General features: G+C 60.6%; 54 protein-coding genes and 1 pseudogene. 22 read left to right on the top strand and 33 right to left on the bottom strand.

Annotated elements, in window-relative coordinates; translation table 11 throughout:
• Positions 1 to 81 precede the first annotated feature (81 nt).
• The 9 genes from ACIQUH_RS22230 (at position 82) to ACIQUH_RS22190 (ending at position 7,048) form a co-directional block, all read left to right on the top strand.
• Positions 82 to 1,224 (top strand): Gfo/Idh/MocA family protein, encoded by a 1,143-nt coding sequence (locus tag ACIQUH_RS22230; RefSeq protein ID WP_400819041.1) that lies wholly within the window; start codon positions 82 to 84, stop codon positions 1,222 to 1,224.
• 10 nt (positions 1,225 to 1,234) lie between these two features.
• The gene (locus ACIQUH_RS22225) at positions 1,235 to 2,398 is read left to right on the top strand and encodes a dihydrodipicolinate synthase family protein (protein WP_400819039.1); all 1,164 of its coding nucleotides are present in this window, start codon (positions 1,235 to 1,237) and stop codon (positions 2,396 to 2,398) included.
• A gap of 27 nt (positions 2,399 to 2,425) precedes the next feature.
• Positions 2,426 to 3,247, top strand: a complete 822-nt coding sequence (locus ACIQUH_RS22220) for a sugar phosphate isomerase/epimerase family protein (RefSeq protein WP_400819036.1) — start codon at positions 2,426 to 2,428, stop codon at positions 3,245 to 3,247.
• 18 nt (positions 3,248 to 3,265) lie between these two features.
• A complete protein-coding gene (locus ACIQUH_RS22215; protein ID WP_400819034.1) occupies positions 3,266 to 4,501 on the top strand; it encodes a Gfo/Idh/MocA family protein in 1,236 nt (411 codons plus the stop codon).
• Between the two features lie 336 nt (positions 4,502 to 4,837).
• A complete protein-coding gene (locus ACIQUH_RS22210) occupies positions 4,838 to 5,008 on the top strand; it encodes a hypothetical protein (RefSeq protein ID WP_400819031.1) in 171 nt (56 codons plus the stop codon).
• Positions 5,009 to 5,288: 280 nt separating this feature from the next.
• On the top strand, positions 5,289 to 5,498 hold the full coding sequence (locus ACIQUH_RS22205) for a cold-shock protein (RefSeq protein WP_003520191.1): 210 nt from the start codon (positions 5,289 to 5,291) through the stop codon (positions 5,496 to 5,498).
• Between the two features lie 252 nt (positions 5,499 to 5,750).
• Complete coding sequence (locus ACIQUH_RS22200; RefSeq protein ID WP_400819029.1) at positions 5,751 to 5,966, top strand: hypothetical protein; 216 nt, start codon at positions 5,751 to 5,753, stop codon at positions 5,964 to 5,966.
• A gap of 96 nt (positions 5,967 to 6,062) precedes the next feature.
• Entirely contained in the window at positions 6,063 to 6,200 is a 138-nt protein-coding gene (locus tag ACIQUH_RS22195; RefSeq protein ID WP_400819026.1) for a hypothetical protein, read from the top strand.
• A 560-nt stretch (positions 6,201 to 6,760) separates the two neighbouring features.
• Positions 6,761 to 7,048, top strand: coding sequence for a hypothetical protein (locus ACIQUH_RS22190; RefSeq protein WP_059757116.1), 288 nt, complete (start codon positions 6,761 to 6,763; stop codon positions 7,046 to 7,048).
• A 366-nt stretch (positions 7,049 to 7,414) separates the two neighbouring features.
• Here the strand turns inward: ACIQUH_RS22190 and ACIQUH_RS22185 are convergent, their stop codons facing one another.
• Positions 7,415 to 8,512, bottom strand: a complete 1,098-nt coding sequence (locus ACIQUH_RS22185; protein WP_400819023.1) for an acyltransferase family protein — start codon at positions 8,510 to 8,512, stop codon at positions 7,415 to 7,417.
• 311 nt (positions 8,513 to 8,823) lie between these two features.
• Between ACIQUH_RS22185 and ACIQUH_RS22180 the strand changes: the two genes are divergently transcribed.
• Positions 8,824 to 9,060: an acyl carrier protein gene (locus tag ACIQUH_RS22180; protein WP_400819020.1), complete on the top strand. Its 237-nt coding sequence runs from the start codon at positions 8,824 to 8,826 to the stop codon at positions 9,058 to 9,060.
• A gap of 10 nt (positions 9,061 to 9,070) precedes the next feature.
• On the opposite strand, the gene ACIQUH_RS22175 is transcribed toward ACIQUH_RS22180, so the two are convergent.
• From ACIQUH_RS22175 to ACIQUH_RS22160, 4 genes are all read right to left on the bottom strand, one after another.
• Entirely contained in the window at positions 9,071 to 11,029 is a 1,959-nt protein-coding gene (locus ACIQUH_RS22175; RefSeq protein ID WP_400819017.1) for a MacB family efflux pump subunit, read from the bottom strand.
• 3 nt (positions 11,030 to 11,032) lie between these two features.
• The gene (locus tag ACIQUH_RS22170) at positions 11,033 to 12,256 is read right to left on the bottom strand and encodes an efflux RND transporter periplasmic adaptor subunit (RefSeq protein WP_400819015.1); all 1,224 of its coding nucleotides are present in this window, start codon (positions 12,254 to 12,256) and stop codon (positions 11,033 to 11,035) included.
• Between the two features lie 22 nt (positions 12,257 to 12,278).
• Positions 12,279 to 12,575 carry a hypothetical protein gene (locus tag ACIQUH_RS22165; protein WP_400819013.1) on the bottom strand — a complete coding sequence of 99 codons (297 nt, stop codon included), beginning with the start codon at positions 12,573 to 12,575 and terminating at the stop codon, positions 12,279 to 12,281.
• 127 nt (positions 12,576 to 12,702) lie between these two features.
• Positions 12,703 to 13,332 (bottom strand): hypothetical protein, encoded by a 630-nt coding sequence (locus tag ACIQUH_RS22160; RefSeq protein ID WP_400819010.1) that lies wholly within the window; start codon positions 13,330 to 13,332, stop codon positions 12,703 to 12,705.
• A gap of 202 nt (positions 13,333 to 13,534) precedes the next feature.
• Here ACIQUH_RS22160 and ACIQUH_RS22155 point away from each other — a divergent pair, with 202 nt between their 5' ends.
• Positions 13,535 to 14,266, top strand: coding sequence for a response regulator (locus ACIQUH_RS22155; protein WP_400819008.1), 732 nt, complete (start codon positions 13,535 to 13,537; stop codon positions 14,264 to 14,266).
• On the top strand, positions 14,263 to 15,525 hold the full coding sequence (locus tag ACIQUH_RS22150) for an ATP-binding protein (protein WP_400819006.1): 1,263 nt from the start codon (positions 14,263 to 14,265) through the stop codon (positions 15,523 to 15,525). Before ACIQUH_RS22155 ends, ACIQUH_RS22150 begins: the two co-directional genes overlap by 4 nt.
• A gap of 2 nt (positions 15,526 to 15,527) precedes the next feature.
• Here ACIQUH_RS22150 and ACIQUH_RS22145 read toward each other — a convergent pair whose 3' ends face one another.
• The 6 genes from ACIQUH_RS22145 to ACIQUH_RS22120 form a co-directional block, all read right to left on the bottom strand.
• The gene (locus tag ACIQUH_RS22145; RefSeq protein WP_400819003.1) at positions 15,528 to 16,652 is read right to left on the bottom strand and encodes a glycoside hydrolase family 105 protein; all 1,125 of its coding nucleotides are present in this window, start codon (positions 16,650 to 16,652) and stop codon (positions 15,528 to 15,530) included.
• 8 nt (positions 16,653 to 16,660) lie between these two features.
• A complete protein-coding gene (locus tag ACIQUH_RS22140; protein ID WP_400819000.1) occupies positions 16,661 to 18,214 on the bottom strand; it encodes a glycoside hydrolase family 28 protein in 1,554 nt (517 codons plus the stop codon).
• A gap of 113 nt (positions 18,215 to 18,327) precedes the next feature.
• A complete protein-coding gene (locus ACIQUH_RS22135) occupies positions 18,328 to 19,596 on the bottom strand; it encodes an ABC transporter substrate-binding protein (protein WP_400818997.1) in 1,269 nt (422 codons plus the stop codon).
• A gap of 43 nt (positions 19,597 to 19,639) precedes the next feature.
• On the bottom strand, positions 19,640 to 20,740 hold the full coding sequence (locus tag ACIQUH_RS22130) for an ABC transporter ATP-binding protein (protein ID WP_400818994.1): 1,101 nt from the start codon (positions 20,738 to 20,740) through the stop codon (positions 19,640 to 19,642).
• Positions 20,741 to 20,742: 2 nt separating this feature from the next.
• Positions 20,743 to 21,627: a carbohydrate ABC transporter permease gene (locus ACIQUH_RS22125; RefSeq protein WP_400818991.1), complete on the bottom strand. Its 885-nt coding sequence runs from the start codon at positions 21,625 to 21,627 to the stop codon at positions 20,743 to 20,745.
• 4 nt (positions 21,628 to 21,631) lie between these two features.
• A complete protein-coding gene (locus ACIQUH_RS22120) occupies positions 21,632 to 22,513 on the bottom strand; it encodes a carbohydrate ABC transporter permease (RefSeq protein ID WP_004444977.1) in 882 nt (293 codons plus the stop codon).
• 212 nt (positions 22,514 to 22,725) lie between these two features.
• On the opposite strand from ACIQUH_RS22120, the gene ACIQUH_RS22115 reads away from it, so the two are divergent.
• Positions 22,726 to 23,652: a helix-turn-helix domain-containing protein gene (locus tag ACIQUH_RS22115; protein ID WP_400818987.1), complete on the top strand. Its 927-nt coding sequence runs from the start codon at positions 22,726 to 22,728 to the stop codon at positions 23,650 to 23,652.
• A gap of 35 nt (positions 23,653 to 23,687) precedes the next feature.
• On the opposite strand, the gene ACIQUH_RS22110 is transcribed toward ACIQUH_RS22115, so the two are convergent.
• The 5 genes from ACIQUH_RS22110 to kduI form a co-directional block, all read right to left on the bottom strand.
• Positions 23,688 to 24,566: an amidohydrolase family protein gene (locus ACIQUH_RS22110; RefSeq protein ID WP_400818984.1), complete on the bottom strand. Its 879-nt coding sequence runs from the start codon at positions 24,564 to 24,566 to the stop codon at positions 23,688 to 23,690.
• A complete protein-coding gene (locus tag ACIQUH_RS22105) occupies positions 24,563 to 25,699 on the bottom strand; it encodes a D-galactarolactone cycloisomerase (RefSeq protein ID WP_400818981.1) in 1,137 nt (378 codons plus the stop codon). The genes ACIQUH_RS22110 and ACIQUH_RS22105 overlap by 4 nt, the downstream gene beginning before the upstream one ends.
• Positions 25,700 to 25,723: 24 nt before the next feature.
• Positions 25,724 to 26,635 carry a 5-dehydro-4-deoxyglucarate dehydratase gene (gene kdgD, locus ACIQUH_RS22100; RefSeq protein WP_080867429.1) on the bottom strand — a complete coding sequence of 304 codons (912 nt, stop codon included), beginning with the start codon at positions 26,633 to 26,635 and terminating at the stop codon, positions 25,724 to 25,726.
• A 114-nt stretch (positions 26,636 to 26,749) separates the two neighbouring features.
• Positions 26,750 to 27,493, bottom strand: a complete 744-nt coding sequence (kduD, locus tag ACIQUH_RS22095; RefSeq protein WP_400818978.1) for a 2-dehydro-3-deoxy-D-gluconate 5-dehydrogenase KduD — start codon at positions 27,491 to 27,493, stop codon at positions 26,750 to 26,752.
• A complete protein-coding gene (gene kduI, locus ACIQUH_RS22090; protein ID WP_400818976.1) occupies positions 27,490 to 28,314 on the bottom strand; it encodes a 5-dehydro-4-deoxy-D-glucuronate isomerase in 825 nt (274 codons plus the stop codon). Before kduI ends, kduD begins: the two co-directional genes overlap by 4 nt.
• 139 nt (positions 28,315 to 28,453) lie before the next feature.
• Between kduI and ACIQUH_RS22085 the strand changes: the two genes are divergently transcribed.
• From ACIQUH_RS22085 to ACIQUH_RS22075, 3 genes are all read left to right on the top strand, one after another.
• Complete coding sequence (locus ACIQUH_RS22085) at positions 28,454 to 29,251, top strand: NAD-dependent epimerase/dehydratase family protein (RefSeq protein ID WP_400818974.1); 798 nt, start codon at positions 28,454 to 28,456, stop codon at positions 29,249 to 29,251.
• Positions 29,252 to 29,360: 109 nt separating this feature from the next.
• On the top strand, positions 29,361 to 30,098 hold the full coding sequence (locus tag ACIQUH_RS22080) for a FadR/GntR family transcriptional regulator (RefSeq protein WP_400818971.1): 738 nt from the start codon (positions 29,361 to 29,363) through the stop codon (positions 30,096 to 30,098).
• A gap of 42 nt (positions 30,099 to 30,140) precedes the next feature.
• Entirely contained in the window at positions 30,141 to 30,458 is a 318-nt protein-coding gene (locus tag ACIQUH_RS22075) for a cupin domain-containing protein (RefSeq protein WP_003499912.1), read from the top strand.
• 8 nt (positions 30,459 to 30,466) lie between these two features.
• Here ACIQUH_RS22075 and ACIQUH_RS22070 read toward each other — a convergent pair whose 3' ends face one another.
• The 6 genes from ACIQUH_RS22070 to ACIQUH_RS22045 all read right to left on the bottom strand — a co-directional run bounded on the left by ACIQUH_RS22070 (position 30,467) and on the right by ACIQUH_RS22045 (position 38,394).
• A complete protein-coding gene (locus ACIQUH_RS22070; protein ID WP_400818967.1) occupies positions 30,467 to 31,699 on the bottom strand; it encodes a M24 family metallopeptidase in 1,233 nt (410 codons plus the stop codon).
• Between the two features lie 334 nt (positions 31,700 to 32,033).
• Positions 32,034 to 34,037 carry an aldo/keto reductase gene (locus ACIQUH_RS22065; RefSeq protein ID WP_400818964.1) on the bottom strand — a complete coding sequence of 668 codons (2,004 nt, stop codon included), beginning with the start codon at positions 34,035 to 34,037 and terminating at the stop codon, positions 32,034 to 32,036.
• A 36-nt stretch (positions 34,038 to 34,073) separates the two neighbouring features.
• Positions 34,074 to 35,159 carry an ABC transporter ATP-binding protein gene (locus ACIQUH_RS22060; protein ID WP_400818962.1) on the bottom strand — a complete coding sequence of 362 codons (1,086 nt, stop codon included), beginning with the start codon at positions 35,157 to 35,159 and terminating at the stop codon, positions 34,074 to 34,076.
• Positions 35,160 to 35,168: 9 nt separating this feature from the next.
• Positions 35,169 to 36,005 carry a carbohydrate ABC transporter permease gene (locus ACIQUH_RS22055; RefSeq protein WP_400818960.1) on the bottom strand — a complete coding sequence of 279 codons (837 nt, stop codon included), beginning with the start codon at positions 36,003 to 36,005 and terminating at the stop codon, positions 35,169 to 35,171.
• Positions 36,002 to 36,862, bottom strand: a complete 861-nt coding sequence (locus ACIQUH_RS22050; RefSeq protein WP_065656190.1) for a carbohydrate ABC transporter permease — start codon at positions 36,860 to 36,862, stop codon at positions 36,002 to 36,004. Before ACIQUH_RS22050 ends, ACIQUH_RS22055 begins: the two co-directional genes overlap by 4 nt.
• A 260-nt stretch (positions 36,863 to 37,122) precedes the next feature.
• Positions 37,123 to 38,394 carry an ABC transporter substrate-binding protein gene (locus tag ACIQUH_RS22045; RefSeq protein WP_400818957.1) on the bottom strand — a complete coding sequence of 424 codons (1,272 nt, stop codon included), beginning with the start codon at positions 38,392 to 38,394 and terminating at the stop codon, positions 37,123 to 37,125.
• Between the two features lie 86 nt (positions 38,395 to 38,480).
• Between ACIQUH_RS22045 and ACIQUH_RS22040 the strand changes: the two genes are divergently transcribed.
• Complete coding sequence (locus ACIQUH_RS22040; protein WP_400819210.1) at positions 38,481 to 39,377, top strand: helix-turn-helix domain-containing protein; 897 nt, start codon at positions 38,481 to 38,483, stop codon at positions 39,375 to 39,377.
• Between the two features lie 142 nt (positions 39,378 to 39,519).
• On the opposite strand, the gene ACIQUH_RS22035 is transcribed toward ACIQUH_RS22040, so the two are convergent.
• Positions 39,520 to 40,374 (bottom strand): AraC family transcriptional regulator, encoded by an 855-nt coding sequence (locus tag ACIQUH_RS22035; RefSeq protein WP_400818955.1) that lies wholly within the window; start codon positions 40,372 to 40,374, stop codon positions 39,520 to 39,522.
• A gap of 123 nt (positions 40,375 to 40,497) precedes the next feature.
• Here ACIQUH_RS22035 and ACIQUH_RS22030 point away from each other — a divergent pair, with 123 nt between their 5' ends.
• Both ACIQUH_RS22030 and ACIQUH_RS22025 read left to right on the top strand, forming a co-directional pair.
• Positions 40,498 to 41,700 carry an MFS transporter gene (locus ACIQUH_RS22030; RefSeq protein ID WP_003522697.1) on the top strand — a complete coding sequence of 401 codons (1,203 nt, stop codon included), beginning with the start codon at positions 40,498 to 40,500 and terminating at the stop codon, positions 41,698 to 41,700.
• A gap of 85 nt (positions 41,701 to 41,785) precedes the next feature.
• Entirely contained in the window at positions 41,786 to 42,682 is an 897-nt protein-coding gene (locus ACIQUH_RS22025; RefSeq protein ID WP_065116543.1) for a LysR substrate-binding domain-containing protein, read from the top strand.
• 24 nt (positions 42,683 to 42,706) lie between these two features.
• Here ACIQUH_RS22025 and ACIQUH_RS22020 read toward each other — a convergent pair whose 3' ends face one another.
• The 10 genes from ACIQUH_RS22020 to ACIQUH_RS21975 all read right to left on the bottom strand — a co-directional run bounded on the left by ACIQUH_RS22020 (position 42,707) and on the right by ACIQUH_RS21975 (position 53,156).
• Positions 42,707 to 43,987, bottom strand: a complete 1,281-nt coding sequence (locus tag ACIQUH_RS22020; protein ID WP_400818950.1) for a TRAP transporter large permease — start codon at positions 43,985 to 43,987, stop codon at positions 42,707 to 42,709.
• A 3-nt stretch (positions 43,988 to 43,990) separates the two neighbouring features.
• Complete coding sequence (locus ACIQUH_RS22015) at positions 43,991 to 44,542, bottom strand: TRAP transporter small permease (protein ID WP_400818948.1); 552 nt, start codon at positions 44,540 to 44,542, stop codon at positions 43,991 to 43,993.
• Positions 44,543 to 44,683: 141 nt separating this feature from the next.
• The gene (locus ACIQUH_RS22010) at positions 44,684 to 45,679 is read right to left on the bottom strand and encodes a DctP family TRAP transporter solute-binding subunit (protein ID WP_400818945.1); all 996 of its coding nucleotides are present in this window, start codon (positions 45,677 to 45,679) and stop codon (positions 44,684 to 44,686) included.
• A gap of 100 nt (positions 45,680 to 45,779) precedes the next feature.
• Positions 45,780 to 46,706, bottom strand: a complete 927-nt coding sequence (locus ACIQUH_RS22005) for an NAD(P)-dependent oxidoreductase (RefSeq protein WP_400818942.1) — start codon at positions 46,704 to 46,706, stop codon at positions 45,780 to 45,782.
• A gap of 12 nt (positions 46,707 to 46,718) precedes the next feature.
• The gene (locus ACIQUH_RS22000; protein ID WP_127757480.1) at positions 46,719 to 47,021 is read right to left on the bottom strand and encodes a putative quinol monooxygenase; all 303 of its coding nucleotides are present in this window, start codon (positions 47,019 to 47,021) and stop codon (positions 46,719 to 46,721) included.
• Between the two features lie 17 nt (positions 47,022 to 47,038).
• The gene (locus ACIQUH_RS21995; protein WP_161991469.1) at positions 47,039 to 48,397 is read right to left on the bottom strand and encodes an NAD(P)H-dependent oxidoreductase; all 1,359 of its coding nucleotides are present in this window, start codon (positions 48,395 to 48,397) and stop codon (positions 47,039 to 47,041) included.
• A 261-nt stretch (positions 48,398 to 48,658) separates the two neighbouring features.
• On the bottom strand, positions 48,659 to 49,672 hold the full coding sequence (locus tag ACIQUH_RS21990; protein WP_400819207.1) for a LacI family DNA-binding transcriptional regulator: 1,014 nt from the start codon (positions 49,670 to 49,672) through the stop codon (positions 48,659 to 48,661).
• A 114-nt stretch (positions 49,673 to 49,786) separates the two neighbouring features.
• On the bottom strand, positions 49,787 to 50,797 hold the full coding sequence (locus ACIQUH_RS21985; RefSeq protein ID WP_400818940.1) for a D-altritol 5-dehydrogenase: 1,011 nt from the start codon (positions 50,795 to 50,797) through the stop codon (positions 49,787 to 49,789).
• A gap of 16 nt (positions 50,798 to 50,813) precedes the next feature.
• On the bottom strand, positions 50,814 to 51,584 hold the full coding sequence (locus ACIQUH_RS21980) for a galactitol 2-dehydrogenase (RefSeq protein ID WP_400818937.1): 771 nt from the start codon (positions 51,582 to 51,584) through the stop codon (positions 50,814 to 50,816).
• Positions 51,585 to 51,842: 258 nt separating this feature from the next.
• Entirely contained in the window at positions 51,843 to 53,156 is a 1,314-nt protein-coding gene (locus tag ACIQUH_RS21975; protein ID WP_400818935.1) for an ABC transporter substrate-binding protein, read from the bottom strand.
• A gap of 302 nt (positions 53,157 to 53,458) precedes the next feature.
• Here ACIQUH_RS21975 and ACIQUH_RS21970 point away from each other — a divergent pair, with 302 nt between their 5' ends.
• The 3 genes and pseudogenes from ACIQUH_RS21970 to ACIQUH_RS21960 all read left to right on the top strand — a co-directional run.
• A complete protein-coding gene (locus ACIQUH_RS21970) occupies positions 53,459 to 54,466 on the top strand; it encodes a sugar kinase (RefSeq protein WP_400818933.1) in 1,008 nt (335 codons plus the stop codon).
• Entirely contained in the window at positions 54,463 to 55,740 is a 1,278-nt protein-coding gene (locus ACIQUH_RS21965) for a D-tagatose-bisphosphate aldolase, class II, non-catalytic subunit (RefSeq protein WP_400818930.1), read from the top strand. Before ACIQUH_RS21970 ends, ACIQUH_RS21965 begins: the two co-directional genes overlap by 4 nt.
• Before the next feature lie 125 nt (positions 55,741 to 55,865).
• Positions 55,866 to 55,959: pseudogene (locus tag ACIQUH_RS21960) on the top strand (sugar ABC transporter permease); the annotation flags it as partial.

The following is a 55,959-nucleotide window of genomic DNA, read 5'->3' as shown; positions in this document are numbered from 1 at the left end:
ACCACAAATAACCAAATGGTTACAAATTGCCATGTTTGACGGAAGCGGCTTTCGGGAAAAGGCCGCCTTGGGAGGAAATTCATGAAACGTATCGGCGTCATCATGCACGGCATCACCGGCCGCATGGGTTACAACCAGCATCTCGTGCGCTCCGTTCTCGCCATTCGCGATCAGGGCGGTGTGCTTTTGAAGAACGGCGAAAGGGTCATGCTCGACCCCATTCTGGTCGGCCGCAACGGCGCGAAGATCGAGGAAATCGCCAGAAAGCACAATGTCGCGCGCTGGACGACCGATATAGACGCAGCGCTGGCGAACCCTGATGATACGCTGTTCTTCGATGCCGGCACGACGCAGATGCGCGGCAGCCTCCTGGAAAAAGCCATCAAGGCCGGCAAAAACGTTTATTGCGAAAAGCCGATTTCCGACACGATGGAAGAGGCGCTGGCGATTGCCCGGCTCGCCGAAAGCGCCGGTATCAAGCACGGCGTCGTTCAGGACAAGCTGTTCCTGCCGGGCCTGCGCAAGCTCGCCATGCTGCGCGACAGCGGCTTTTTCGGCAAGATCCTCTCGGTACGTGGCGAGTTCGGTTATTGGGTTTTCGAGGGCGACTGGCAGCCGGCGCAGCGTCCCTCGTGGAATTACCGTCTGAAGGATGGCGGCGGTATCATTCTCGATATGCTGTGCCACTGGCGTTATGTGCTCGACAATCTGTTCGGGCCGGTGAAATCCGTAAGCTGCCTCGGCGCTACCCATATTCCGGAACGTTTCGATGAACAGGGCCGCGCCTATGCGGCGGATGCGGATGATGCGGCCTACGCCACCTTCGAGCTGGAAGGCGGGATCATCGCCCATATCAACTCATCCTGGGCGGTGCGTGTACGCCGCGACGATCTCGTCACCTTCCAGGTGGACGGCACCCATGGTTCGGCGGTGGCGGGCCTGACCAAATGCTTCACCCAGCACCGCACCAACACGCCGAAGCCGGTGTGGAACCCCGACCAGCCACAGACCATCGATTTCTACAAGACCTGGCAGGAGGTGCCGGACAATGTCGTCTATGACAACGGCTTCAAGGCACAGTGGGAAATGTTCGTGCGCCATCTCGTCGATAACGATCCGTGGCCCTATGGCCTTATGGAAGGCGTGAAGGGCGTGCAGCTTGCCGAGCTTGGACTGAAATCCTGGAAGGAACGCCGCTGGCTCGACGTTCCCGCCCTTTCCTGAGGAGGCTGAGGTGAGCGAACTCAAGCTTCCGAAGGATGACCGCAGCATCGAGGTTTACCGGCTGTCCGGCACGCCGGTCGCGGTTGAAAAACGCAGTGCTGCGGATTTCAACCGCGTCGCTTTCGCCGCCGCCCATGTGGTGGCCGATCCCCTTGCCGATAACGACCCGTGGCTGACGCCCGCCATCGACTGGGACGCGACCCTGCGCTTCCGTCACCGGCTGTGGGACCTTGGCCTCGGTGTCGCCGAGGCGATGGATACGGCGCAGCGCGGCATGGGGCTCGCTTGGCCGCAGGCGCAGGAACTAATCTCCCGTTCGCTGAAGGAAGCAGCCAGCCGCAAGGATGCGCTGATTGCCTGCGGCGTCGGGACCGACCATCTTGATAGTGGCGGTTACGACCTGAACCAGATTGTCGACTCTTATCTCGAACAGCTTGATTTTGTTCAGGGAGAAGGCGGACGCGTGATTCTGATGGCGAGCCGCGCACTGGCCGCCGCCGCCCGCTCGCCCGATGATTATCTCAAAGCCTATGCCAGGGTACTTTCCCGCGCTGACCAGAAGGTGGTGATCCACTGGCTGGGAGAAATGTTCGATCCCGCACTTGAGGGTTATTGGGGCGCTAGTGACCATATGGCTGCCATGGAAACCTGCCTTGCCATGATCGAGGAAAATGCCGCCAAGATCGACGGCATCAAGATTTCGCTTCTCTCCAAGGAAAAGGAAATCGTCATGCGTCGCCGCCTGCCGGCTGGCGTGCGCATGTATACCGGCGACGACTTCAACTATGCCGAACTGATCGCCGGCGACGAACAGGGCCATTCGGACGCGCTGCTCGGCATATTCGACGCGATTGCGCCGGCGGCCTCCAAGGCGCTCGCCAGCCTTAAGCGCGGTGCGGACAATGAGTTCTTCGATATTCTGGAGCCGACGGTGGCGCTGTCGCGCCATATCTTCAAGGCGCCCACCCGCTTTTATAAGACCGGCGTGGTGTTTCTCGCCTATCTCAACGGGTTGCAGGATCATTTTACCATGGTCGGCGGGCAGGAAAGCACCCGCTCCACGCAGCATTTCGCCGAGCTTTTCCGGCTGGCGGACAAGGCCAATGTGCTGGCCGAACCGGATCTCGCGACGCACCGCATGAAGGCGTTTCTTTCGGTCCGGGGCATTGGCTGAGGCAGCAGAACTAGGGGAGATATCGATATGAGCCTTGAAGGCCTTTCCATCAATTTCGCCACTGTGCGTCAGGGCGGCAATTTCGGCGCCATCGTCGATGCCTGCCTTGCGCATGGCATCACCGCCATTTCGCCCTGGCGCGAACAGGTGCATGGTATCGGGCTAACGGAAGCCGCGCGGATCGTCGAGCAGAATGGTCTGCGCCTTAGCGGCCATTGCCGCGGCGGCTTTTTCCCTGCCCCCACTGCGGAAGGCCGCCGGCTCGCCATCGAGGACAACAAACGCGCCGTCGATGAGGCCGCCGCCATGAAGGCCGATTGCCTTGTGCTGGTCGTGGGTGGCCTGCCCGCCGGCTCGCGTGATCTGAAGGGGGCGCGGCAGATGGTGGAGGACGGCATGGCCGAACTTCTTCCCCATGCACGGGCCGCCGGTGTGCCGCTTGCCATCGAACCGCTGCATCCCTTTTATGCCGCCGACCGCGCCTGCTTCAACACGCTGAAACAATCGCTCGATCTCTGCGACCGGCTGGGAGCCGGCACCGGCGTCGCCATCGACGTCTACCACGTCTGGTGGGATCCGGAACTGGAAGAGCAGGTGGCGCGCGCCGGCAGGAACGGGCAGATCCTTGCCCACCATATCTGCGACTGGCTGGTGCCGACCACCGATCCGCTCAATGATCGCGGCATGATGGGCGACGGCGTGATTGACCTGAAGGCATTTCGCGCCATGATCGAGGCCGCCGGCTTCCACGGCCCGCAGGAAGTGGAAATCTTTTCGCATCGCTGGCAGGCGCGGCCCATGGACGAGGTCCTCACCACCGTGGTCGAGCGTTTCAAGACTGTTTGTTGATTATCCGGGAGAGAGACAATGCCTGAAAAGGTGAAACGCAAACGCTATGCGCTGGTCGGCACCGGCAATCGCGGCACCACCATGTGGGGCCGCGAATTGCTGGCCGGCTGGAGCGACTATGTCGAGCTTGTCGGCATTTGCGACCTGAACCTGATGCGCGCCGAACGCGCCCGCGCCATGATGGGATCGAACGCGCCGCTCTACGACGATTTCGACCGGATGATGGAGGAGCAGCGCCCCGAGCTGGTGATCGTCTGCACACCTGACGACACCCATGACGACATCATCATCCGCGCGCTGGAAGGTGGGGCCGATGTCATCAGCGAAAAACCCATGACCACCACCCCGGAAAAGATCGACCGCATCCGCGCGGCTGAGGCCAGAAGCGGCCGCCGGGTCGACGTCTCCTTCAATTATCGTTTCTCTCCCACCGCCGCGCGGATCAAGGAACTGATCGACGACGGGGCCATCGGCACGGTCACCTCGGTCGATTTCCACTGGTATCTCGACAACCAGCATGGCGCGGATTATTTCCGCCGCTGGCACGCCTTTACCGAACATTCCGGCAGCCTGTTCGTGCACAAGGCCACGCACCATTTCGATCTCCTGAACTGGTATCTCGATTCCGATCCCGTGGAAGTGAAGGGCTTCGGCCAATTGCTGCATTATGGCAAGAACGGCCCGTTCCGGGGAACGCGCTGTCGCACCTGTCCGCACAAGGGCGAGTGCGACTACTTCATGGATCTCGGCGCCGATCCTTTTCTAGATGCGCTTTATGAAGACCCTTCGGCGGTGGACGGTTATGTGCGCGATGCCTGTGTCTTCCGCGAGGAAATCGACATTCCCGACACGATGAGCGCCTCGATCCGTTATGCCAGCGGCGTGCAGGTCTCCTATTCGCTCAACACCTATATGCCGATAGAGGGCCATCACATCGCCTTCAACGGCCATAAGGGCCGCATCGAGATGCGCCAGTATGAAAAGCAGCCCTGGACGGAACCGCCGGCCGATGAAATCCTGCTGGTGAAAAGCTTCGGCGGCGGTGTCGAGCACATCTGGGTGCCGCACGAACCGGGCGGCCATTATGGCGGCGACAACCGCATGCGCGACATGATCTTCAAGCCGGGCTCCAACGACCGGCTGCGGCAGAGGGCCGGTTCGCGCGCCGGCGCCATGTCCGTTCTGACAGGTGTTGCGGCGCTGAAAAGCGCCCGTGAAGGCGGCGCGGCGGCGGTGAAATCGCTGCCGGTATAGCCACGACCGTCTGCGGCCCCATCGGCAGGTGGGCCGCAGACGGCAATTGCCAAAAAAGAACGGACGATATTCCGCAGATTACGCGCTTCTTCCATGCCGGTAAAATGATCGCCGGGGGAAGAAAGAGTGAGTCATGTCCAGTTTTGAATCCTTCGTTCCGCTCATCATTATCGGCGTCAGCCTCGTCGTGTTCTTCAAATGGGTGGGACGAGATATGAACCGGGAAGAGAAAAAGCCGCGTTCCCGCCGCTGACGGCGGAAAAGCGCGCCCGTGCGGCGTAAAGACGGAACCCGCGCCTTTTCCCGAGCGTTTTTCCTCCAAAAGGAGGACGCGACATGACGAAGAAAACGAAGCCGAAAACGGTCGACAAAGGACCTTCCAGTCCGAACGACATTCCTCCCGCCGGCCCCCACGCCAAACCCTCCCTCACCGACTATGACAAGACGCCGGGCGCAGGCAGCCTGCCGGATGAAGGGGCAAAAGACGTGTCTCCCGGCGGCGGTTGATGCGCGTTGGACCGAATGCGCACCAAGCCGGGCGGACGATGCGGCCAGCGGGAAATAGTGCCATGAACCAGATACTTAGCCGATGGGCGGTCGCTCACTGGCGCTTTTTCCTTCGCGGCCCATTGCAAAATCAAAAATTGAGCCTATATTTTCTTCATCGACCATTGCTTGTGACGTCGTTCTGGAACATTGCGTTCCCCGTCGGATTTCCTCTCAAATAATCGATCTAATCCCGCAAGGTATCGCGGGAACCACAACGATTCTACGAAAGGAAATCGTTATGAACACTGGTACTGTAAAGTGGTTCAACGCCACCAAGGGCTTCGGCTTCATTCAGCCTGACAATGGCGGCGCGGACGTTTTCGTTCACATTTCCGCTGTTGAGCGCGCTGGCATGCGTTCTCTGAACGATGGCCAGAAGATCAGCTACGAGATCGTCCAGGACCGTCGGTCCGGCAAAAGCTCGGCTGACAACCTTCAGGCAGCTTGATATTCATCATTTGATCCCGCAGACCACGGATGTACTGGCTGCAGGTTAGAATGATCGTGAGAGGTCGGGTCAAAGCCCGGCCTTTTGTTTTTGGGCCAGGGAAAGCGCGCGTCCGCGAAGAAGCCGAAGCCATGCGCCACCGCCACAAGAGCGCAAGCGAGAAAATGCAGCGCGAAGGGCTGCTGCCTGCCCCCCCGAAAAGGTTACCCCCCGCCAGCCGTTCGATACCGCTCTTCCACAAAGGAGAATGCCATGGCCGCGACAAAAGAAGCTTTTTTCAAACCCGGCAAACTATCCGCACAAGACAAGGCATCATTGACGGATAATGCCGCAAAGCAGATCATAAACGCCGAGGCCGACCAGCGCGCCCGCAAAACGGAACGCCTTCGCCAGCTTCGGGAAGCGCAGGAAGCGACTGTTATCGCCGCCGCGCCGGTTCCCGCGAAAAAACGATCCGGCAAGAACTGACTGGCCGGATTTCCAGTATTGCCCGATCGAACGGGTCTTGAACGGATTGTCTCACACCCGCTCGAGGCCGCTTGAATTCAACAGGAGGAGGACACCATGGCCAAGGGTCAATTGCGCAGCAACAAGGAAATCCGCAAACCAAAGAAGGACAAGACGAAGATACCTGCCGCGCCGCCAGCCGGTTCGCAGGTCAAACTCGCAAACGCCACGACAGCGGATGGCAAAAAGAAATAGGCGCCGTGCGGATCGGCAAGTCACGACGAATTAAAGCATCGCCATGGATGCCGGACTTGTTTTGGCCACATTGCCCATTTAAATAGCTCCCATGGCAACTGCTGGTGAGCGCGAATGAAATCGACGTTCGCAGTTGTTTTAGTCGCTTCAGACTTTGACCACGGATGTACTGGCACTGGTGTTGAGAGCGATATGAGGAAGGTCGGTGCAATATTGCCCCGGCCTTTTTTGTTGCCTGCGGCAGCCGCCGCTGCATCTTCCGCCGTCGCTAGCGGAATTAACTTGCCTATTCCCCCTAAACGGCGCAGGCTTCTTTATCGGTAATTAAAGGGCGTTGCCGCCGTCAGGCCTGTTGCACCACCAGCCCTGTCCCGCCCGTTGCCCGGCGGGAACGATCCGGAATCTCACGCGACATGCATGACGGCAAGGGCCGGAAACGGCTGCCCTGACGTTGACCGCGTTTCAAGGCGTTGAAGCGTCCTCGCACCACCTCTGGGCAACCACCTGGATGGAAGCGCGACGCTCCGGCTTTTGTGAACCCCACGAGAAAGGAGGACGTCATGTCTTCCGCATATGAAAATTGCATCATCACATCGCAGGACCTGAAAATGCTCCAGTCAGTGCTGGAAGGTCTTGGTTATGATAGCCACACCATGGATGACGAAGTCATTCTTTATAACAATGCCGCCCGCAAGGTGATCCAGCTCTTCCAGGATGGCTTGACCGACCCCGCCGATATTTCGGAGGAAATGCTGTTCCTGTTCGGCGTTCACAAACATGAACGCGTAAAACCGTGGAAACCGCTGCCGCGTTACGCCATTCAGGGCCTTCCGCCTCTTTACCGGTGATGAACGCCGCCTTTTCGTGGCGGCCTTCAAAATCACCGATGAAAATAACGGCTTGGCAAAAGCCGTATATCAGGCAACACTGAAATTGAGCGTCCCGCGCGCGATCAGGCGCGTTCTGGGAAGCTTGGGTATGGAATGTACATCCGGTGCGGTGCGGGACCATGAGCGGCCTGTGCCAGGCTTCGGTTGTTTCCCATGCCGGTAAGTTTTGCGTCTGCGTGGAGGTGAGTATGACGTATGACTGGAGCGGCCGCAAAATGCGCCGCATGCGAGCGGCGAAACTGACGATCATCAGCCTCGTCGCAGCTTTCGTGCTGACTGCCCCGATTTTCGCCCATTATTGAGGTTTGCAGCCGCAAGCCAGGGTCATACCGGCTGGCGGATTTCGCTCCGCTTTCTCAACCGGTTCTTCAGCCATTTCTGAACGGGCTGGTCGTAATGGACCGTCAGCCACCATGACAGGCACGTCGTGCCGATGAGAAACGCAATGCCGGCCGGCAAAGCGAGATTTTCCCGGTGCACCGCGGGGATCAGAAACTCCGTCCAGGCCAGAAGCGGAATATGCAGCACATAGACCGCATAGGATGCCGTGCCGAGAAACACCGACACCATTCCCACCCCGCGCCCCGGAACCGTCTTGCTGGCGACGAACAGCAACAGCGGCCAGACGACGAGAACAACCGCAAGATCGAAGAACGGCCGAAGCTCGCGCGACATCGGCACGGCCAGAATAAAACAGACCAGCAGAAGGCAAAGCGCCGCCCGAAGGGGTTTCAACTGCGGTACGCGATTGCGGAAACGGTAAATCAGCACGCCCGCAAAAAACGAGAAGAACACCCGTCCCATGCCGGCATACATTTCATGCCAGCGAAAACCGGCATGCAAACGGCCAAACTCGGCGACAGCCACCATCAGCACAAGCGCGCTGATGGCGAGCACCGCGGCGATCTGTTTCGTCGTGGCCCGCACACCGAAGCGGGCGTAAAACACATTCACCACCAACTCGTTGAAAAGCGACCAGGCAGGGCTGACGAGAAACAGCGCGCCGTTCAGGGTGAGCGTGAAAGGCGCCGGCAGAAAGAGCAGCCCCGTTACCAAGGCGAAAGCAAGCTCGCCGGGATCGATGCGACGGTGCAGATCGTCGATCGGCGTCGGCAGGCCCAGAACGTAGAGGCAGATGAAATAGGCCGCCATCAGGGCCAGGGCCAACGCATAAAGAGGGTAGAGACGTGCGAAGCGCGCCTTCATGAAAAAGCCCGGCGTCATCGCCCCTTCGGCCAGTTTCCGGCTATAAGCATGCGCGAGCACGAAACCGCTGAGCGCAAAGAACAGATCCACGGCGAGATAGCTCGAAGCCGTGCTTTTCCCGAACAGATCCTCGGCATGGCGATGGACGATGAAAAGCGCAGCCACGCCCCTTATGCCGTCGAGCAATATGAAGCGTTCCGGGGGCGACTGGACCATGGCATGGGGCTCGGTGTGGCTGGCGGATTTGAGGTTCACAAGCAACGAGCTTTACCGCGACGGGGTTCATCGCTGCCAGTCACAAACTGTTTAACGTGGCGGACGTCCCATATTATTATGGAATGCGAACGGTTGATCGACACCCTTTCGCGGCTGCGAAAGGCATGCTACGTCCGGATGTCATCGATGTTTCGCCCGTTTGACTCTGCGGCCTGTCCTTTCGAAATTCAGCTTGATTTCGCTTGGATATCTTCGGCGCAAATTCAGATGGTGCGGCGTTCGGCGGCAGGCAACTTTCGCGGAGTCTCACCATGTCCACCATTGCAGAACGTATCAGAAAAATCATCGTGGACCAGCTTGGCGCAGACCCCGCCACGATCGTGGACGACGCCAATTTTGCTGACGATCTCGGTGCGGATTCGCTCGAGACCGTGCAGATCGTCATGGAAATCGAAGAGGAATTCGGGGTGGAAATTCCGGATTCGGCCGCAAGCACGATCCTGACCGTTGGCGACGCCATCCGCTTCGTCGAAAAAAACAAGGCGTGACCGGCGGGAATTACCCCGCAGACAGCGCCGCGACGGGATCGAGCTTCGATGCGTTGCGCGCCGGCAGATAACCGAAGACAACACCGATCAGCGTCGAGCAGACGAAGGCGGCGATGATCGACGCCGTGGAATAGACCATGGCGAAATTGCTGCTGAAGGCAGAGAAAAGCGCGCCGAAGCCGAGGCTGCCGAGCACGCCCAGCGTGCCGCCGATGATGCAGACGAGCACCGCCTCGATGAGGAACTGCCGCAGAATATCGGTGCGCCGCGCGCCCACCGCCATGCGCACGCCGATTTCCGACACGCGTTCGGAAACCGAGACAAGCATGATATTCATCACCCCGATGCCGCCGACCAGCAGCGAAATCACCGCAATGGCCGCAATGAGAAGGGTCATCGTCTGCGTGGTGCTGGTGATGGTCTGACGGATATCGTCGGTATTGAGAATGTAGAAATCCCGTGTGCCGTGCCGCTGGGTCAGAAGTGTCGTCACCGCCTGCTCGGCGATCGAGGCATCGGTATCGTCGCTCACCTGAACCGTGATGCTGCGCAACGACAGGCTGCCGAGAAAACGCGACTGGACGGCGGTATAGGGCAGATAAAGTGACAGGTTCTGGCTTGAGCCGAAACCGCCCTGCTGCGCCTGCGTGATGCCGACGATCCGGGCCGGCACCTTGCCGATGAGAATGACCTGGCCGACAGGGCTGCCATCGAAGTCCGCAAACAGCGATTTGCGGGTGTTCTCGTCGATCACCACGTCCTGCGCCTTCTGCGCGACGCTTCCGCCATCGAAAAAGCGCCCCTGCGACAGCTTCGTGCCCTTGGCGACGAAATACTGCTCGCTGACGCCGTTCACCAGCGCATTCGCCTCCTTCGCGCCGAAACGCACCGTGCTGGACGTCGAGACCGTCGGCGTCACCGCCGCGACATAGGATTGCTTGGCAAGCGCTTCGGCATCGGAAACGACGAGCGTGGTGATCTTGCCCGACCTTATGTCGCCGAAATCCTTGCCCGCGAAGATTTCCAGCGTGTTGGTGCCAAGGCTCGATATGTTCTCCAGCACCCGCTGCTGCGACCCCTGCCCCAGCGCCACGACGCTGATGACCGAGGCGATGCCGATGATGATGCCGAGCATGGTGAGAAAGGTGCGCAGCTTGTGCGCCCGCATGGAGAGAAGCGCCATGCGCAACGCCTCCCGCAGGGAGGAAACGAGGCCAGCCAGACCGGAAGACCGGCCGGAAACGGCAGCGGGTCTGGCATCCTCCTGCGGTGCGGGCGTCGCATCCGCCTTGCGGTCGGAAATGATCGTGCCGTCGCTGATTTCGATGATCCGCCCGGCGCGTCTGGCAATCGACATGTCATGGGTGACGATGATGACAGTGCGGCCCTCGGCATGCAGCTCACCGAGGATGCGCAGCACCTCGTCGCCGCTGGCGCTGTCGAGCGCGCCGGTCGGTTCGTCGGCAAGAATGATCTCGGCATCGTTCATCAGGGCGCGGGCGATGGAAACGCGCTGCTGCTGGCCGCCGGAAAGCTGGCCGGGGCGATGATCGAGGCGTTCCGCCATGCCGAGGCGGCCGAGCAACCTTGCGGCATTGTGCCTGCGGTCGCCCTGCGTCTTGCCGGCATAGATTGCCGGAATTTCGACATTGCCGAGTGCCGTCAGCTCGGCCAGAAGATGGTAACGCTGGAAGATGAAGCCGAGGTTTTCGCGCCTGAGCGCCGAAAGCGCGTCGGCATCGAGATTGCCCGTTTCCCGCCCCCTGATGCTGTAGCTTCCCGATGTCGGACGGTCGAGGCAGCCAAGAATATTCATCAGCGTCGACTTGCCCGATCCGGACGCGCCGACGATCGCCACCATCTCACCGGCCTCGATGGTGAGGTCGATGTTCTTCAGCACGCTGATCGTGCCTTCGCCGGAGGGATAATCCCGCCGCACGGATTTAAGCGAAATCAGAGGTTCAACCATGGTTCAAAGCCCCATCGGCGGGCCGCCCGGCCCCGGCATGGCGTTTGTGGTGGTGTCGGTGGAACGCTCGCCGGTCACCACCCGCTCGTTTTCGGCAAGGCCGGAACGCACTTCCGCCGTGACCTTGTTGTTCAGCCCGATTTCGACCTTGCGCTCGGAAATCCTGCCATCGGCGCCGGCCACGCGCACGGCATAGCTGCCATCGCTGCCCATGCTGCCAAGGGCGGCCGAGGGAACGGTCAGCACGTCCTTCGCTTCGCCGAGAACGATATGAACCTCCGCCGTCATATAGGTGCGCAGCTTGCCGTCCGGGTTCGGCACTTCGAACACGCCATTGTAATAGATCGCCTCGGATGACGACGTGCTGGAAGAGGATGAGCTGGACGATGAAGAAGTCGAGGAACTGAAGCTGGAATCGCTGCGCACCGATTCCGGCGCCGGCTCTATCGAGGCGAGCGTCGCGTCGTAACGCTGCTGCGGCTCACCCAGCACCGTGAAATAGACCGGCAGGTCCGGCTTGACCCGCGTTACGTCCGCCTCGGAGATTTCCGTGCGGACCGTCATGCGGTCGAGCTGGCCGAGGATGACGATGGTTGGCGCGGATTGTGTGGCGTTGACGGTCTGCCCTTCCTGGCTGACGATCGAAAGAACCGTGCCTTCGATGGGCGCGGTGATCTTGGTATAGCCGAGATTGGCCTCTGCCGTTTCCACCGCGACCTGCGCTTCCTCGATCTGGGCGTCGATGGCTTGGATCTGCGCCTCGGTGACGGCGAGCGCTGCGGTGGCGCTTTCGAAATCGGCGCGGGAGGCGGCGTTCTTCGATACCATCTCCTGCTGGCGGACAAGGCTCTGGCGGTTGAGAACAAGCGTCGCCTGTTTTTCCACCCGCTGCGCCTTCATATTTGCAAGCGCTGCCTGCGCCGTGCGCAGGCTGTTCGTCTGCGTCACGGAATCGATTTCGGCGATCAGATCGCCCGCCTTGACCGTATCGCCGAGCGCCACCTTAACGGCGGTGATGCGGCCGGAGGCCTGCGCACCGACGGCGACAAGGCGAACGGGTTTCAGCGTTCCCGTTGCCAGCACCGTCTGCTCGATATCGCCGCGCGTCACCGGTGCGGTGATGTAGTCGGGTGTGGCCGCCCGCGTATATTGCGAGGACAGCCAGTAACCGCCCACAGCGAGAGCAACAACCGCCAGCAATGCGCCTGCCTTGCGTGCCGTTTTCATCTTGATGTCCTGTCCAGCCGGTTCATTCGAAGGAAGAAACCGGCGTCATATCGTGTTTCACGAGGATGAAACCCTTGTCCGCCTCGATCCATTCATAGGCAGAGGCGGATTTTCGCGCCGCGGCCTTGCGGCAGGTGCTGCGAAGACGTCTGGAATCCGTCTTTTCGCGCTGCTCCTTCGCGCAGGAGGGTTGGCGCCGCTGTTCTTCCTGCCGGGATTTCGCCGCCGGCTGTTGTACAGGCTTGTCCTTTGCCACGGCCATCGACCAGGCAAAGCTCACACCAAAAGCCGTTGCCAGCACCAGATAGAAATATCTCATCATCATCTTCCTGCTTGAAAATCACGCGGGGGATCGCAGGCGTGCGATCCCCCGGCTCCAGCCGTTGCCGGCTGATTTCCTCCTTTACTGGGGGGCAGATTAAAGGAGGAAACTTCGAAAACTTGCCTCAGCCCCGGTCCGCCTCGGGAACCGGCGGCCTCATGTCGCCATGCGGGGGAGCAAAGCCACCGCGCTCCGCAGGGCCATGACGCGGGCCGGGAGGCGGAGGCGGCATCAGGGCACGCTCGAGTTCGGCAAGCTTCAGCACCTGCTGCGGCGAAAGCTTCGGTTTCAGCGCTGCAATGGCGTCCTGCAGGGCTTTGGCCTTTTCCGCCTTCTGCGCGATGATGCCGGCCAGTTCCTCGCCCGCAAGACGCGGCTCGGGCTTGGCCTTGGTTTCACCCGACGCCGGCGGCGGCGGATTGCGCTCCCGACCGGGAGAAACGAGATCGATCAGCGCCGTGGTATAGGCACGCCAGGGACCGAGCTGTTCCGGCGTGACGCCGAGATAGATTTCGGCCGCCGAAAGCTTCGTCGCCAGCCCGAGAACATCCGGGCCGGGCATCCTGCGCATATGCGGCGGCAGCGGCCTTTCATCCGGGCCACGATCCGGGCCGAGATTGGGATCGGCGAGCGGCGGCGCGGCCTGTTCCGTCGCCTGGGGTGCGGGCGCATTCTCCTGCGCCGCCAGCGTGGCGGCGGAAACGCCCATGATTGCTGTCGCGATGACGGCGGTGGCCAGTAGCGAGTGTCTCATCTTACCTTCCTTCCGTTTTCCAACATGAAAGGACGATAGGGGCATCGCGTTTCCGGCTTTGGTCCGAATGTTTCCATGCCGCTTCCGCAAACCGCCTATTTGTAACCGAATGTTGCCAGACCGGCCCCGGAAAGCTTTCGTTGCAAAAATCCGCCGTTTCTTTTCAACGCTTATGTATAGTGGCATCAAAAGGTTGGACGATATGACGACAGTTTCGGTGACACATATATTGATCGTTGATGACGATCCGGAAATACGCACATTGCTCGCGAAATATCTCGGCTCGCAGGGGTTTCGCGTGTCGATGGCCGCCGACAGGCGTGAGTTCGAGGAGAAAATCGCCAGCTCCGATCCCGATCTCATCGTGCTCGACGTGATGCTGCCCGATGGCTCCGGCCTCGATATCTGCCGCGATCTGCAGGGTCGCCGGCCGCGCACGCCGGTCATTCTCCTGACGGCGCTGAAGGAAGATGTCGACCGCATCGTCGGGCTGGAAATCGGCGCGGACGACTATCTCGGCAAACCCTTCAATCCGCGTGAACTGACAGCGCGCATCAAGGCCGTGCTGCGCCGCGCCACACCGCAGGAAGCGCCGCGTGTCTCATCCGCCGCCTATGGTTTCGCGGATTTCACCGCCGATCCTGAGCAGCGCTCCGTCATCCGCGCCAGCGGTGAAAAGATAGATTTGACGGGAGCGGAATTCGATCTGCTGAAAGTGTTCCTCGACAGGCCCGGCCGGCTGCTTTCCCGCGATCAGCTCCTCGATCTGACGCAGGGCAAGGACCGGGGACCGTTCGACCGCTCCATCGACGTTCTGATGAGCCGGTTGCGCAAGAAACTGGATGCCGACACTCAAACGCCGATCTTCAAGACCGTGCGCAATGGCGGTTACCAGATGACGGTTCAGGTCAAAACCCTGCCGGTGCCGCGATGAGCTCGCTTAGAAACCGCATCACGGCGCTGATGATCGTCTCCATCATCGCGGTCATCGCACTTGCGACGGTTGTGGCTGACCGGACATTACAGCCGCCGCCGCCCGATGCCACCATCGAGCCGCTGGCCCGCAGCCTCGCCTTTGCCGTGACCATGGCCGAGCGTGACCCCTCCCTGCAGCAGCCCGGTTATTTCCAGATCGAGCAGAAACCGCCGGAAGGCGATCTCGACGGCATGCTTTCGGAATTTCTGGAAAAGGCGCTCGACCGCGTCGGAGAACCGCGCACCGCGATGGTCATCCGCTCGCCGGGAAACCCTGCCCCCGTGGCGGCTATCGCGCTGGAAAAAAACGGCTGGCTGGTCGCGGAAATCCCGCATATGGGTCCGCCGCCGGGTGGCTGGAAGATTTTCGGCATGTGGATCGGACTGATCATTCTTGGCAGTGCCGCCGTTTCGATCTTTGCCGCCAGCAAGATCACCCGCCCGCTCGACATGCTGGAAAATGCCGCCGCCAGCATCGGGCCTGACGGATCGCTGCCGCACCTGCCGGAAACAGGCCCTGGCGAAATCCGCGCCACAGCGCGGGCGCTGAACGAACTCGCCACCCGCCTGAAGGCGGCGATGGAAAGCCGCATGCGCCTCGTCGCCGCCGCCGGCCACGATCTCAGAACCCCGATGACCCGCATGCGGCTGAGGGCGGAATTCATCGAGAACGACGAGGAACGGGCCAAATGGCTGGCGGACCTCGAAGAGCTGGACGCCATCGCCGACAGCGCCATTCTTCTGGTGCGGGAAGAGGTCAGCCAGGACAGCGTCAAGACGATCGATATCGGCACGCTTCTCGGCGAAATCGTCAGCGACGTTTCCGATCTCGGTCATGCGGGCGCCATCGACTTCATCGAGCCGGACGCCGCCATGACTATCAAGGCTGCCCCGCTGGCGCTCAAGAGAGCCTTGCGCAACCTCATCCTGAACGCCGTCACCCATGGCAAGAAGGCGCATATCGACCTGACCGGAGACGAGAGCGAAATCGTCGTGACGATCAGGGATGAAGGCCCCGGCATTCCGCAGGAACTGATCGGGCGGGTTTTCGAGCCTTTCTTCCGGGTGGACCTCGCGCGGCGCAAGTCCATCCCCGGCGTGGGGCTGGGTCTTGCCATCGCCAGGGAAATCATCGAACGCTTCGGCGGCACGATCACCATTGCCAACCACAAGAAACAGGGCCTGATCCAGACCGTGATCTTCGCAAGGGCGGCGTGACGTCACGCCGCTGAAACAGCCTGCCCCTGCTGCTTGGCCAGAAGCAGGTTTTCGGCATAGGCCATCATCAGCGGCCCGACGCCCTTGGCATCGTCGGACACCACCGGCTCGGTCAGATAATAGTCCGGCGTTCCATCGCGATAATTGCCCTCAAAGCCGCCAAGGCCCGCGACATGCACGATGCCGATGAGGCGCGTCACACCCGCTTCATCGGCTTTCAGCCGGGTTTCCAGAAGCGCCTCAAGCGCGCGGCGACCAGCCGAGAGGGCGGCATCAGCCTCATCGCCCTGTACGAGCTTCAGCCGCGCCGCATGCAGCAAGGCATAGGCGAACATGGCAGAGGCGGATGTTTCCTCGTAATTGCCCGCAAGGCCCGGATTATCCAGAACCTGCATCCAGAGGCCGGTCTCGGTCTGCCGTGCGATAATGCCCGTCAGAAGCAGCCGTGTCTTCTTGCGTAGCGCCGCCGTCGCACCATCCTCCGGCAGAATGGTCAACGCGTCCACCAGCGCCATGGCGAGCCAGCCCACCGCCCGCGCCCATATGGCGGGAGACTTGCCGCTCTGACGATCCGCCCAGCGCTGGCTGCGGCTATCGTCGTATCCATGGACATAGAGCCCGCCACTATCCGCCGTGAGGTCGAGCGCCGCCGAAAACTGCCGCAGCGCATCGTCGATCAGTTCCGCCCGGCCCGTCGCCTGCGCATATTCGATCTGGAAAGGAAGCCCCATATAAAGCCCGTCCAGCCAGACCTGATGCGGATAACGCTTCTTGTGCCAGTAATTCCCGGCTGCAATGCGCGGATGGCTGCGGAGCTGCCCCGCCAGATGCTCCGCCGCAGCGAGGTAACGCAGATCGCCCGTTTCCACCGCAAGGGGAAAGAGGATACGGCCGGCGAGGATATGGTCGATATTATATTCCTGCGGATCGTAACCGGCGAGCGTGCCGGCCGGCGCTATCTGGGCATCGGCCAGACGGTGCAGATGGTCGTTCCAGCGCGCCTCGCCGGTGGCCTCGAACAGCTGCTGCAGGCCGCGATAGACACATCCATCCTCATAACACCAGCTTCCGCCCTTGTAATGTTTATAGCGACTGGAGAATTGATCAAAATATTCAGTGGCTTTCATCGGTTTTCTCAATCGGAATCTGACACAATGGAAACGGAAGCGTCGCTCAGCAGGGCGGGATTATCGCAGACTATATGCGCCTGCTCGAAAACAATCGCCTCATGGCGCATGGGACGCACCCGGTCGGCCATGATCGGCGGCGTCGCGATGGCCGAAGGATCGCGCGAGACGATGGTGAGATTGCGGATGGCGATGTTGCGGATGGGCGCTTCGGGAAGGCCGAGAAAAGCGCCGGCCGCATGGGAGAGATTGCGGATTTCGACGTCCTCCACGGTAATGCCGTCGATAAAGGGCGTGCCGCCATCGACCGGTGCGGGGTTTCGCGATTGCACCCATTCATCATGCCCATCGGCATCGCAATGATAGTGGACATTGACGGAAAGCGCGGTCTGCACGCCATCCAGCAGCACCCGGCGCATGGCGATATTGCTGACGGTACCACCCCGCCCGCGCCGTGTCTTGAGACGCAGGCCGCGATCCGTGCCGACCATGTCGCAATCCTCAACCGCCACATCATGCACACCGCCGGACATTTCCGAACCGATCACCAGCCCGCCATGGCCACGCTGCATCAGGCAATGACGCACCTGAACGCCGCGGGTTTCCGCAAGATGGTCGTCCTCGCCATCAGCTCCGCGCTTTCCCGCCTTCACCGCGATGCAATCGTCGCCGACGGAAAAACGCACGCCCGATATCGTGACGTTGCGGCAGCTTTCAGGGTTGAAACCATCGGTGTTCGGGCTGTCATACGGCGCGGCAATGCTGAGACCGGCGGCGATCAAGTCTTCACAGCCCTGGGGATGGATCGTCCAGGAGGCGGCGTTTTGGATCGTGAAACCGAGAAGCCGGGTTTTGCGGCAGGAAACGAGATGCAGGCCGCGCGGCCGGCGCGCGCCGTCGCGGGTTTCTTTCGGCCAGCTCCACCAGTCGCCCCGCTCACCCGAACCATCGAGAACGCCCCTGCCCTCGATGACCAGATTATCCGCCGCGATGGCATGAACGGGCGCGGCGAAACAGGCATCCGGCAAGCCTTCCCAGCTGCCGAGCATGCGGCCTGCCTCATCGCGGGCAGGCAGGATCGGCCAACCTTTGCGGCTGGAAGGGGCGCGCAGCACGGCTCCTTCGGCAAGGTGGAAGGTCATGTTGCTTTTGAGGCGCACGGGAAAGGCCGTCCAGAGACCGGCCCCGAGACGCAACGTGCCGCCCTGCGGCACCGCGGCCACGGCCCTTTCCAGCGCCTGCGCATTGGCGCGCGCGCGTGTCTCATCATCGAGCGCAACATCCGGCATCAGGGAGAATGCCGCAGCCTCGACAAGCCCGGCACAGGTGGCGGTTCCGAACTCCAGCCGTCCGAACCCTTCCGCTTCGAAGACATAGCGGGTATCCGGGGAGAGATCATGCAGCAGCGTCACCACGGTCGCGGTTTCGCCGCTCCTTTCGTCGCCATCCGCCGACGTCAGGCGCCATTCCGTTTTGGACGGAAGGAAATAGCGAGCGCCGGGCACGGCAAGGCAAAGCGCTGCCGTTCGCGCCGAAGACGCGATGATGATGGGTTCGTTCATGTTCTTTTCTCGTCTTTCGTGCCTATCCGGCCAACCTTGGCGGACATGCCTCACATCTTCCGGTAGTCGGTTAGCGAGCCCGCCGCCATGGCGGCGGCGGCGGGCCATTGTCGTCAATCGAACTTGGCAAGAACATCGTTGGTCGTATCGATGATCTGCTCCGCCGCCTCTTCCGCCGTCAACTGGCCATAGGCATATTCTTCAAGCGTATCGATGAAGCCCGAGCGGATTTCAGGATGTTCGTTGAAGGGTGACACCACCGGCCCCGACGCCGCCATGACGATGGCGTTGGCGGCCCGCACCTCCGGCTCGCCCTTGTCGCCCAGACGTCCAGCCGCGGCCTTCGAGGCGGGCAGGCCGCGCGAGGTGCCGAGCGCATCGATGCCCTCAGGTTCGTTCAGCAGGCAGTTCAGGATTTGCGCGGCCGCTTCCGGGTTCTTCGAGTTTTTCGAGATGGAAAACACCATGGAAGGTTTGCGATAAACGCCCTCTGTCACGGCATCGGCACGCTTCAGCATCGGCACGGGTTTCAAAACCTGCCCTTCCTTGAGCGGATCGGCATATTTCGAATAGGTCGAATCCCACTCATAGGAGCCAGCAATACGGCCTTCCGACCAGGACGGCTTTTCATAAAGATTGACGTTGCCATCGGCCGCTTCCTCTTTCTGCGAGCGGATGGAGCCGGTTTCGACCAGCTTGCCGACAAAAGAGATACCCTCGGCCAGCTCCTCCGGCGTCCAGGCCACGCGGTTGGTCTTGGGATCGACCAGATCCTTGCCGGTCTTCTGCACGACAGCCAGCGTCACCAGAAGCTGGGCAGTCTCCTTCACGGCATTGAAGGTGTAATAGTCCTTGCCGAGCTTTTCCTTGATGGTCCTGGTTGCCGCGAAAAACTCGTCCCATGTCTTCGGAATTTCCACGCCGGCCTTTTCGAAGGTGGTGGCGTTGAAGAAGAAGACGCGGCCGGTGGTGGAAACGGAAAGCCCCTGCAGCACGCCACTCATCGAACCGGCGTCCAGATCGCTCTCGGCCCATTGCGAAAGATCGAGCGGCTTCAGCTGGCGCAGATCGGCAAAACCTTCGCCGTTCTTGGAGAAGAGCGGCAGCCAAGGCCAGTTGACCTGAACGATATCGGCTTCGGTCTTGCCGGCCATCTGCGTGGTGAGTTTTTCCAGATAGCCATCGAAGCCGGTAAATTCGCCCTTCACCGTGTGGCCGTATTTCTCGCCGCAGGCGGCAATCGCCTTCTGGGTGGCGACATGGCGGCTTTCGCCGCCCCACCACGACATGCGCAGTTCCGCAGCACCTGCCGCCGGGGCGGTTGCCATCGACACATAAGCGGCACCGGCAAGCATCGCCATCATTCTTGTCATCGTTTTCATTGTTCTTCTCCTCCTCGAAAAATCAGGCACGCCCGTCCCCTCCTCACAGCGAGACGTTGCGGCCATCGGCCTTGTCGAAAATATGCAGCTTCTCCGGATCCGGTTTCAGCCGCAGGATGCCGTCGCGCCCGAGTGCCTCGAATTCCGCCGCGCCGACGACGCTCACCAGCTTCTGGCCGCCGAGATCGGCGTGCAGATAGACCTCGTGGCCCATGAACTCCGCATTGGTGAGTTTCGCCTGCAGCGCCGGACCATCGGCTTCCTCCACCAGCGAAAGATGCTGCGGGCGGATGCCGATGACGGCATCTGCGGGTCTGGCCGAAAGCCGCTGCTCCAGATGCGCGCCGATCGGCAGGCGTTGTCCGCCGATGACGAATTCCGCTCCGTCGATGGCCACATCCACAAGGTTCATTTCCGGCATGCCGATGAAACCGGCCACGAACAGATTGGCAGGGCGGTTATACAGCTCCTTCGGTGTGGCAACCTGCATGATGCGCCCGGCCTGCATGACGCAGATACGGTCACCCATGGTCATGGCTTCCGTCTGGTCATGAGTGACATAAATGACGGTCGAGGACAGGCCTTCCGCCTTCAGCTGGCGGTGCAGATCGGTAATGCGCACCCGCATCGAGGCGCGCAGCTTGGCGTCGAGATTGGACAGCGGCTCATCGAACAGGAACACACCCGGCTTCTTGATGAGCGCGCGGCCAAGCGCCACACGCTGCGCCTGTCCGCCGGAAAGCTGCTTCGGCAGCCGGTCGAGCAGCGGCTCGATTTCGAGAATGCGCGCGACATTGTCGATTGCCTTTTCGATCTCGGGCTTGGCGACACCGGCGATCTTCAGGCCGAAAGCGAGATTGCCGCGCACCTTCATATGCGGATAAAGCGCGTAATTCTGGAACACCATGGCGATGGAGCGCTTGCCGGGCGGCAGGTCATTGACGCGCTGGTCGCCGATGAGGATTTCACCGCCGGTGATTTCCTCCAGCCCCGCCACCATGCGCAGCGTCGTGGACTTGGCGCAGCCGGAAGGGCCGACGAACACCATGAACTCACCATCCTCGACATCGAGATTGATGCCATGCACGGCCTTGAAGCTGCCGCCATAGATCTTTTCGAGATTTTTAAGTTGAACGCTTGCCATTTTCAGCCCTTGACCCCGCCAGACGAGATCCCTTCAATGAAATACCGTTGCGCCGTAAAGAACACGATCAGCGCGGGCGCGATCGTCAGCACCGACATCGCCAGGATGCGGTTCCATTCAAAGGCTTCGGTGGTGTCGATGGAGAGTTTGAGCGCCAGGCTCACCGGATATTTGTCGACCGAGGACAGGTAGATCAGCGGCCCGAGGAAATCGTTCATCGTCCACATGAACTGGAACAGGCAGACCGAGATCAGCGCCGGCGCGAGCATCGGCACGACGATGTAAATCAGCGTCTGCAGGCTGTTGGCACCATCCACCCGCGCGGCCTCTTCCATGTCCGATGGCAGCGAGCGCAGGAACTGCACCAGCATGAAGACGAAGAAGGCATCGCCCGCGAATGCCGAGGGCACCCAGAGCGGCAGGAAACTATCCAGCCAGCCGAGGTCACGGAACAGGATATATTGCGGAATGCGGGTGACGACATTCGGCAGCAGCAGAATGGCGATGACCGAGCCGAACAGGATTTTCTTCAGCGGAAAATCAAAGCGGGTAAAGGCATAGGCCGCCATGGTGCAGGAAATCGCCGTGCCAATGACCTTCGGCAGGATGATCAGGAAGGAATTCCAGAAGAACCGGCCGAACGTATAGGGCGTCGAAGTTTGCCAGCCGCGGATATAGCCGTCCAGCGTCGGGTTGTCGGGGATGAAGCCGGCGCCGGAGAAGATTTCCGAATTGGTCTTGAAGCTAGCGCCCACCAGCCAGATCAGCGGATAGAGCATGACGAGGCCGACCGCGAAGAGAAGCACGTAGCGGACTGAAGTGGAAAGCAGCCTGAGCCTTGCCCGGCGGGCCGCCTGCATGTCGTTTAAGGTTGCGATGTCGGTCATGGCATCAGTTCCGCTTGTCGCCGGCGTAATAGACCCACTTCTTCGACGACCAGAAGGCCACGAGGGTCAGCACGGTGATGATGGTGAAGAGCACCCAGGCGATAGCGGAGGCATAGCCCATGTTGAACTTCTTGAAGGCCTCGTCGTAGATGTAGAGAGGCAAGAGGTAAGTGGACTTCAGCGGCCCACCCTGGGTGATGATGTAAGGGCCGTTGAACTCCTGAAACGCCTGCACCATCTGCATGATGAGGTTGAAAAAGATCACCGGTGTCAGCAGGGGAAGCGTGATGAAGAAGAACGTCCTCACCTTGCCCGCGCCATCGATCGCCGCCGCCTCGTAAAGCGATTTGTCGATGGATTGCAGCGCGGCGAGAAAGATCACCATGGCCGAACCGAACTGCCAGCAGCGCAGCAGCGTGATGGTGAAAAGCGCATTGCCGGGATCACCGAACCAGTCCACGGGCGAAAGGCCCACGGCGGCCAGCGCCATGTTGGCGAGCCCCTCGCTTGCGAAGATATAACGCCACAGAACCGCTATCGCGATCGAGCCGCCGAGGATGGACGGCACGTAAAATGCGGTGCGGAAGAAGTTGATGAATTGCAGCTTGTAATTGAGTATCGCCGCAATGAACAGCGCAAAGGCAAGCTTCAGCGGCACCGTCAGAAACACGTAGAACAGAGTGACGTTCAGCGATTTCATGAAGGTGCGGTCGCGGGTGAAGAGCCGCTCGTAGTTCGCAAGCCCCGCCCAGCTGGGATCGCTCATCAGGTCATAACGGGTGAAGCTGAGATAGAGTGAGCCGAGGAACGGGATGGCCGTGAAGACCAAAAGCCCGATGATGTAAGGCGTCAGATATCCCAGCCCGAGGAAGCGCTGAGATTTCATGACGCTCCTCCCCGCGTCCCGGCGGAACGCGAGTGACAGAATTCAATTTCGTACAAGTGATTCTCCCGGAACGGCCGGCGACGGGCGCATGAAAGCGCGTTGTCTCGTCGCGACCGATCTCCTCCCTCATTGATACGGCGCGTAAAAGCGATTTATGCGATGACAAAACCAAATTTCCGCGCCAAGGTGAATTAACAAAGACGAGGAAAAAGATGGACGAAATTGAAGGTGGCATTCTGTCGTCCGTTCCGCCTGCGGCGCTCAACCTCAACCTGACGCGCGCAACGATCAAGATGGAGCATTCGCGCACCTGGCAGATCGACAAATCCAACCCTGTGGATGATCTCGTTTTCTGCCTTGAAGGGCGCGGGCATTATCTCGTCGATGGCGAGGCGCGGGTGCTGGAACCCGGTGATGCGATGCTGATTTTGAGAGGGCAGCGCTTCGTCGGCTGGAACGAGCAGGCCGTGACCTATCGCGGCGTGGCGCAACATTTCACGCTGGATATTTACGGGCGCCACAACCTTATCGCGCAGATGGACCTGAAGCCCAAACTGCGGCTAAGCCGCTGGCCGCTTCTGGAACCGCTGGTGCGCCACTACCGGCAGAGTGCCCCGCCCTCCTCCGTGACACTCGGCCAGCACCATCTCTTCATGGTGCTTCTGATCGCATTCATCGAGGATGCATTCCTTGGATGGGTGGATCGCCCGAGCTTCCAGGTGGAGGGGGCGGAAGCGCTCGACCTTGCGGTGATGAAGGCGATCACCATGATTTCGGCCAATCCGCTGGACCCCGACATTGCCGGCCGGGCGACCGATGCGGCGCCCTATAATCGCGATTATTTTCTCCGGGAATTTCAAAAGAGAGTTGGACGAACGCCGCGGAAATATCAGGAGTTCAAGCGCATGGAACGCGCCATGCATTTTCTTGAGGCCGGGCTTTCGGTCTCCGCAGCGGCCGCCGAAGTGGGTTATGGCGACCCCTATTATTTCTCGCGCATGTTCAAACGCACGCTGGGTTTGAGTCCGCGCGACCACATGAACCGGATACGCCGCAGCCGGCACGGCAATCTGATGGCGTTTGACGAGCATGAACAGCAAAGGCTGCTCGCCTCCGAAGCGGAAAAGGCCCCGGCATAGCGGGGCCTCGATACCACCTGTCATCGCGGCTTGGACTATGTCGCCGCAAATGGCTTGAGCTTGAACAGGGCCTCGGGATTTTGCACCAGTGCACGATGACGGGCCTCCTCATCCGGCAGCCAGCCAAGAACCAGTTCGGCAAGACGGGCATCATCGGGATAGGCCGCAGTCTCGCGAATGGAATTATGCGGCCAGTTGGTGCCCCAGACGATGCGCTCCGGCGCATGCTCGGCGATCACCCGCGAAAAGCCGGCGACATCCGCATAGGGCCAGCTTTCCTGCGAACTTTCATAGACGCCCGCAAATTTGAACCAGAGATTGCCACGATCGATGAGCTTCAGAAGCGCCGCCATCTCCGGGCCATCGTTTCTGATGCCCTTGAAGAACTTGCCATGGTGATCGAACACCCAGCGTGAGCGGATTTTCTGAAGGCGCGACAGGTGATCAAGCAGCGTATTGCCATCGAATTGCACCGCCACCATCCAGTCCGCCGCATGCGCCCTCTCATCCACGGCCTCAAGCTCGGAAAGGTTCACGGCGCCACCCGGCAGATCCATGATACGCGCGCCGACCGTGCCGGCGGCGGTGAGTCTCTCCATGTCCTTTTCGGTCGTGCTCGCATCGATGATGATAACCGCGCGGGCCGCCTCGCCCATTTCGGCGACGCAGGCGAGCGTGTTGCCGTTATCGCGCTGATGGGCGTTGCCCTGCGTGATGATGACCCGGTCGATGCCGAGCCATTGCATGAGGCTTCGGTACTCCGCCGGCCCCGGCAGAGCGCCCGGCGGCAGGCCCGGTCCGCCGGGAAGGGCGGGATAGTGGCGCAGATAGAGATGCATCTGCGTATCGACGGCCCCCTTTGGGAAAGCGGGCCGAGGCGCCGTGCCGCTCAGTTTTCTGACAAGTTCGCTCACGGGTCTGGCATCCTGAATTCGGTCAATGCATCGCGGTTGATCTCGATGCCGAGACCGGGACCATCGGGAATGGCGACAATACCGTTTACCGCCTCGAGAGGCTCACGCAGGACGGCCTGACGGAACGGATTATGGGTGCGGTCGAACTCCATGATCGGTTCGATGGGGTTGACCCGCACCGGATCGGGCGTCATCGCCGCCATGAATTGCAGCGCGGCGGCAATCTGCACGCCGGTCCCCCAGACATGCGGCACGATGCGCACGCCGTGCAGCGTGGCAAGCGTGGCGATCTTCTGCGTTTCGGAAAAACCGCCGCAGCCGCAGAGATCGGGCTGGAGAATATCCACGGCACCGGCGGAAAGCGCCTGCCACATGCCATAACGCCCATGCCAGGTCTCACCGCCCGCAACCGGTATCGGCTGACCGGCCCGCACCCGGGCATAGGCCTCGAGCTGTTCGGGAACCACCGGCTCCTCGAACCAGTCGATCCCATATTCGGCGGCGCGCTTGCCAAGCGTGATCGCTTCGGTGACGGTGTAGCCATGATTGGCGTCGATCATCAGCCGCATATCCGGTCCGATCGCATCCCGCACGGCGGCGATGACGCGGATATCTTCCTCGATGCCGAAACCGATCTTGATCTTGCAGGCATGAAAGCCTTCGGCCCGGCGCTCCGCCATCTCCGAGGCATTGTCGGACACGCGGTCAACGCCATCGCGCTTGAAGCTGCCGGTGGCGTAGGCCCGCACGCTTTCGCGCCAGCGCCCGCCGAGCAGCATCGAGATGGAAGCGCCGTAATGCTTGCCCTTGATATCCCAGAGGGCAATATCGATGCCTGATAAGGCCGTGAGGCTGAGGCCGCGCTGGCCCTGATCGCGCAGGGCATTATAAAGCACGGCCCAGATCCTTTCGGTCTGGCGCGGGTCCTGGCCGATGAGCCAGCCGGAATAAGCCTGAACCACGGCGGCGTTGGGTCTCGCCGGGCCAAGGCATTCGCCCCAGCCGACGGTCCCGTCATCACATTCGATTTCCACCAGAATATGGGCTCGCCGGTCGAAACGCATGGAGGCGCTTTCGAATGGCGTGTCCAGCCGGTGTTCGAGCAGATGCGTGCGCACCGCTGTGATTTTCATGGCTCCCCTCCTGCCTTGTCTCAATCAGGCCTTGCGCTTGTGCGTGCCGATCAGGGCATCGAGCATACCGATTTCCTCATTGGTGAGGTCCTTCAGCGGCGCGCGCACCGGACCGGCGTTGAAGCCCTGCAGGCGCACACCGGCCTTGACGGCGGAGACGGCATAACCCTTGGCGCGGTTGCGGATCGCCATGAACGGATAGAAGAATTCCGTCAGGATACGCTCGCAGGTGGCGCGCTCACCGGCACGCAGCGCCGCGTAGAACTCGTTGGCAAGGCCGGGTACGAAGTTGAAGACGGCCGAGGAATAGGTGGTGAAACCGGCGCCGAGATAGGCTTCGGCAAACAGTTCCGCCGTCGGCATGCCGCCGAGATACATCAGGCGATCACCCATCTTGGCGGTAATCTGACGCACGAGGCCGATATCGCCGGTACCGTCCTTGAAGCCGACGAGGTTCGGGCACTCGTCGCATAGACGCGCCAGCGTATCGGCCTGCAGCACGGAATTGTCGCGGTTATAAACCATGACGCCGATGCCGACCGACTGACATACCTTCTTGATATGGGCGTAAAGGCCTTCCTGCGGCGCATCGATGAGATAATGCGGCAGCAGCAGGATGCCATCGGCACCGACCTTTTCCACCGAGCGGGCGATATCGACGGCAATCTCCGTGCCGTAACCGCAGCCGGAAACGATGGCGGTTTCGCCGGCCACTTCCTTGGCGGCGGAAACGATGGTGGGGATTTCATCCGGCTTCAGCGAGAAAAACTCGCCCGTGCCGCCGGCGGCAAACAGCACCGGCGCTTTATAACCGGCGAGCCATTCGACATGCGCCCTGTAGCTATCGGCCGCAAAACGACCCTCGGCATCGAAATGGGTGACCGGGAAAGACAAAAGACCGGAGCCGAGCGCCGTCTTGATTTGTTCAGGGTTCATCATCGAAATTCCTCTGCAAGTTCACTGACTGAAAGCCACCTAAGCCGCTTGCCACATCTTTGTCAACAACTCATCATACATCTTGTATGATGAATTTCGAAAATCTGTTACAGATTAACGCGCCAGCCAGCCGCCATCGACATTGAGAATGGCGCCATGCACATAATCTGCCGCCGGCGACGCCAGAAATACCGCCGCGCCGGCAATATCCTGCGAGTGCCCCCAGCGACCTGCCGGAATGCGCTCGAGGATGGCCTTGTTGCGGGCGGCATCCGCACGCAGCGCCTCGGTATTGTTGGTTTCGATATAACCGGGGGCAATGGCATTCACATTGATGCCCTTGGCTGCCCACTCATTGGCCAGAAGTTTGGTGAGACCGGCAACGCCATGTTTCGCCGCCGTGTAGGACGGCACGCGGATGCCACCCTGAAACGACAGAAGCGAGGCGATATTGACCACCTTGCCGGAGCGGCCTTTCGCCAGCAGCTCTTTCGCGAAAGCCTGCGTGGTGAAAAACAGCGCCTTGAGATTGACGTCCATCACCTCATCCCAGTCGAGTTCGGAAAACTCGACGGAATCGGCGCGGCGGATGATGCCGGCATTGTTGACGAGAATATCGAAACCGGCGTCAGCAAAACTGTCCTTCGCCGCCAGCGGATCGGCAAAATCGATGAGCAGTGCGCTCGCCTTGCCGCCTTCTTTTGCGATGATATCAAGCGTTTCATCCGGCGCACGGCGGGCGGCGCAGACCACCTCTGCGCCAGCGGCGGCAAGACCAACAGCAATCGCCTGGCCAAGACCGGTATTTGCGCCCGTCACAAGCGCCTTGCGCCCTTCAAGCGAAAAGGGGTTCCTCATTTCATATCCCCCGGCTGGATGAAGTCCATGTCGGTGTAATCGACATTGTCGCCAGCCATTGCCCAGATGAAGGTGTAAGAGCCGATGCCGGCGCCGGAATGGATGGACCAGGGCGGCGAAATGGCGCCTTCTTCGTTGGAAATGAACAGATGGCGGGTCTCCTGCGGCTCACCCATCAGGTGCAGCACACGCGACTTTTCATCCATGCCGAAATAGAGATAGGCCTCCATGCGGCGATCATGAATATGCGAGGGAATCGTGTTCCAGACCGAGCCGTCCTCCAGCATCGTATAACCCAGCACCAGCTGGCAGCTTTCCATGACCAGCGGGTGGATGAACTGGTTGATGGTGCGCTTGTTGGAGGTTTCGGTCGCGCCGAGCTTGACTTCCTTGCTGTTGGCGAGCGTGACGAGCTTGGCCGGCAGACTGCGATGCGCCGGGCAGGAAGTGATGTAGAACCGGCCAGCGCCGTCAAAGGTGACAGCACCGCTGCCCGCACCGAGGTAAAGCACATCGCCGCGATTGAGCGTGTAGGTTTCACCGCCGGCTTTGACGGTGCCGGTCTCGCCGACATTGACGATGCCCATTTCACGTCGGTCGAGGAAGGACGGCGTCTTGGTTTCTTCCACCTTGTCCAGCGTCAGCGGCGCGCCGTTTGGCACCGCGCCACCCATCACGAAACGGTCGTAATGGGTATAGATCAGCCTGATTTCACCGGAACGGAACATGTCGTTGGCGAGGAAATGCCGGCGGAGCCCTTCGGTATCCAGCGTTTTTGCATATTCCGGGTTCACGGCCTGCCTTGTTTCGACGGTCAGCATCAAACTCATCCTTCATGATTGTTGCGTATGGCACATAATATATGTTATCCGCTTTTTGTACGATCTGTATGACAAGGTCAAGAGGCGGCACCATATCTCGACCATTTCGGAGACGTGCAAACGCTGAGGGAGAATGGCAATGAAACGGCTTCTTGTTACTGGTGCGGCGGGCCAGCTTGGCCGCGTGATGCGTCAACGCCTTGCGCCGATGGCGGAGATATTGCGCCTTGCCGATCTCGCCCCGCTCGATCCGGCAGGGCCGAACGAGGAATGCGTGCAATGCGACCTTGCGGATGCGAATGCCGTTGATGCCATGGTCGCCGGTTGCGACGGCGTCGTCCATCTGGGCGGCATAGCGGTGGAGAAGCCCTTCGAGCAGATTCTTCAGGGCAATATCATCGGGCTTTACAATCTTTATGAGGCCGCCCACGCCCATGGCCAGCCGCGCATCGTCTTTGCCAGCTCCAACCATACGATCGGTTATTATCCCCAGACCGAGCGGCTCGGCCCCGATGTTCCCGTGCGGCCGGACGGGCTTTATGGCGTTTCCAAATGTTTCGGTGAAAATCTTGCCCGCATGTATTTCGAGAAATTCGGACAGGAGACGGCGCTGGTGCGCATCGGCTCCTGCACGCCGGAACCCAACAATTATCGCATGCTGTCCACGTGGTTCTCACACGATGATTTCGTGTCGCTGATCGAGGCGGTGTTCCGCGCGCCGGTGCTCGGCTGCCCCGTCGTCTGGGGCGCATCGGCCAATGATGCCGGCTGGTGGGACAATTCCCATCTCGGTTATCTCGGCTGGAAGCCGAAGGACAATGCCGAAACATTCCGGCAGCATATATCGGAGACAATGCCGAAGCCGGCCCCGGAAGATGCGTTGGTGCGGTTTCAGGGCGGCGCCTTCGTCGACAACCCGATCTTCAGGGAGACGTGAGATGTCGCACGGACGTATGCCGCGCCAGAGGCGGGATTGCATGCCGGGCCGCGAATGACGTATCGAGGAACGGTGCACGCAACCGACATTTTTTAGAACGGCGACCAAGATGACAAAAGCGACGACCTCCGAACCGGCAGCTCCACAGGGCAGAACACTTGTGGTGAAGGTTGCCGAGGAGCTCCGCAGCCAGATCGCCAAGGGCCGTTACAAGACGGGTGACCGCCTGCCCTCCGAAGCGCAGATGACGCAGGAATTCGGCGTCAGCCGCACCGTGGTGCGCGAGGCGATTGCCTCGCTGCGCTCCGACGGTCTGGTCGAGCCGCGCCAGGGTGCCGGCGTCTTCGTGCTGGAGCCAGCGCCGGCCGAACGGCGTCCTTTCCACAATGTCGATCTCGCCCGCGTCTCGTCGCTGATCGAAATGCTGGAACTGCGTACCGCCGTGGAAGGCGACGCCGCGGGTCTTGCCGCCATTCGCCGCTCGCCGGCGCAGGAGGAAAAGATCATCGAAGCATTCGATGCCTTCCGTGCCAGCGCCGCCAAGGGCATTCCGACATCAGAGGCGGATTTCGCCTTCCATCTCGCCGTTGCCGAGGCGACCAACAATCCCCGCTTCAGCGAATTTCTGCAGGTGCTGGGCCCCACCGTCATTCCGCGCCGGGCCGTTGCCGAAAACGGTTCGGAGACCGTGCTTTCCCCGGCCGATCTCGCTCGGTTGGTCGGCGAGCACGAAGCGATCCTGATCGCGATACAGGATGGCAACGAAGAGGCGGCGAGAAGCGCCATGCGCAACCACCTGAAAAGCAGCCAGACGCGTTACCGCGCCATGCTGCGTGCACCACGCTGAGACTGCCCGCCTGAACCGCATTGCAAGATTGAGGAGAAACCCATGCAGCAGCTTCCGACATTCCCCACCGTTTCGCCCGACGATGGCGTGGAAAGGACCGTGCTTTCCGAAGCACCGGAGCTTATGGTGGTGTCCTTCCGCTTCAAGACCGGTGCGGAAGGCAAGCTGCACAGCCACCCGCACGTACAATCCACTTATGTCGCCAGCGGCAGTTTCCGCTTCTACCGCGACGGCGAGGCCTACGACCTTCAGAAAGGCGACAGCCTTGTCGTGCCCGGCCATATCGAGCATGGCTGCCTGTGTCTGGAAGAGGGCGAGCTGATCGACTGCTTCACCCCACGCCGCGACGATTTCCTCTGAGCAGGCGCTCAGTCGACAGATAAATCCCTCAGAGTGCGTGGCAAATTGTTCATGCACTCTGCGCCTGATGCCGTGACGAGGAACTGGTCCTCGATCATCAACGCGCCCAGCCCTTCGCCATAGAAGGGCGCTTCGAGCGCGACCACCATGCCGGGAAGAATGATTTCCGGATTTTCATGGGAAAAGAACGGCCATTCCTCGATGCCGACGCCACCGCCGACGGAATGGCCGAAATGGCCGCGATAATATTCGCTAAAACCATCCCTGCGCATCGAGGCCAGCATGGCGGCATGTACCGCGCCGAAGCTGTTGCCGGGACGAAGCGCTTCCAGCCCCGCCGCGAAGGCAGCTTCCAGCGCCTTGAAGATGGCCGCCGCCAAAGGCGAGACCGGTCCCCATGAGAAGGTTCTCGCACCATCGGAGGAATAACCGTCGACCAGCGTGCCGACATCGGCCTTGATCAATGCGCCCGGCGTCACCACGGCCGCCATATCCGATAACGCCGACCCGACGGATATGTAGTCCCAATGTCCGCTCAGTGAAAAACCGGATGTCGCGGCATGGGCCTGCGCGCCGGCCTTCCAGGCGGCGGAAAGCCCGCCGAGCGCCGCCCCCGGCCTGACGGCTGCCGCCATCGCGATCAGCCCGGCTTCAGCGGCCGCTGCCGCGTGCCGCAGAAGCTCGATCTCGCGTTCGGATTTCACCGCACGCAGGCGGCGCAACACGGCCGAACCATCAATCCAGTTCACATCGGGAAGCGCCTGACGCAGCGCCAGAAAATCGGCGGCCGGCATGAATTCGAGATCCGCGCCGATGCGCGCGGCAGACAGCCCGCGTTCCCGCAGCAGGTCAGCCAAAAGGCCGAAACAGGCGCCACGATCGAATGTCTCCGGCCGCGGCCCGCCGGGCGCCTTGCGGCGATAGGCATCGTCCACCTGCGCGATGGTTTCCACATCCGAAAGATCGACCATATCGATCCAGATGCGATGGCAGCGCAGATCGATATCCGGTGCCGCTTTTTTAACGAGCGGGGCGGCATGATCGCTGACGACGGCCGCGAGCCGCGCACCGGCATCGGCCGGCACCAGCGCAATCGCCGAACCCGCCCTGCCCCACATGGTCGCCACGCCGGCATGAGCACCGAGCGCATATCGGAAGGCTTCAGGCTGGAACAACACCAGCGCGTCGATATCCGCCTCCCGCATCAGCTGCTGCGCACGGCTTCGGTCGATATCGCTCATGGGAACTCCGGTAGAGGGTTTGCCTGCCGTATTTTGCGACGTGTTTTATGAAACCACGCTTTAGCAGTCACCGGGAGAGGAATGAAGGGTAGAAGATGATATCTCCACCCCGAGGATCGTCCGTTGGGGCGAGCGGTTGCCACGAGTTTCTTCTCCCCGCCGGGGAGAAGTCCGCGACAGCGGGATGAGGGGGCAAGGGTAGAGATATCCGGTGAGGGTGCCCCCTCATCCGACCCTTCGGGCCACCTTCTCCCCGGCGGGGAGAAGAAATATGCCGCAACGCCTTGCCCTATCCGATCGGAGGCAGCGGAAAGCCCGCCACCTCGATCAACTTTCACGCCTCAAGCCGCTTCACCTGCTCCGGCGTCAGCGCAATATCCAGCGCCGAAAGGCTGTCCTCCAGCTCGGCGATGGTGCGCGGTCCGATCAGCGGGATGACCGGAAAAGGCTGGGCGATGACATAAGCGAGCGCGATATGGATCGGGTGCCGCCCAAGTTTCTGCGCAAGCTCGATTGCCCGGTCACGGCGGACGAAATTGCGGTCGGAATACCAGACGCGGACGATTTCCTCATCGTCCTGCTTGTCCCGCCCTGCCCTGTCGGTAAAGAAACCGCGCCCCTGGCTGGACCAGGCGAAATTGGGAATCTGGCGGGCTTTCAGCCATTCCTTCCACTCGTCATCCGATGCCGCCACGCATCCTGCCCAGATGGGATCGAGCATTTCGGCAAGCGAGAAATTGTTGGAAAGCGCGCCCGGAGCCTGTTTGCCATTCTTCCCGGCATAGGCGGCCGCCTCGTCCATGCGCTCGCGCGTCCAGTTCGAACCGCCGAAGATGCCGCGTATGCGACCGCGCCGGACTTCGGCATCCATGGCATCGACGAATTCGCCGACCGGAACGTCCGGATTATCGCGATGCATGAAATAGGCATCGACATAATCCGTCTTCAGCCGTTCAAGCGACTGATCGAGCTGCTTCGCAATCATATCCGGATAGCAGAGCGGCGAATGCGCACCCTTGCCGATCAGCACGATCTCTTCGCGCGGCACGTTGCGGCTGGTATGCCAGTCGCCGAAAATCGCCTCGGTCCTGCCTGCGCCATAGACATAGGCCGTATCGAACAGATTGCCGCCCGCCTCGTAAAAGGCATCGAGCGTCAGGGATGCGGCAGCGAAATTGGGGAAGAATTCGAAACCGAGCGCGACCACGGAAGCAGGCTTGGCAAGGCCCGGTATCTGCCGTTTGGGAACCGCATTGCCGGCGACGACCTTGCCGCCGGTAATGTTGGCAACACGCGAGGTTGCTTTTTCAATGCTGTATTCGAGCCCGACGGAAGCCCGCCACTGGTCCATGACACGCAGGTTGCCGAGGCTGTCGGCCCAGGCCATGCCGGGTGCCGCGAATTCGTGTCTGCCCTGGCGGATCGCCTCGCCAGCCGCATCGACCTCGAAGGAATAAAGCCAGCGATCCTCCGGCAACTCGATGGTTTCGACCTTGTCTCCACGGATGATGTCGATCCGGCCGGTGCCTCCCTTGTGGCCGGCGGCGAACCAGAAATCCTTGACCTCGATACGGCCTTCCGAACCGATGATGCGCAGCACATTGTCCTGCGCCGCCATGATCGAGCACGAGACTTCGGCAACGATGCCGTTTGAGAATTTCAGCACCGCCGAGGCCCATTCATCGACTCCCGATTGGCCGAGATGGGCCGCACCCGCCACTTTTTCCGGTTCGGCGAAGGGTTTTCCGTCTACCGCACCGGCAATCATTCGTACCATCGAAACCGGATAACCGCCGACATCGAGAATGCCGCCGCCCGCCGTTTCATTGGCGAAGAGCCGGTGATCGGCCCGGAAAGAGCCCATGTTGAAACCGAAGCTGGAACGGATGATGCGGATATCGCCCACCGCGCGGGCTTTCACCAGTTCCAACAATTTCGCCGTCTGCGGGTGCAGGCGATACATATAGGCCTCGCCGGCAAAAACGCCGGCCTTTTTCGCCTCGTGGAAAATGGCATCGGCATCATAGGCGGACAGAGCGATGGGCTTTTCCACCAGTACATTCTTGCCGGCGCGGATGGCCTTGATCGCCCATTCGGCATGGCCGGTATGCGGCGTGGCGATGTAGACGGCGTCAATATCGGGATCGGCAAGCAGCGCATCGTAACCCTTCACGATGCGCGCACCGGCGAAGGCGTCGGCAAGGCCGGGCTTGTCCGGATTACGGGTGGCTATCGCCTCTAACCTGCCGGTGCGGGAATGGGCGATGCCATCTGCAAAAGTCCTGGCGATGGTTCCCGGGCCGATGATGCCCCAGCGGATCGGTTGTTCGGTCGTCATGAAATCCTCGTCTTATGTCAGTGCTTGGGAAAAGTTTCAGCGCAGGCGGTCGCCCTTGCTGTCGAAAAGGAAAGCCCTGCGGGCGGAAAGGCCGACCGTCAGCCGGTCGCGATTGCCGACATCGCGCGATTCCGGCCGTTCGATGATGAGCTGCTCGCCGCCTTCGGTACGGGCATAAACATAGCTGGTATTGCCAAGATGTTCGGCGACATCGACATGAACAGTGAGATCGGCATCGCCCGCGCCCGCATCGGCGAAATGTTCGGGCCGGATGCCGAGTGACACCCTGGCACCGTCGTTCAAACGGGCCGCGACCGGCAGGCTCAGCCGCACCGCAGGATCGCTGTCGAGCGCGAGTGTCACGCTCTCCGCGCCGCTGCCGATGATGGTTGCGTCGAGAAAATTCATCTTCGGCGAACCGACGAAACCGGCAACGAAGCGGTTGGCGGGATCGTCATAAAGATCGAGCGGCGCGCCGACCTGCTCGATATTGCCCGCCCGCAGCACGACGATCTTGTCGGCGAGCGTCATCGCCTCGGTCTGGTCATGCGTCACATAGATCATCGTGGTGCCGAGTTGCTTGTGCAGGCGGGAGATTTCCACGCGCATCTGCACCCGCAATTCCGCATCGAGGTTCGATAGCGGCTCGTCGAACAGGAAGACCTGTGGTTCGCGCACGATGGCGCGGCCGATGGCGACGCGCTGGCGCTGGCCGCCGGAAAGCTGCTTCGGCCGGCGCTGCATCAATTCGTTGATCTGCAGAATTTCGGCGGCGCGGTTGACCCGCTTTTGCGTATCGGCCTTGGGGTTACCGTTCATTCTAAGGCCGAAGGAGAGGTTTTCGGCCACCGTCATATGCGGATAAAGCGCATAGGACTGGAACACCATGGCAATGCCGCGATCTGCCGGATCGGCGTCGCTGACCGTTCTGCCGCCGATCACGATATCGCCACCGGAAATATCCTCCAGCCCGGCGATCATTCTGAGAAGCGTGGATTTGCCGCAGCCGGAGGGGCCGACGAAAACGACGAACTCCCCGTCCTTTACCTCCAGATTTGCGCCATGGATCACTTCCAGCGCGCCATAACGCTTGACCACGTTGTTGAGCGAAAGTTCCGCCATGCGGCCCCCTTACTTGACTGCCCCGGCGGAAATGCCGGCGATGAAGTGACGCTGCAAAGCCACGAAAACCACGAGAACGGGTGCGGTGAGCAGCACCGCGCCGGCCATGATGCCGCCCCATGACACTTTGGTGAGCCCGATGAGGGTGCCAAGCGCCACGGGTGCGGTCATCATTCCTGGGCGGGAATTGATGAGAAGCGGCCAGAGGTAATTGTTCCACGAGGCCAGGAAAAGAATGATAGACAGCGCCGCCATGGTGGGTCGCGCCAATGGCAGGGCGATGCGCAGGAAGATCTGCCATTCCTTGACGCCCTCCACGCGTGCCGCGTCGAAAAGTTCCGTCGGCATCATCGAGAAGGATTGCCGCATGAACAGTACGCCGAGCGAATTGAACAGCGGCGGCACGATCAGCGCCACCCAGGTGTTGGCGAGCTTGAATTCCCGCGCCACCATGATGAATTGCGGGATGACGACGACGGCAAAAGGCAAAGTGATGGTGCCGAGAATGATGGCGATCACCACTCCGCGTCCGGCAAAGCGGTAACGCGCCAGCGCCCAGCCGGCCATTGACGTCAGGAACACCGAAAGCACGGTGTAAATGACGGCGACGGTGATCGAGATGAACATGGCCCTGAGGAAATTGGTATCCGCCTGCAGGTTGTTGAAATTCTCGACGAAGTTGGTGGATGGAACCAGAACAATGTCCGGGCTGAAAATGCCGTAATCCGGCATGGTCGAGAACACGAACATCATCCACAGCGGAAACAGCCAGATGATGGCGAGCGGCGTCAGCGCCGCATGCAGGGCGATTTTCTGCCAGAACAGCGATCTGGATTTCGATCTCATTTCGGCTCCCTCCCGACCCAGAGATTGAGGAGTGAAATGGCGATGGCGAGCGCCGCCATGGTATAGGCGATGGCCGAGGCATAACCGAAATTGAGCGAGGTGAAGCCCTGGCGATAAAGGAACAGCCCGAGCGTCTCCGTTCCGCCGCCCGGCCCACCCCTGTTGGTGATGAGGAAGGGTTCGGCAAACAGCTGCATGGTGCCGATGACCGACAGGACGACGCAGAAGAGGATGATGGGTTTGAGAAGCGGCAGGGTGATATAAAAGAACTGCTGGCGCTTGCTCACCTTGTCCAGCGTCGCCGCCTCGTAAACATCACCCGGAATGGATTGCAGCCCGGCCAGAATGATGATGGCGTTATACCCCGCCCAGCGCCAGGTGACGGCGATGATGACCAGCGCCATGGCCGCATTGGCATTGTCGAACCATGAGACCGGCGAAAGGCCGACTGACGTAATGAGTTTGTTGATGATGCCGAAATCGGCGCTGAACATCAGCCGGAACACCGCCGCATAGGCGACCTCGCCGACGACGACAGGCGCAAAAAAGGCAAAACGATAAAGCGGCCGCGCCTTCAGGAGCGGCGAATTCAACAGCACCGCCATGACGGTGGCGAGCGCGATCATCACGGGCACCTGAATGACCAGAATGATCAGCGTATTATAAAGCGCATTATAAAAGGCCGGATCGGAAACGAGCCGCCCCCAGTTCATGGAAGGCGCAAACCGCCACGGATTGATCCGCGTGTTCTGGAACGACAGCATGAACGAGCTGATGATCGGCCAGACCCAGAAGGTGGCGAAAATCAGGAGATAGGGCGCAAGGAACGCATAAGCGATCCTGTTCCTTGACGGCATGACGACCTCCAGATGCCGGCGGTTCGGCCGGGTAAATGGAAAAGCTTGAAAGAGGCCCGCCCCCGTTTTGAGGGCGAGGCCATGACAAGGCGGCGCGGCCTATTTCTTCTCCCCGAGGGGGAGAAGGTGGCCCGAAGGGTCGGATGAGGGGGCAAGCTCTCGGTCTATCACTGACGTGGCCCCCTCATCCCGCTGCCGCGGACTTCTCCCCCTCGGGGAGAAGAAATTCGTGGCACCCGCTCGGCTCCTAAACCACCGGCTTACTCCGCTACGGGAAGCCCCGTCGCCGTTTCGATCTGCTTGGCCGCATCATCAAGCGCCGCTTTCGCATCGGGATAACCGCCCGCGAAATATTTCGTCTGCGTCGCCTTGTAGATCGCATCCGCATCCGACTGGAACGCCGTGCCGCGGCTCGGCACGATCTTCGGCAGGGTGGCGAGAATGTCGGTCCACACCGCCTGCCCGCCCCAATAGGGCTGCTTTTCCTTGACGAAAGGATCGTCGATGGCGGACAGCAGCGAAGGAACGAGGCCGAAGGACTTCAGCATCGTCACCTGCCCCTCATTGGTGGTGAGCGCGTAATCGATATATTTCCAAGCGGCTTGCCTGTGCTGGGATGTGGAACTGATCGCCAGCGACGAACCGCCGAGATTGGCCGCGTGCGGACCGTCAGGCGTCAGGCTCGGCATCAGATAGACGCCCCATTTGCCGGAAAGGTCGGGTGAGCCGGAACGGACCGTGCCTTCATACCAGGCGCCGTACATCTGGCTTGCAGCCTTGCCTGCCGTGTTTGCCTGGATTTTTTCGTCCCAGATCGCGGCCGTGATGATGCCCGCATCCTTCATTTCCTTGACCTTTTCCAAGGTCGCGACACAGGCCGGCTTGTTGATGGTGATGTTCTGCCCATCTGTCGAAAAGTAACCGCATCCCTGCTCATTGGCGATCATGCGGAACCATTCGCTGTCGCCGTTAAAATCGGCCTGCGCCATGACGGTGCCGGGATTGGCGGCCATGACCTTCTTGCCGGCGGCGATGAAATCATCCCAGCTTTTGATGGTGGCCGGATCGACGCCTGCCTTCTCATAGAAGTCGCGGCGATAAAAGACAGCCACGGGGCCTGAATCCCACGGAACCGCATAGGCGACACCGTCAACCTCCAGCTCCGTGCGCTTGAAATCCGGGAAAAGCGCCTGTTTCTCAGGCGTATAACCAAGCTCGGTCAGATTGGCGAAACAATCGGGAAAGCGGCTCCAGAACAGTTCCGCCTCGAAATTTTCGATGGTGACAATATCCGGCAGCCCATCGCCACCGGCTGCGCAGGCGGCCAGCGTCTTGTCGAAAACCTGATTATTTCCAAGATCTTCAACAACGATCTTAATGTCAGGATTCTGCTTGTTGAAGCCTTCGACCGTGGATTTCAGCGCGGAAGCCGCGACATTCCAGCTCCAGATGGTGACGGTTTCTGTTTGCGCGAAAGCCGGGGCTGCGAGAAGCAGCATGGCCGTAGACGCGCCAAGAAATTTCAAGCACATTGAAAACCTCCCTTTTTCAATTGCCGTTCTTCAGCGAACATGGGCACATTAGCGGCGGCAGGAAATCTGTCTCGTAAAAAGGGAACATCGATTTGGCGGAAAGTAAGATTGCTGAAAGAGCCTTCTACCAGCCGGGAGCGAGCAGCATCGAAGGCATGCCGACGACGCTTCAGCTTTTCCATAACCACCCGCCCATCATGCTCCGCCCCCACTGGCATGCTCAGGTGGAGGTGAATTATGTGATGTCGGGATCGGTCCATTACCGCATGGGCGACCATGAACTCTCGCTCGATGCCGGCCAGATGTGCATTTTCTGGGGTGGCCAGCCGCATCAGATGGACCGCTCCTCCGAGGATTCCTTTTATGCCGGTGCGCATCTGCCGCTCGTGCATTTCTTCCGCATGCGCCTACCGGCCGCCGTCTCCAGCCAGCTGATGGGTGGTGCTACGATGGTGAGCGCTGAGACCGACAGGGCGGATTCGGAAAATTTTGGTCGCTGGTTCCGTTACGTTACCTCGGGCGATCCGGCAAAGGCACAACACGCGGTGGAGGAATTGCTGCTGAGGGTGGAGCGGATGTTCCTCGAGCCCTATTCTGTCATATCGTCCGCCGCCGATGGCAGACGCCGTGAAGATGACGAGGGCATGGCGCCCTCCATCGGCGTGGTGCGCATGTGCGATTTCATCGCCGCCAATTTTCTCGACGATATCGACGCAACCGATATTGCCCGCGCCGCCTCGTTGCATCCGAAATATGCGATGAACCTGTTTCGCAAATCCACCGGCATGACGCTGATCAAATATTTGACGCTGCTCAGGCTTTCCCGCGCGCAGGCAATGCTGATGATCGGCAAGGACAATATTTTGCAGATCGCCATGGAAAGCGGCTTCGGCTCGGTCAGCGCCTTCAACAAGGCCTTTCGCCAGATATCAGGCATGTCGCCTTCCGATTTTCGCCGCGATATGCGGGCGGCTGCGGCTTAGATTACCCTCATTCCTGTGCTCGTCACAGGAATCCAGCCGACGCGCGTCTGCGCGGCGAGAAGAGTCCTTTCAGCCCAAGGACTTGGGCTGGCTGGATCCCTGTGACGAGCACAGGGATGAGGGCGAGTGAGCACCCCCAACCCTAGCCATTCATCTCTTCAAAATCGGAAGAAGCAGCGCTGCGCTGCCGCGCCGCCTGACGATAAGCCCGGGGCGAGCTGCCCAGCATTCGCCGGAACATGGTGGTGAAAGCCGGGATGTTCTCATAACCGGCATCCAGCGCCACATTGGTCACAGCCTCGCCCGCCGCAAGCCTTGGCAGCGAGGCGAAAATACACGCCTGCTGCCGCCATGTGACGAAGCTTACCCCCAGCTCCTTGCGAAACAGCCGTGTGAAGGAGCGCCGGCTGATGCCCATGGCGGCCGCCCAGTCATCGATCTCCACCCGCGCCACAGGCCTGTTCAGGAAATCGCGGCATAATCCGGCAAGGCGCTGATTGCCGGGAAATGGCAATCCGAGCGGGCGTTCCGGCAGACGGTTGATTTCGTCCAGCAACAGCGCCCGCACCAGACCGCGCCGATGGAAGGCGACCGGTTGATGCTCTTCGCTCAGCAATTCCGCAATCAGGCTGGAGGCAAGTGCGGTGATTTCCACCACCCTTGGCACCTCCGCCTGAAACAGGTCGGGATGAACATAGATCGAATGCATTTCCACCGTCGAAATGGTCTCCGATTCATGTTCCAGCCCTGCGGGAATAATAAGCCCGTGTCCGGGCGGTATCATCCAGCGGCCATCTGCGGTGCTGACCAGAACGACGCCCTGATGCGCATACCAGATCTGCGTCCGGCGATGGCTGTGGACCGGTCCCAGATGTCCCTTGGAATAGGTGCGGCAAAGCGCCAGCACCGGTTCGTTGGTGCCGTCGATCAGGTTCAGCATATAGTTGTGGTCTTCGGCCGAGAAGGAGCCGTAGATCAACGATTTGATTTTTGCCATTTGGCCCACTCACAAAGAAAATCGTCCAGAACACAAATGCAGGCCAGAAACAATATGAATAAAAGCGGGAAGAAATAAAGACATGTTTCCCGTCTTCCGCCGGGAACCCGAGAGGACTTCATCATGGCCACTGTTACCAGCGCCGGCAACAGCTTCAATCCGCAACGCACGGCGTTTTCGATCATCGCAGCCGCAAGCTTCTGCCACATGCTGAACGACATCATGCAATCGCTGCTGACGTCGCTTTATCCGCTGCTGAAGGCGAATTACGCGCTCGATTTCATGCAGATCGGCCTGCTGACCTTCGCCTTTCAGGTCACCGCCTCGCTGCTGCAGCCGGTCGTCGGCATGGTGACGGACCGCTGGCCCATGCCCTTCTCCCTGCCCGTCGCCATGCTGTCCACCTGCGCCGGCCTCATCACGCTTGCTTTTGCCCATAGTTTCGAGGTTCTGGTGATCGGCGCCTGCCTCATCGGCATCGGTTCGGCGATCTTCCATCCGGAAGCCTCCCGCGTTGCGCGTCTCGCATCCGGCGGCCGTCATGGTCTGGCGCAGTCCTTCTTCCAGGTGGGCGGCAATACCGGCACGGCCATCGGCCCGCTGCTCGCCGCCTTCATCGTCATCCCGCTCGGCCAGACGAGCCTCAGCTGGTTCTCGCTGATCGCGCTCGTCGGTTTTGGCGTGCTTTCCTGGGTTGGCGTCTGGTACACCCGCCACCGCCGCGCAACGGTCGGCAAGGCGCCGGCCAGCCGCACGCTTCCCCTTGCGCGTGGCACTGTCATGATGACGCTTCTGGTGCTGGTGGTTCTGACCGCCACCAAGAATGCCTATCTCGCCAGCCTGTCCAGCTACTTCACCTTCTACACCATCGACAAGTTCGGTCTTGGTGTTCAGGACGCGCAGGTTCTGCTGTTCCTCTTCCTCGGCGCTTCGGCACTGGGCGTGTTCTTTGGTGGCCCGATCGGCGACCGTTTCGGCTCGCGCGTCGTCATCTGGTTCTCGATCCTCGGCGTCATTCCCTTCGCGCTGCTGCTGCCCTATGCGAACCTGTTCTGGACGGCCATTCTCGTCGTCGTCATCGGCTTCGTGTTCTCCTCCGCCTTCTCGGCCATCGTCGTGTTCGCGCAGGAACTGGTGCCGGGCCGCGTCGGCCTCATCGCCGGCATGTTCTTCGGTTTCGCCTTCGGTTTCGGCGGCATCGGCGCTGCGGTTCTGGGTGTTTATGCGGATAAGGAAGGCATCGAATTCGTCTACCGCATCTGCTCCTACATGCCGCTGCTCGGCCTGCTCACGGTGTTCCTGCCGAAACTGCCGAGCCACCGCTAAAAGCCTCGCGTTCAACGCTTTTCAACACGGCGGTCACCTGTGATACTCAGGTGACCGCCGTATTCCGTTGAGCAAAGCCCTACCCATGCAAATCCCGATAAAATCGATCCTCGTTTTCCACGCCGCGGCAAGGGCGGGCAGCATTTCCCGGGCGGCGGAGGAACTGAGCGTCACACCATCTGCCGTTTCCCAGCAGATCCAGTTGCTGGAAGGCCAGCTCGGCACGACCCTGATGGCGCGAACCGGCCGCAAGGTGACATTGACCGAAGCGGGCGAGCGCTATTTCTCGATGATCACCGCCCAGATCGAACAGATATCAGACGCCACCGACAGTATTCGCGGCTTCCGCTCGGTCACCACGCTGACGATCCGGGCGACGCCGACCATCTCCAACAAATGGCTGCTGCCGCGTCTCGGCTCGTTTCTGGAGGAGCACCCCGAACTTGAAGTACGCCTCGACGGCACCAACGAGCCGACCGATTTTTCGCAGGAACTCGTCGATATAGAGCTGCGCCATGGCGATGGCCGCTGGCCGGGCCTCTTCGTCGAAGGGCTGGTGGAGGAGGAATTCCTGCCGGTCTGTTCGCCGAATTATCAGGGTGCGGGTAAATTTCTGCCCGAGGAATTGCAGAACCAGCGGCTGATCCATTCGGTGAAGGCGCAGGCGCAATGGAACCACTGGTTCCCTCTGGCCGGCGTGACAGCCGAAAAGCGCTGGCGGCGGGTCCTGTTCGACCGCAGCCACATGGCCATCGATGCCGCCGTTCTCGGCATCGGCGTGGCGCTGGAAAGCACCTTGATGATGGAGCGGGAGCTGCAGGACAAGATGCTGGTGCCGGCCGTGACGGACGCGCCGCGCATCAAGCTCGTCACCCAATGGATCGTTTGCCCGCATTCCCATCTGCGGCAGAGAAAAGTCATGCTGTTTCTGGAGTGGATGCGAAAACAACGCGACGAGTGGCAAGCCCGTCGCGTTGTCTGATGGTTCAGGCAATCCGTTTTCGCGTCAATAAAGCCCCATCAGCCGGATTGGCCCGAGCGTCAGCACCGGGAACAATACCAGCGCGAAGATGGCAAGCGTCAGCACCGTCATCGGCGCCAGCGAACCGCGAATGACATCCTCGATCTTCATATTCGCCACCTGTGCTGCAGCAAACAGGCAGACCCCCACCGGCGGCGTCACCAGCCCGAGTGTCAGCGTCATGACAGTCACGATCAGGAAATGGATCGGATCGATGCCCAGTGCCTCGACCGGCGGCATCAGCACGGGGATGAGGATGAACATCGCCGGGATCGCTTCCATGAAGATGCCGATGATCAGCAGGAAGACGAAGATGACGAGCATGCCGGTCATCGGGCCAAGGTTCATCGCCTGCAAAAGCTCGGCCGCCTGTTCGGGCAGCCCATCGAAGGTGAAGACCCAGGCGGCGAGCTGCGAGGTGGCGGCGATGAACAGGATGGTGCCGGAAATGCGCGCCGTTGAGATCAATATTTCCGGCAATTCCCGCACCGGCAGCGTGCGATAGACGATGACGCCAAGCACCGCCACATAAACCACCGCGATGGCAGCTGCCTCCGTTGGCGTGAACAGGCCGCTGGCAATGCCGATGATCAGGATCAGCGGTGTCAGCATCGGCAGGATGGCGCGCAGACCGGTGACGACCACCAAGCGGAAATTGAACGGCGTCGGCGGATTGTAACCGTAATGCACCGAATAGAAGTGGTTGAACACCAGAAAGGCGAAGGCGATGAAGAGGCCGGGCACCAGACCGGCGATCAGCAACGTGCCGATCGACACGTTGGCGATGGAACCGGCAATCACGATCAGGATCGACGGCGGAATGATCGAGGAGAGCGTCGAGGTGCAGAGTGTCATGCCGACGGCATAACCCTTCGGAAATCCGTGCCGCTCCATGGCCTTGATCTCGATGGCGCCGACCGAGGCGATATCGGCGACGGACGAGCCGGAGACGCCGGAAAAGATCACCGATGAGATGACGTTGACGTGGCCGAGCCCGCCGGGAAGCCAGCCGACCATGGCCTCGGCGAAATCGAAGATGCGCTCCGCCACCCGCCCCCGCTCCATGACCGTGCCGACCAGAATGAACAGCGGCACGGCGACAAGAAGGAAGGAGTTCATCGATGAGAACATCGTCTGCGACAGCAGGTCCATGGGCATGGAGGTGAAGAGCCACAGCGTGCCGACACTGGCGAGCGCCAGCGCGATGGCAAGCGGCACGCCGAGCATGCTGAGACCGAAAAAGGCGATGAGAAGAAAGACCGACATGGCTCAATGTCCTGCTGAAATGGAGATATCGGCATGGGCGATCTCGTCCGCCGGAAGGCCAAGCTCGGGAAGCGCTATGAGCTCCCGGCGGCTGCGCAGCGATTCGATGATGGCGAGCACGGCGATGATGGCGGAAGCGGGCAAAACCATGCCGATGGCCCACATCGGGATCGGCAGGGTGGCGGCGGTCTCGTTCATCATGATCTGCTGGCGCACCAGGGTGAAACCCGTCCAGCCCATCATGCCGAAGAAGAACACCGATGAACCGACATAGATCGGCACCGCCAGCCGCCGGAAGAAGCGGTGGAACAGCACCAGAAACACCACGACACGGGCGCTTTCCACGGTGCGGAAACCGGCCGCAAGGCCAAGGAAGACCATCCAGATGAAAAGAAAGCGGGTTGCCTCCTCGGTCCAGGGAAGCGGACTGCCGATGAGGCGGCCGATGACCTGAAGAAGCACGACGATGAGAATGCCTGCACAGGCTGCCCCCGCGGCTATATCGGCGATGAGTTTTACGATGGTGCCGAGCACCGAAGGTTTCGTATCGCGCATGACAATACCCTTCCACTGCTGAAACCGGATATCCGGTAAACGAATGCCACCCTGCCTTTCCGGCAAAGCAACGCCTGCTGACGTTTGGGGACGACCGGCCTGCCAAAAGATGCAGGCCCGGCCGTCCAACTGCGGGAAACGTCAGTTCGTCTTCAGGAAAGCCTGCGTCTTGTCGAAGAACGCCTGATCTTTCACCAGCGCCGAGAACTTCGCCGAAAGCCCGGCCGCGACCTCTACGAAGGCCTTGCGTTCGTCATCGGTCAACGTGTTGACCTCCATGCCGTTCTTCTTCAGCGTCTCAAGCGACTTGTCTATATCGGCAGCGTCGTTCTGCGCTTTCCAAAGTTCGGTTTCGGTGGCAGCCTCCTTCAGCGCCGTCTTGAAGCCCTCGTCGAGACCTTCAAAGCGGGCCGGGTTCACGCCCAGCACCCAGGCGTCAGCAATGTGGTTGCTGATCGTCAGATATTTCTGCACTTCGTAAAGCTTGGCGCTGACAGGCACGTTGACCGGATTTTCCTGTCCATCAACAACTTTGAGCTGGAGCGCATTGTAAACCTCGGCGAAGGCCATCGGCGTCGGCGCAGCCCCCATGGCGCCGAAGAATTCGACCCAGAGCGGATTGTTCGGCACCCGCAGCTTCATGCCCTTGAGATCAGCCGGCGATTTGATCGGCGCCTTGGAATTGGTGATCTGGCGCAGCGGCCGCGACCAGAGATCGAGCCCGAGAATGCCGATCTTGCTCAGATCGGTGGAAAGCTCCTTGCCGAGATCGCTGTCGAGATAGACCCGGAGCTGGTCGATATCGCGGAACTGGTAGGGAATGGCGATGGCCGTGAATTTCGGATTGAAGGTCGCGTAAAGCGAGGTCGAATTCAAAAGCATGTCCAGCGAACCGCCGGCCAGCTGCTTGACGCCCGCCGAAGGGTCGCCGCCATAAAGCGTGCCGTTCGGGAATACCTTGATCTTGAGTTTACCGTCGGTCTTTTTCGAAACGATCTCGGCAAACTTGTTGGCGGCGAGCGTGATTTCGGAATTGTCGGCATCCGGCGTCGAAAGCGTCAGCGTTTCAGCCTGCGCGATGGATGCGACCAGCATGGTGGCGGCGAGAGCCAGCCCGTAAAGTTTCGAAATTTTCATGTGTTCCTCCCTTGTTATCTATGAAGCACGTCCGGTTAAAACGGAATCTTTGGACGTGCTCTATCTCTTTGTTTTAGCGCATTATCCGGACGTAAAACCGCTACGCACTTTTACTGGAAATGCTCTGGACAGTTTCGAGCGTTCCTCCGAACGCATTCATGCGCTTAATCTCAAGGATCACACCGCTGTGATCAAGCTCACCCGCGCCATGCTCGACCATGGAGCGGAACAGCCGGTCAACCTCCTCGCCGACCGGTAATTTCAGGCCACGGCTTTCGGCGAAAGCCAGCGCCGTGGACGTATCCTTCACCTGGTATTTCGCCGGGCCGCCGGGGCGGAAATCGCCCTCCACCATGCGTTTGCCGTGCTGGCGGAAGACGGTGGACTCGGCAAAACCGCCCAGCAAAGCCTGACGCACCAGCGCCGGGTCGGCTCCCCCCGCTTCAACCAGCGTCAAAGCCTCGGCAACGGCGCAGATTGTCGAAGCGACGATCAGCTGGTTGGCAAGCTTGGCCAATGAGCCGCAACCCACCGGCCCGACATGGGTGACGCGGCCAAGGCAATTGAGGAGTGGCCGCAATGCATCCACATCCCGCTGTTCACCACCGGCCATGATGGCGAGCGTTCCCTCGATCGCCCCTTTTTCACCGCCGGAAACCGGTGCGTCGACATAAGCGACGCCATAAGCCTTTGCCGCCTCCGCCTGTTCCCGTGCGCTGTCGACCGGGATGGAACTCATCACCAGCAGAATAGCACCGGGCTTCATGGTGGAAACGACACCCGAGGCACCGAACAGAACCTCGTTGCAGACCTGCCCGGAACTCAGCATGCAGATGACGACATCGGCTTCGGCCGCAGCTTCGGCAGCCGTGGCCGCCGGCTGCACGCCCTTTGCCGCCAGAACCGCAGCTTTTTCAGCGCTGCGATTCCAGGCTTTGACGGAAAACCCGGACTCCGCCAGACGCCCCGCCATCGGAGCGCCCATGATGCCCGTTCCGATAACGGCGATCCGGCGAATGTCAGCCATCGTTTCCATCTTTCAGAGCCATTGCCGGTTCAGGAAACGCACCGGCAGTTCTTCTTCGATGAGGGCGGGAAATGCTTCCCGAAACCGGTCGAGATGTGGTGTTTTCAGATGATCGTCGAAAGCCTGTCTGTCGTCATAGACCTCGTAGAACACCACGTTGTTTCCGGTTTCCGGCCGCACCACATCGAATTGCCGGCAGCCCGGTTCATCCTGAACCGAGTGCCTGGCGTCATCGCGCGCCGCATCGAGAAAGGCGTCCATCGCGTCGGGCTTCACCCGGAATTCTGCGATCACCACGAAAGCTCCCTTCGACATGTCCTCTCTCCCGTCCATTACGCCGCAGCGTCCTTTTGCGGACGGAACTGGTTTTCCATGTCCTGGCGCAGCTTCACCACATCGAGATCATTGACCAGCTCCACATCGTCGAAGCTGACGATCTGGTCTTTCTTGATGGCGCGCTTCAGCTTGACATTATGGGCAAGGCCGATCGGCAGCGCCTTGATGTCTAGGCTACGGGTGGCGGGAATGGCGTTTGCCCAGACCGCGTAACCGCCCTCGCCGTCGAGCATCTCGCCGGGCTGCATGTCCTTCTTCGCGGTCGCCACCGCATCGCCGCGGAACTCCCTGGAGCAACCGGTCGCTTCATTGCGCAGCACGGCGGAAAGCACGCTGATGGAGGTTTCCAGCCCGATGATGTGGAAGGGGCGCCACATGGAAGCGTACCAGCCGGAGGGATCGGTCAGCAGGCCATATTGCTTGAAGCAGGCGCGGGCATATTCATTATGCGCCTTGAAGGTGACGAAAACGCCGTAACGAATGTTGTTGAACACCTCGCGTCCATCCGGCTCCTGGCTCGCGGCAATATCGACCAGACCGGAGCGCGACATACGGCCGCCATCGGCAGCGGGGCGGAAGACGCGGGCGAGATCGTGCAGGCCGGCGGGCGGGAAGGCCAGACCGTCATCCGGGCAATCCAGCCCCGTGCCGTTGGCGACGGCCGCCATTTCAATGGCCGCCTTGGTGCCGTCGGTGAAGGAATTGTACATTTTTGGATTGAAGTCGCCCTTGGCCACTTCCTCGTCCGTCCAGCCGAAATAACCCCAGACCGTGTCCGGCGTCGAATAACGGTAACGCGGCTCGAAATTCATGCCCTTGCCGGCGGAAACGACCTCGAAGCCGGTGGCTCGCGCCCAGTCCACCAGCTCGCAGATCAGCGCCGGCTGGTCGCCGTAAGCCATGGAATAGATCAGGCCCTTGGCCCGTGCCTTTTCAGCAAGGATCGGCCCGACCATGACATCGGCTTCGACATTGACCATGACGACGTGCTTGTTGTGCTCAATGGCGCCCAGTGCATGGCGCGCGCCGGCCAGCGGATGGCCGGTCGCTTCGATCACGCATTCGATCTCGCCGCAGGCGAAAAGCTCGTTCACATCGTCGGTCACATAGGTCTTGCCGCTCTTCAGCGCATCGGCGCAGTTCGTCGCGTCGTAACGCTCCTTCGGCCAGCCAACGCGGTCAAACGATTCCCTTGCCTTGCCGACATTGAGGTCTGCGACGGCGACCATGTGGAAACCGGCGATGCGCTGCGCCTGCGCCAGCACCATGGAGCCGAACTTGCCGGCGCCGATGAGACCGACCCGGACAGGTTTGCCGCCGGCTGCACGCGCTGACAGAAGAGAATAGAGATTCATGTTTTGACATCCTTCGCTGGGGAAATTGCTAGCGAGAATGTCCAGACTGCCCGGCGAAGGCCATGCGATACCGAGGCTGCGAAGGTTCACCCCTCGCGGCGCTGGCCACATGACGTTTCTGCGTTCCTCCCGGATCCCGGCACACACTTGCGCCGGCTCTCGCGGTCGCCTCCCAAAGCAACCTTGAGACCAGAGTAGGAGCGTTCAGATATTAGTTCTATTTAGAAAATCAGATTTTTCGTTTAGTTTATCTAACAAGCATCAGGCCGATTTGCGCAGCATCAGATCGGCGCTGAGCAGGATGCGTTCACGCATCCGCGTCGTGCCATCCGTCTCATCATCCAGCTTCTGCAGCAGAAGCTCGATCGACAGCCTGCCGATCTCGTTATAATTCTGCGCTACCGTGGTAATCGGCGGGCAGGCATAACGCGACAGCGGATGGTCGTCATGGCCGGCAACCCTGAGGTCGTAATCCGCTCCGTGGCCAACCTTGATGCCCTTCTGGAAGGCGGCGGCGATGACGCCGAAGGCGATACGGTCATTGGCGCATAAAATGGTGCGCGATGGCAAATGCCCTGCCCCATCCAGCAGCCTGCTCGCCTCATCAAAGGCGAAACGCTCGAAATCCCAGGTGACGATGCCGGGAACATCGATGACATGCGGCTCGAAGCCCAGACGCTGCATCGCTTCCTCATAGGCCGTGCGGCGTGTCGCAGCGTTGGTATTGACCTGCGGCATATCGAAGAAACAGGGCGGTTCGCCCGAACGGCAGAGATAATCCACCATCAGCCCGACACTCTGGCGGTTGTCCGTGCCGACAAAGGCCGAAGTCTCATCCAGCGGCGAATCGACATAAACGATCGGAATGCTGGCCGCGAGCTGCTCCAGCGTGGCGCGATGGGATTTGACGCCGAGCGGCGCGATGATGGCGCCCGCCACATTCATCGACTTGAAGGTGCGGATCGCCCGGTCCTCGATTTCCGCCTTGCCATCCGACGATAGCACGAAGGCAAGGAACCCCGCCTCGTTGGCGATAAGTTCGATGCGGCTCGTCAGCGCCATGTAGAACGGGTCGGTGGAGTTCGGAATGATGATGCCGATGATATTGGAACGGCGGCGGTTGAGGTTGACGGCGAAGATATTCGGCCGGAAGCCCGATTTCTTCAGCGCATCCTCGATGGTGTCCCGCGTCTTCTTGCGGACCGAGGCCGGATCATTGAAGTATTTCGAAACAGTCGGGCGGGAAAGGCCGACGAATTCCGAAAATTCTTCCATCGTCCTGATAGATTTGGCCAAAGTGCTTGCCCCCATGAAATATTACATGTGGTACTCTATATCGACCGGCCTTCGCACGAAAAGCCGGTCGAATGGTTATCAACGGCCAAACGATCATTCGGCCGCAAACTGCACTTTCATCGTCGCCGGATCAGACGGTTTTTTCGTAAAGAACGGCAGCATTTCCGAAAGCGGCAGCCGGTGCGACACCAGCCGCGCCATGACATCGCCATCCGTCTCCAGAATGGCAAGCGCCTGCGGTATGTTGCGGTTCAGCGAATGGGAGCCGACAAGCTTCAGCTGACGCCGGAAGATTTCGAAAGGCGCCACCGAAATGCGGGCATCCGGCGCGCAGACGCCGAAAAACAGCGCGGTGCCGCCATCCGCGACCAGCGGGATCATCGCTTCGGCAACGGCGGCAATACCCGTCGCATCGGCCACAAAATCAAAAGATTTTTGTTGCCGCAAGAGCGCTTCCGAGCCCGAAACCGCCACCTTGAGCCCAAGACTTTCGGCAAAGGCCAGCCGGCTTTCATTGATATCGGCCATCGTCACCGTTGCAATGCCGCGTGCTTTCAGCGACAGGGCAAGCAGCAGGCCGATGGGACCGGCGCCAAACACCAGCGCGCTTTCCGGCACCACGCCACTCTCACCGATGCCAGCGCTCTGCATGCCGTTGACGACGCAGGCGAGCGGTTCGGCAAGTGCCGCGACATGATAGGGCATCGAACCGATGCCGTGCAGGTGATCCGCGCGCACAACGCTGAATTCGGCAAAGCCGCCATTGTGGGAAACGCCATAGGCCTTCAGCGTGCTGCAAAGGTTGGTCAGCCCCTTCCTGCAGCTGGCACAGGTGCCGCAGGGCAGATTGGGATCGACGGCCACACGGTCGCCAGCCCTGAAGCCTGTCACATCGGAAGCCACGGCTGCAACTTCACCGGCATATTCATGGCCGGGGATAACGGGAAACGCGCCGTCACCATAACGCGCATGCAGCACGTCTATATCGGTGTGGCAAAGCCCCGAAGCCTTGACCCGCACGAGCGCGTGACCCGGCGGCAGATCGGCGACGGGGAGTTCCGCCAGCACGGCGCGTCCCTTCTCGACGAATTGAATGGCATGCATGGTCATCTCCGGCTTTTCAGCTCATCCAGTTGCCGCCGTCGACATTGTATGTCTGGGCGAGAATATAATCGCTGTCGGCGGAGGCGAGGAAAACCGCCAGCCCCTTGATGTCATCAGGCGTGGCGAAACGGCCGATCGGCACGGATTTGGCCACCGCCGCCTTCTTCTCGCCGGGCTTTAAGCCTTCCCACTTGGCGAAATGCGCATCGACCACTTCCCAGTGCTCGCCATCTACGACGCCGGGCGCAATGGCGTTGACATTGATGCCGTGCTTGACGAGCGCCAGCGCCGCCGACTGCGTGGCGGAAATGATCGCCGCCTTGGAGGCGCAATAAAGCGTCACCAGCGCCTCGCCGCGCCGGCCGGCCTGGCTTGCCATATTGATGATCTTGCCGCCGCGCGCGCGCTCGATCATGACATTGGAGACGGCCTTCATCATGAACAGCGGTCCCTTGAGATTGATGTCGAACACCCGCTCATAGCTCTCTTCGGTAATGCCGTTGATCGGCGCCATATCGAAGATCGCGGCATTGTTGACGAGAATATCGATGCCGCCGAACTCCTCATCCACCGCCTTCACCACCGCATCGATCTGAGCGAGGTCGGTAACATCCAGCCGCACCGCCTTCGCCGAAGGGCCGATGGCGGCGGCAGACGCCGTGGCGCGGGCAATATCGATATCGGCGATGATGACCTTTGCGCCCTCAGCAGCGAAAGCCTGCGCAAAACCAAGGCCGATACCGCGGGCAGCGCCGGTGATCAGCGCAACCTTGTTGTTCAATCTCATGTCGATCTCCGTGATGCATGGCGGGTCAATTGGCCATGCTCGTTTGTTGTTCGATGCTTTTCCTCACTCCCCTCATTCCTGTGCCTGTCACAGGAATCCAGCCGACGCGGCTCTCACGCGGCGAGAAAGTCCTTCCAGCCCAAAGACTTGGGCTGACTGGATTCCTGTGACAGGCACAGGAATGAGGGCGGCGGGTCTGTGTCCACCCATGCCGCCCGCCACCAGAAGGCGAACGGGCGGCACGCCGGGAGGACGCGGCTACTTGATGTAGCCCGCGCGGGTCATGTCACGTTCGACCTGTTTCTGCGCGCCTTCGAGCGCCGCATCGACCGTCTGCTGGCCGGAAAGGGCTGCCGCGATCTGCTGGCCGACAACCGTACCGATGGACTGGAATTCCGGTATGGCGACGAACTGCACACCGGTATAGGGCACCGGATCCTTGGTCGGCTTGGACGGATCGGCAGACATGATCGCCTTCAGCACCGTATCCGCGAAAGGCGCAGCCTTCTTGTATTCCGGCAGCTCATAGGTGGATTTGCGCGTACCCGGCGGCACGGCCACCCAGCCCTCGCTTTCACCAACCGTCTTCACATAGGACTTCGAAGTCGCCCATTTGACGAAGGACTTGGCGGTTTCAAGCTTCTTCGTGCTGTTTGGGATTGCAAGGTTCCAGGACCACGACCAGCTCGAACCGTTCGGCGTTACCTCCACCGGCGCACGCGTAAACGCGGTCTTGTCGGCAACCTGGCTCTGCTTGGGGTCATAAACGCGGCCCGCCGCCGAGGTGGCGTCGATCCACATGGCGCAACGGCCGGATGAAAACAGCGTCTGGTTTTCGTTGAAGCCGTTGGCGGCCGCACCGGGCGGGCCGTAGGAGGTCATCAGCGCCACATAATCCGCAATCGCCTTTTTCCACGGCTCGCTCGTCAGCTGCGGTTTCCAGTCCATGTCGAACCAGCGGCCGCCATAGGCGTTGATCATGGTGCCGAGGAAGGCCATGTTTTCACCCCAGCCCGGCTTGCCGCGCAGGCATATGCCATATTGCTGTTTCGACTTGTCGGTCAGCTTGGCGGCGTAATCCTTGATCTGGTCGTAGGTCGGATTGTCAGGCATCTTCAGGCCGGCGGCGTCGAACAGATCCTTGCGGTAAAGCGTGAACGAGCTTTCGGTGTAGAACGGCACGGCGTAAAGCTTGCCGTCCACCGTCAGGCCCTTTTTGATCGGGTCGAGCAGATCGGCGTAATCATAATCGTCGCCGAGATCGTCGACGGGCGCCAGCCAACCCTGCTTGCCCCAGATCGGCGCTTCGTAACCGCCAATGGTCATGATGTCGAACTGGCCGCCATTGGTGGCGATATCGGTGGTGACGCGTTCGCGCAGGACATTCTCTTCCAGCACGATCCAGTTGATCTTGTTGCCTGTTTCCTTCTCCCAGGCGCTGGAAAGCTTCTGCATGATGATCATGTCGCCATTGTTGACAGTGGCGATGTTGATCTCTTCCGCCTGCGCCAGCCCGGCCAGAAGCCCGGCCCCAACCACAGACGACGACAGAATTCCAATGAATTTGCTCATGATACCCGCTCCTCCTTTACGGATGTCCACGCATAACAATACATGCGTAAATTTTTTATCTCGCGAAATCGCATCCATTGTCAACATCCAAAAATAAATCATCGAGCAACCGAACCACCCGAAACCCGCATAAATCCTTGTTTACACCAGTATATTCACTTCATAATTTATTATTTCGCGCATTTCCCTTGCTGCATTGCAGCAGATATTTCATCCATTAATATCTTGACGCGTGTAAACTTTAACTGATATCCGAGAAAATAACAGACCGGAAATGCACCTGCCCGGCAGGACGGCAGCACATGCTTATGGAGGAGACGATGAGGCAGGCATCTACACTGGCGCCGCAGACCCAGGGCCCGACCATCACGGCCGGCGAAATCCTCGTGGAGATCATGGCGACGACGGTGGGAAACGGCTTTCTCGAGCCGCAAACGCTGATCGGCCCTTTCCCGAGCGGCGCACCGGCCATCTTCATCGATCAGGTGGCGCGGTGCGGCGGAACCGCCGGCATCATTGCCGCAGTCGGTGACGACGATTTTGGCCGACTCAATGTCGAAAGACTGCGCCGCGACGGCGTCGATGTCTCGGCCATCGCCACTATTCCAGATCGCCCGACCGGCAGCGCCTTCGTGCGCTACCGTGAGAACGGCGCACGCGACTTCGTTTTCAACATCGCCCATTCGGCGGCCAGCGAAACGCAGATGACCGATGAAGCGCAGGCGCTCATCGAAAAAGCCGGCCATGTGCACGTCATGGGATCGGCCTTCGCGATTGCCGGCATTGGCGACATCATTCTGGAGGCAATCAGGAGTGTCAGGGCACGTGGCGGTTCGGTGTCTTTCGATCCGAACATCCGCAAGGAACTGGCGCAGGGTGACGAAGGCCGCAGGCTGATCGACGATCTGCTTGCCGTCACCGATCTCCTGCTGCCGTCAGGCGAGGAACTTCAGGCCGCCTCCGGTCTGGACGATGAGGAAGCGGCGATAGAAAAGCTGCTCGCCTCCGGTGTCGGCGAAATCGTGCTGAAACGCGGCGCGAAAGGCGCAAGCCATTTCAGCCGCGCCCATGGGCGCATCGACGCCCCCGGCCTGAAGGTGGCGGAAATCGACCCGACCGGTGCCGGCGACTGTTTCGGTGCAACCTACCTCACCTGCCGCCGCCTCGGCATGCACCCGGCAAAAGCGCTCGCTTACGCCAATGCATCGGGTGCCCACAACGTCATCAGGCGCGGCCCCATGGAGGGCGCTGCCAGCCTTGCCGAACTCGATGCCTTCATGGCCGCGCAATTGTCGGAGGAAGTCCTATGACCGCCATTCTGGAAAATCTCGCCGCCGCCCGCCGCGCCGGCAAACCCGCGGGCATCACGTCCGTCTGTTCGGCCCACCCCGTCGTCCTGCGCGCCGCAATCCGCCGCGCCGCCGCCAGCAAGACAGCCGTGCTGATCGAGGCGACCTGCAACCAGGTCAATCATCTCGGCGGTTATACCGGCATGACACCGCGTGATTTTGTTGCCTTTGTCAACGGCATCGCGGCGGAAGAAGGACTGCCCGGCGAGCTGCTGATTTTCGGCGGCGATCATCTCGGCCCCAACCCCTGGCGCAGGGAGAAAGCCGAAGAGGCGCTGACAAAAGCCGCCGCCATGGTCGAGGCCTATGTGGCATCGGGTTTTCGCAAGATTCACCTCGATGCATCGATGGGCTGCGCCGGTGAGCCGGCGGCGCTGGATGACGTCACCATCGCCAACCGCGCCGCCAAACTTGCGGCCGTTGCCGAAAAGGCGGCCACCGATGCCGGCCTGCCCAAACCGCTTTATATTCTCGGCACCGAAGTGCCGGTGCCTGGCGGTGCCGACCATGTGCTCGACACGGTTGCGCCGACGCAGCCGCAGGCAGCGCGCAACACCATCGACCTTCACCGCGAGATATTCGCGCAGCATGGTCTTTCGCAAGCCTTCGAACGGGTCATCGCTTTCGTCGTGCAGCCGGGCGTGGAATTCGGCAGCGACAATGTCGTCGCTTACGATCCGCAGGCCGCGGAAGCGCTGAGCGCCGTTCTGGACGGCGAACCGCAGCTGGTGTTCGAGGCCCATTCCACCGATTACCAGACCGAGCCTGCCCTTGCCGCACTGGTGCGCGACGGATATCCGATCCTCAAAGTCGGTCCGGGCCTCACCTTCGCTTACCGGGAAGCGCTTTATGCGCTTGATATGATCGCATCCGAAATGGTCGGCACCTATGGCGACCGGCCGCTGGCACGGACCATGGAAAAACTGATGTTGAGCGCGCCGGGCGACTGGCAGGGCCATTACCATGGCGACGACATCACGCTGCGATTGCAGCGCCACTATAGTTACAGCGACCGCATCCGCTATTACTGGACGCGGCCGGAAGCGTTGCAGGCCGTTTCCGCCTTGCATAAGGCGCTGGATGGGAAGACAATTCCCGAAACCCTGCTGCGCCAGTATCTCGGCGAATTACCGCTCGCAACAGTTGCGGGCGAGGACGCGGAAGAGATTTTGATCGCGGCTGTGGATCAGGTTCTGGCGACCTATCACGCGGCGACGGGCGAAGGCCGCCACTGACGGCAATCATAAATCCGGATGCCCCTGCGGCAGAGGCCGCCGGAGCGAAATGGGGGGAAGTGCGAGCGGTTTTCATTTGAAATCCCGCTCAAACTCATAACTGTATCCGTGAGGGAGGACGACTAATGGCAACTCGAAACACGAGCGGTCTGGCGCGGGTGATGCTTGCGCCATCGGTGCTGTTATTGCTGGTGTGGATGATCGTGCCTCTGGCGATGA

This window comes from Agrobacterium sp. NPDC090283, assembly GCF_044769685.1.
Lineage (GTDB): Bacteria > Pseudomonadota > Alphaproteobacteria > Rhizobiales > Rhizobiaceae > Agrobacterium.
Note: the sequence above shows the minus strand (reverse complement) of the source record. Positions and strands in the feature narration are given on the sequence as shown.

Bases quoted from the DNA above. Each gene is read 5' to 3' on its own strand.
- ACIQUH_RS22230 (WP_400819041.1), top strand. From the start codon at position 82: ATGAAACGTATCGGCGTCATCATGCACGGCATCACCGGCCGCATGGGT.
- ACIQUH_RS22220 (WP_400819036.1), top strand. From the start codon at position 2,426: ATGAGCCTTGAAGGCCTTTCCATCAATTTCGCCACTGTGCGTCAGGGC.
- ACIQUH_RS22215 (WP_400819034.1), top strand. From the start codon at position 3,266: ATGCCTGAAAAGGTGAAACGCAAACGCTATGCGCTGGTCGGCACCGGC.
- ACIQUH_RS22210 (WP_400819031.1), top strand. From the start codon at position 4,838: ATGACGAAGAAAACGAAGCCGAAAACGGTCGACAAAGGACCTTCCAGT.
- ACIQUH_RS22205 (WP_003520191.1), top strand. From the start codon at position 5,289: ATGAACACTGGTACTGTAAAGTGGTTCAACGCCACCAAGGGCTTCGGC.
- ACIQUH_RS22200 (WP_400819029.1), top strand. From the start codon at position 5,751: ATGGCCGCGACAAAAGAAGCTTTTTTCAAACCCGGCAAACTATCCGCA.
- ACIQUH_RS22195 (WP_400819026.1), top strand. From the start codon at position 6,063: ATGGCCAAGGGTCAATTGCGCAGCAACAAGGAAATCCGCAAACCAAAG.
- ACIQUH_RS22190 (WP_059757116.1), top strand. From the start codon at position 6,761: ATGTCTTCCGCATATGAAAATTGCATCATCACATCGCAGGACCTGAAA.
- ACIQUH_RS22185 (WP_400819023.1), bottom strand. From the start codon at position 8,512: ATGGTCCAGTCGCCCCCGGAACGCTTCATATTGCTCGACGGCATAAGG.
- ACIQUH_RS22180 (WP_400819020.1), top strand. From the start codon at position 8,824: ATGTCCACCATTGCAGAACGTATCAGAAAAATCATCGTGGACCAGCTT.
- ACIQUH_RS22175 (WP_400819017.1), bottom strand. From the start codon at position 11,029: ATGGTTGAACCTCTGATTTCGCTTAAATCCGTGCGGCGGGATTATCCC.
- ACIQUH_RS22170 (WP_400819015.1), bottom strand. From the start codon at position 12,256: ATGAAAACGGCACGCAAGGCAGGCGCATTGCTGGCGGTTGTTGCTCTC.
- ACIQUH_RS22165 (WP_400819013.1), bottom strand. From the start codon at position 12,575: ATGAGATATTTCTATCTGGTGCTGGCAACGGCTTTTGGTGTGAGCTTT.
- ACIQUH_RS22160 (WP_400819010.1), bottom strand. From the start codon at position 13,332: ATGAGACACTCGCTACTGGCCACCGCCGTCATCGCGACAGCAATCATG.
- ACIQUH_RS22155 (WP_400819008.1), top strand. From the start codon at position 13,535: ATGACGACAGTTTCGGTGACACATATATTGATCGTTGATGACGATCCG.
- ACIQUH_RS22150 (WP_400819006.1), top strand. From the start codon at position 14,263: ATGAGCTCGCTTAGAAACCGCATCACGGCGCTGATGATCGTCTCCATC.
- ACIQUH_RS22145 (WP_400819003.1), bottom strand. From the start codon at position 16,652: ATGAAAGCCACTGAATATTTTGATCAATTCTCCAGTCGCTATAAACAT.
- ACIQUH_RS22140 (WP_400819000.1), bottom strand. From the start codon at position 18,214: ATGAACGAACCCATCATCATCGCGTCTTCGGCGCGAACGGCAGCGCTT.
- ACIQUH_RS22135 (WP_400818997.1), bottom strand. From the start codon at position 19,596: ATGAAAACGATGACAAGAATGATGGCGATGCTTGCCGGTGCCGCTTAT.
- ACIQUH_RS22130 (WP_400818994.1), bottom strand. From the start codon at position 20,740: ATGGCAAGCGTTCAACTTAAAAATCTCGAAAAGATCTATGGCGGCAGC.
- ACIQUH_RS22125 (WP_400818991.1), bottom strand. From the start codon at position 21,627: ATGACCGACATCGCAACCTTAAACGACATGCAGGCGGCCCGCCGGGCA.
- ACIQUH_RS22120 (WP_004444977.1), bottom strand. From the start codon at position 22,513: ATGAAATCTCAGCGCTTCCTCGGGCTGGGATATCTGACGCCTTACATC.
- ACIQUH_RS22115 (WP_400818987.1), top strand. From the start codon at position 22,726: ATGGACGAAATTGAAGGTGGCATTCTGTCGTCCGTTCCGCCTGCGGCG.
- ACIQUH_RS22105 (WP_400818981.1), bottom strand. From the start codon at position 25,699: ATGAAAATCACAGCGGTGCGCACGCATCTGCTCGAACACCGGCTGGAC.
- kdgD (WP_080867429.1), bottom strand. From the start codon at position 26,635: ATGAACCCTGAACAAATCAAGACGGCGCTCGGCTCCGGTCTTTTGTCT.
- kduD (WP_400818978.1), bottom strand. From the start codon at position 27,493: ATGAGGAACCCCTTTTCGCTTGAAGGGCGCAAGGCGCTTGTGACGGGC.
- kduI (WP_400818976.1), bottom strand. From the start codon at position 28,314: ATGCTGACCGTCGAAACAAGGCAGGCCGTGAACCCGGAATATGCAAAA.
- ACIQUH_RS22085 (WP_400818974.1), top strand. From the start codon at position 28,454: ATGAAACGGCTTCTTGTTACTGGTGCGGCGGGCCAGCTTGGCCGCGTG.
- ACIQUH_RS22080 (WP_400818971.1), top strand. From the start codon at position 29,361: ATGACAAAAGCGACGACCTCCGAACCGGCAGCTCCACAGGGCAGAACA.
- ACIQUH_RS22075 (WP_003499912.1), top strand. From the start codon at position 30,141: ATGCAGCAGCTTCCGACATTCCCCACCGTTTCGCCCGACGATGGCGTG.
- ACIQUH_RS22070 (WP_400818967.1), bottom strand. From the start codon at position 31,699: ATGAGCGATATCGACCGAAGCCGTGCGCAGCAGCTGATGCGGGAGGCG.
- ACIQUH_RS22065 (WP_400818964.1), bottom strand. From the start codon at position 34,037: ATGACGACCGAACAACCGATCCGCTGGGGCATCATCGGCCCGGGAACC.
- ACIQUH_RS22060 (WP_400818962.1), bottom strand. From the start codon at position 35,159: ATGGCGGAACTTTCGCTCAACAACGTGGTCAAGCGTTATGGCGCGCTG.
- ACIQUH_RS22055 (WP_400818960.1), bottom strand. From the start codon at position 36,005: ATGAGATCGAAATCCAGATCGCTGTTCTGGCAGAAAATCGCCCTGCAT.
- ACIQUH_RS22050 (WP_065656190.1), bottom strand. From the start codon at position 36,862: ATGCCGTCAAGGAACAGGATCGCTTATGCGTTCCTTGCGCCCTATCTC.
- ACIQUH_RS22045 (WP_400818957.1), bottom strand. From the start codon at position 38,394: ATGTGCTTGAAATTTCTTGGCGCGTCTACGGCCATGCTGCTTCTCGCA.
- ACIQUH_RS22035 (WP_400818955.1), bottom strand. From the start codon at position 40,374: ATGGCAAAAATCAAATCGTTGATCTACGGCTCCTTCTCGGCCGAAGAC.
- ACIQUH_RS22030 (WP_003522697.1), top strand. From the start codon at position 40,498: ATGGCCACTGTTACCAGCGCCGGCAACAGCTTCAATCCGCAACGCACG.
- ACIQUH_RS22025 (WP_065116543.1), top strand. From the start codon at position 41,786: ATGCAAATCCCGATAAAATCGATCCTCGTTTTCCACGCCGCGGCAAGG.
- ACIQUH_RS22020 (WP_400818950.1), bottom strand. From the start codon at position 43,987: ATGTCGGTCTTTCTTCTCATCGCCTTTTTCGGTCTCAGCATGCTCGGC.
- ACIQUH_RS22015 (WP_400818948.1), bottom strand. From the start codon at position 44,542: ATGCGCGATACGAAACCTTCGGTGCTCGGCACCATCGTAAAACTCATC.
- ACIQUH_RS22010 (WP_400818945.1), bottom strand. From the start codon at position 45,679: ATGAAAATTTCGAAACTTTACGGGCTGGCTCTCGCCGCCACCATGCTG.
- ACIQUH_RS22005 (WP_400818942.1), bottom strand. From the start codon at position 46,706: ATGGCTGACATTCGCCGGATCGCCGTTATCGGAACGGGCATCATGGGC.
- ACIQUH_RS22000 (WP_127757480.1), bottom strand. From the start codon at position 47,021: ATGTCGAAGGGAGCTTTCGTGGTGATCGCAGAATTCCGGGTGAAGCCC.
- ACIQUH_RS21995 (WP_161991469.1), bottom strand. From the start codon at position 48,397: ATGAATCTCTATTCTCTTCTGTCAGCGCGTGCAGCCGGCGGCAAACCT.
- ACIQUH_RS21990 (WP_400819207.1), bottom strand. From the start codon at position 49,672: ATGGAAGAATTTTCGGAATTCGTCGGCCTTTCCCGCCCGACTGTTTCG.
- ACIQUH_RS21985 (WP_400818940.1), bottom strand. From the start codon at position 50,797: ATGCATGCCATTCAATTCGTCGAGAAGGGACGCGCCGTGCTGGCGGAA.
- ACIQUH_RS21980 (WP_400818937.1), bottom strand. From the start codon at position 51,584: ATGAGATTGAACAACAAGGTTGCGCTGATCACCGGCGCTGCCCGCGGT.
- ACIQUH_RS21975 (WP_400818935.1), bottom strand. From the start codon at position 53,156: ATGAGCAAATTCATTGGAATTCTGTCGTCGTCTGTGGTTGGGGCCGGG.
- ACIQUH_RS21970 (WP_400818933.1), top strand. From the start codon at position 53,459: ATGCTTATGGAGGAGACGATGAGGCAGGCATCTACACTGGCGCCGCAG.
- ACIQUH_RS21965 (WP_400818930.1), top strand. From the start codon at position 54,463: ATGACCGCCATTCTGGAAAATCTCGCCGCCGCCCGCCGCGCCGGCAAA.